The organism is Chitinimonas sp. (genome assembly GCF_036568685.1).
Taxonomy (GTDB): domain Bacteria; phylum Pseudomonadota; class Gammaproteobacteria; order Burkholderiales; family Chitinimonadaceae; genus Chitinimonas.
Genome location: NZ_DATCSC010000063.1, coordinates 1 through 45,629 on the forward strand (window position 1 = coordinate 1; position 45,629 = coordinate 45,629).

Annotated in this window: 40 protein-coding genes and 1 other RNA gene; 16 read left to right on the forward strand and 25 right to left on the reverse strand. The window is 64.9% G+C overall.

Annotated features, from left to right (window positions below; all coding sequences use genetic code 11):
- Positions 1-2,899: sensor domain-containing protein (locus tag VIM95_RS09795; protein WP_331985100.1), on the forward strand; the 2,899-nt coding region annotated here is incomplete at its 5' end.
- Between the two features lie 221 nt (positions 2,900-3,120).
- On the opposite strand, the gene VIM95_RS09800 is transcribed toward VIM95_RS09795, so the two are convergent.
- The gene (locus VIM95_RS09800) at positions 3,121-3,396 is read right to left on the reverse strand and encodes an accessory factor UbiK family protein (RefSeq protein WP_331985102.1); all 276 of its coding nucleotides are present in this window, start codon (positions 3,394-3,396) and stop codon (positions 3,121-3,123) included.
- 240 nt (positions 3,397-3,636) lie between these two features.
- Here VIM95_RS09800 and glnK point away from each other — a divergent pair, with 240 nt between their 5' ends.
- The 6 genes from glnK to VIM95_RS09830 all read left to right on the forward strand — a co-directional run bounded on the left by glnK (position 3,637) and on the right by VIM95_RS09830 (position 9,926).
- Positions 3,637-3,975, forward strand: a complete 339-nt coding sequence (gene glnK, locus VIM95_RS09805; protein WP_331985104.1) for a P-II family nitrogen regulator — start codon at positions 3,637-3,639, stop codon at positions 3,973-3,975.
- A 22-nt stretch (positions 3,976-3,997) separates the two neighbouring features.
- Positions 3,998-5,533, forward strand: a complete 1,536-nt coding sequence (gene amt / locus VIM95_RS09810; RefSeq protein WP_331985107.1) for an ammonium transporter — start codon at positions 3,998-4,000, stop codon at positions 5,531-5,533.
- 283 nt (positions 5,534-5,816) lie between these two features.
- Positions 5,817-6,305, forward strand: coding sequence for a 5-(carboxyamino)imidazole ribonucleotide mutase (gene purE / locus VIM95_RS09815; RefSeq protein ID WP_331985109.1), 489 nt, complete (start codon positions 5,817-5,819; stop codon positions 6,303-6,305).
- A gap of 3 nt (positions 6,306-6,308) precedes the next feature.
- Complete coding sequence (locus tag VIM95_RS09820) at positions 6,309-7,448, forward strand: 5-(carboxyamino)imidazole ribonucleotide synthase (protein ID WP_331985111.1); 1,140 nt, start codon at positions 6,309-6,311, stop codon at positions 7,446-7,448.
- A 74-nt stretch (positions 7,449-7,522) separates the two neighbouring features.
- Positions 7,523-8,401, forward strand: a complete 879-nt coding sequence (locus tag VIM95_RS09825; RefSeq protein ID WP_331985113.1) for a phosphoribosylaminoimidazolesuccinocarboxamide synthase — start codon at positions 7,523-7,525, stop codon at positions 8,399-8,401.
- A gap of 145 nt (positions 8,402-8,546) precedes the next feature.
- Complete coding sequence (locus tag VIM95_RS09830; RefSeq protein WP_331985115.1) at positions 8,547-9,926, forward strand: EAL and HDOD domain-containing protein; 1,380 nt, start codon at positions 8,547-8,549, stop codon at positions 9,924-9,926.
- Between the two features lie 68 nt (positions 9,927-9,994).
- Here the strand turns inward: VIM95_RS09830 and pip are convergent, their stop codons facing one another.
- Genes pip through VIM95_RS09845 form a run of 3 tightly spaced genes read right to left on the reverse strand, consistent with a single transcriptional unit; the run spans position 9,995 to position 12,227 of the window.
- A complete protein-coding gene (pip, locus tag VIM95_RS09835) occupies positions 9,995-10,960 on the reverse strand; it encodes a prolyl aminopeptidase (RefSeq protein ID WP_331985117.1) in 966 nt (321 codons plus the stop codon).
- Entirely contained in the window at positions 10,957-11,763 is an 807-nt protein-coding gene (locus VIM95_RS09840; protein ID WP_331985119.1) for a sulfite exporter TauE/SafE family protein, read from the reverse strand. Before VIM95_RS09840 ends, pip begins: the two co-directional genes overlap by 4 nt.
- A complete protein-coding gene (locus VIM95_RS09845; protein ID WP_331985121.1) occupies positions 11,760-12,227 on the reverse strand; it encodes an EVE domain-containing protein in 468 nt (155 codons plus the stop codon). The genes VIM95_RS09840 and VIM95_RS09845 overlap by 4 nt, the downstream gene beginning before the upstream one ends.
- A gap of 152 nt (positions 12,228-12,379) precedes the next feature.
- On the opposite strand from VIM95_RS09845, the gene VIM95_RS09850 reads away from it, so the two are divergent.
- On the forward strand, positions 12,380-13,285 hold the full coding sequence (locus VIM95_RS09850; protein WP_331985123.1) for a cation diffusion facilitator family transporter: 906 nt from the start codon (positions 12,380-12,382) through the stop codon (positions 13,283-13,285).
- Here the strand turns inward: VIM95_RS09850 and VIM95_RS09855 are convergent.
- The 6 genes from VIM95_RS09855 to ylqF form a co-directional block, all read right to left on the reverse strand.
- Positions 13,282-13,863, reverse strand: coding sequence for a 5-formyltetrahydrofolate cyclo-ligase (locus VIM95_RS09855; protein WP_331985125.1), 582 nt, complete (start codon positions 13,861-13,863; stop codon positions 13,282-13,284). The two genes, VIM95_RS09850 and VIM95_RS09855, sit on opposite strands and share 4 nt — an antisense overlap.
- A 24-nt stretch (positions 13,864-13,887) precedes the next feature.
- Positions 13,888-14,068: non-coding RNA, 6S RNA (gene ssrS, locus VIM95_RS09860), on the reverse strand.
- 26 nt (positions 14,069-14,094) lie between these two features.
- Positions 14,095-14,403, reverse strand: coding sequence for a cell division protein ZapA (locus VIM95_RS09865; RefSeq protein WP_331985127.1), 309 nt, complete (start codon positions 14,401-14,403; stop codon positions 14,095-14,097).
- A complete protein-coding gene (locus VIM95_RS09870; RefSeq protein ID WP_331985129.1) occupies positions 14,400-14,618 on the reverse strand; it encodes a hypothetical protein in 219 nt (72 codons plus the stop codon). The genes VIM95_RS09865 and VIM95_RS09870 overlap by 4 nt, the downstream gene beginning before the upstream one ends.
- Positions 14,619-14,650: 32 nt before the next feature.
- Entirely contained in the window at positions 14,651-15,511 is an 861-nt protein-coding gene (locus tag VIM95_RS09875) for a helical backbone metal receptor (RefSeq protein ID WP_331985131.1), read from the reverse strand.
- Complete coding sequence (ylqF, locus tag VIM95_RS09880; protein ID WP_331985133.1) at positions 15,508-16,422, reverse strand: ribosome biogenesis GTPase YlqF; 915 nt, start codon at positions 16,420-16,422, stop codon at positions 15,508-15,510. Before ylqF ends, VIM95_RS09875 begins: the two co-directional genes overlap by 4 nt.
- A gap of 186 nt (positions 16,423-16,608) precedes the next feature.
- Here ylqF and VIM95_RS09885 point away from each other — a divergent pair, with 186 nt between their 5' ends.
- Together VIM95_RS09885 and VIM95_RS09890 are read left to right on the forward strand one after the other, a co-directional pair.
- Positions 16,609-17,112: a TlpA disulfide reductase family protein gene (locus VIM95_RS09885; protein WP_331985135.1), complete on the forward strand. Its 504-nt coding sequence runs from the start codon at positions 16,609-16,611 to the stop codon at positions 17,110-17,112.
- Between the two features lie 92 nt (positions 17,113-17,204).
- Positions 17,205-17,741, forward strand: a complete 537-nt coding sequence (locus VIM95_RS09890) for a DinB family protein (protein ID WP_331985137.1) — start codon at positions 17,205-17,207, stop codon at positions 17,739-17,741.
- A gap of 390 nt (positions 17,742-18,131) precedes the next feature.
- On the opposite strand, the gene VIM95_RS09895 is transcribed toward VIM95_RS09890, so the two are convergent.
- Complete coding sequence (locus VIM95_RS09895; RefSeq protein ID WP_331985139.1) at positions 18,132-21,644, reverse strand: indolepyruvate ferredoxin oxidoreductase family protein; 3,513 nt, start codon at positions 21,642-21,644, stop codon at positions 18,132-18,134.
- Between the two features lie 333 nt (positions 21,645-21,977).
- Here VIM95_RS09895 and VIM95_RS09900 point away from each other — a divergent pair, with 333 nt between their 5' ends.
- The gene (locus tag VIM95_RS09900; protein WP_331985141.1) at positions 21,978-24,005 is read left to right on the forward strand and encodes an NADPH-dependent 2,4-dienoyl-CoA reductase; all 2,028 of its coding nucleotides are present in this window, start codon (positions 21,978-21,980) and stop codon (positions 24,003-24,005) included.
- Between the two features lie 269 nt (positions 24,006-24,274).
- Positions 24,275-26,845: a DUF3141 domain-containing protein gene (locus tag VIM95_RS09905; RefSeq protein ID WP_331985143.1), complete on the forward strand. Its 2,571-nt coding sequence runs from the start codon at positions 24,275-24,277 to the stop codon at positions 26,843-26,845.
- Positions 26,846-27,460: 615 nt separating this feature from the next.
- Here VIM95_RS09905 and VIM95_RS09910 read toward each other — a convergent pair.
- Positions 27,461-27,760 carry a DUF962 domain-containing protein gene (locus tag VIM95_RS09910; protein ID WP_331985145.1) on the reverse strand — a complete coding sequence of 100 codons (300 nt, stop codon included), beginning with the start codon at positions 27,758-27,760 and terminating at the stop codon, positions 27,461-27,463.
- Between the two features lie 186 nt (positions 27,761-27,946).
- On the opposite strand from VIM95_RS09910, the gene VIM95_RS09915 reads away from it, so the two are divergent.
- Together VIM95_RS09915 and VIM95_RS09920 are read left to right on the forward strand one after the other, a co-directional pair.
- Positions 27,947-28,717: a BPSS1780 family membrane protein gene (locus VIM95_RS09915; RefSeq protein ID WP_331985147.1), complete on the forward strand. Its 771-nt coding sequence runs from the start codon at positions 27,947-27,949 to the stop codon at positions 28,715-28,717.
- A gap of 8 nt (positions 28,718-28,725) precedes the next feature.
- A complete protein-coding gene (locus tag VIM95_RS09920; protein WP_331985149.1) occupies positions 28,726-29,115 on the forward strand; it encodes a diacylglycerol kinase in 390 nt (129 codons plus the stop codon).
- A 59-nt stretch (positions 29,116-29,174) separates the two neighbouring features.
- On the opposite strand, the gene VIM95_RS09925 is transcribed toward VIM95_RS09920, so the two are convergent.
- From VIM95_RS09925 to proB, 10 genes are all read right to left on the reverse strand, one after another.
- Positions 29,175-30,326: a methionine aminotransferase gene (locus VIM95_RS09925; protein WP_331985151.1), complete on the reverse strand. Its 1,152-nt coding sequence runs from the start codon at positions 30,324-30,326 to the stop codon at positions 29,175-29,177.
- Positions 30,327-30,574: 248 nt separating this feature from the next.
- Positions 30,575-31,639, reverse strand: coding sequence for a class II fructose-bisphosphate aldolase (fba, locus tag VIM95_RS09930; RefSeq protein WP_331985153.1), 1,065 nt, complete (start codon positions 31,637-31,639; stop codon positions 30,575-30,577).
- 456 nt (positions 31,640-32,095) lie between these two features.
- A complete protein-coding gene (locus tag VIM95_RS09935; protein WP_331985155.1) occupies positions 32,096-33,265 on the reverse strand; it encodes a phosphoglycerate kinase in 1,170 nt (389 codons plus the stop codon).
- A gap of 253 nt (positions 33,266-33,518) precedes the next feature.
- Entirely contained in the window at positions 33,519-34,535 is a 1,017-nt protein-coding gene (gene gap / locus VIM95_RS09940; protein WP_331985157.1) for a type I glyceraldehyde-3-phosphate dehydrogenase, read from the reverse strand.
- A gap of 232 nt (positions 34,536-34,767) precedes the next feature.
- A complete protein-coding gene (tkt, locus tag VIM95_RS09945) occupies positions 34,768-36,762 on the reverse strand; it encodes a transketolase (protein ID WP_331985159.1) in 1,995 nt (664 codons plus the stop codon).
- Between the two features lie 387 nt (positions 36,763-37,149).
- Positions 37,150-38,154 (reverse strand): 23S rRNA (adenine(1618)-N(6))-methyltransferase RlmF, encoded by a 1,005-nt coding sequence (gene rlmF, locus VIM95_RS09950; RefSeq protein ID WP_331985161.1) that lies wholly within the window; start codon positions 38,152-38,154, stop codon positions 37,150-37,152.
- Between the two features lie 8 nt (positions 38,155-38,162).
- Positions 38,163-38,900, reverse strand: coding sequence for a dienelactone hydrolase family protein (locus VIM95_RS09955; RefSeq protein WP_331985163.1), 738 nt, complete (start codon positions 38,898-38,900; stop codon positions 38,163-38,165).
- A 112-nt stretch (positions 38,901-39,012) separates the two neighbouring features.
- On the reverse strand, positions 39,013-39,960 hold the full coding sequence (locus tag VIM95_RS09960) for a rhodanese-related sulfurtransferase (RefSeq protein ID WP_331985164.1): 948 nt from the start codon (positions 39,958-39,960) through the stop codon (positions 39,013-39,015).
- A gap of 124 nt (positions 39,961-40,084) precedes the next feature.
- Positions 40,085-41,185 (reverse strand): metallophosphoesterase, encoded by a 1,101-nt coding sequence (locus tag VIM95_RS09965; protein WP_331985166.1) that lies wholly within the window; start codon positions 41,183-41,185, stop codon positions 40,085-40,087.
- Complete coding sequence (proB, locus tag VIM95_RS09970) at positions 41,182-42,300, reverse strand: glutamate 5-kinase (protein ID WP_331985168.1); 1,119 nt, start codon at positions 42,298-42,300, stop codon at positions 41,182-41,184. Before proB ends, VIM95_RS09965 begins: the two co-directional genes overlap by 4 nt.
- Positions 42,301-42,377: 77 nt before the next feature.
- Here proB and VIM95_RS09975 point away from each other — a divergent pair, with 77 nt between their 5' ends.
- The gene (locus VIM95_RS09975; RefSeq protein WP_331985170.1) at positions 42,378-42,977 is read left to right on the forward strand and encodes a protein-methionine-sulfoxide reductase heme-binding subunit MsrQ; all 600 of its coding nucleotides are present in this window, start codon (positions 42,378-42,380) and stop codon (positions 42,975-42,977) included.
- Between the two features lie 35 nt (positions 42,978-43,012).
- Complete coding sequence (locus VIM95_RS09980; protein ID WP_331985172.1) at positions 43,013-43,423, forward strand: hypothetical protein; 411 nt, start codon at positions 43,013-43,015, stop codon at positions 43,421-43,423.
- Positions 43,424-43,745: 322 nt separating this feature from the next.
- Here VIM95_RS09980 and queC read toward each other — a convergent pair whose 3' ends face one another.
- From queC to queE, 3 genes are read right to left on the reverse strand one after another with little or no spacing between them, the layout of a single operon-like run.
- A complete protein-coding gene (gene queC, locus VIM95_RS09985; RefSeq protein WP_331985174.1) occupies positions 43,746-44,423 on the reverse strand; it encodes a 7-cyano-7-deazaguanine synthase QueC in 678 nt (225 codons plus the stop codon).
- Complete coding sequence (locus VIM95_RS09990; protein WP_331985176.1) at positions 44,420-44,920, reverse strand: GNAT family N-acetyltransferase; 501 nt, start codon at positions 44,918-44,920, stop codon at positions 44,420-44,422. The genes queC and VIM95_RS09990 overlap by 4 nt, the downstream gene beginning before the upstream one ends.
- The gene (gene queE / locus VIM95_RS09995; RefSeq protein ID WP_331985178.1) at positions 44,913-45,557 is read right to left on the reverse strand and encodes a 7-carboxy-7-deazaguanine synthase QueE; all 645 of its coding nucleotides are present in this window, start codon (positions 45,555-45,557) and stop codon (positions 44,913-44,915) included. Before queE ends, VIM95_RS09990 begins: the two co-directional genes overlap by 8 nt.
- Positions 45,558-45,629: the final 72 nt, after the last annotated feature.

Consider the following 45,629-nt stretch of genomic DNA (forward strand, 5'->3'; position numbering starts at 1 on the left):
CCAGGCGGCGTTCTTTCGCCACCTAGTGGAGGAAGCCGCCGATGGCGTCTGGGTGATCGACGCCGACAGCCGCACGACCTATATGAACACCCGCATGGCCGGCATGCTGGGTGGAGAGGCGCGCGCCCTGCACGGCGCGCCTATTTGGCAATTCATGGACCAAGATGCCCGCGCGGCCGCCGAACATAATGTAGACCGGCGCCGGGCTGGCGTGCGTGAGACGCACGAATTCCGCTTCCGTCGCCTTGATGGCAGCCACTTCTGGGCTGAGGTTTCGACCAGCCCCATGTTCGATGCCCAAGGCAACTACACGGGTGCTTTTGCCTATGTGTTGGACATAGAGCAGCGAAAAGCCACCGAACTGGCCCTGGCCGACAGCGAACGCGCCTACCGCGAAGTGTTTGACCGTAGCCATGCGGTCAAGCTGGTGATCGCCCCCGACAACGGCCAGATCGTCGCGGCCAACGCTGCCGCCCGCAACTATTATGGCTACGATGCCGAAACCTTCGCTCGGCTCAGCATTCACGACATCAATACTCTCAGCGAGGCGGAAGTCCAGGCGGAAATGGTCCGGGCCAAGCAGGAGGAGCGGGCCTACTTCTTGTTCCGCCATCGCCTGGCCAGTGGCGAGGTGCGCGACGTAGAGGTCCACGCTACCCCCATCACCACCGGTGGGCGCACCCTGATCCATTCCATCGTGCACGATATCGGCCGCCAGACCGAGGCCGAACGACAGCTGCGCTTCACGCTCTATACCGTCGAGCAGGCCCATATCTCCATCGCCTGGGTACAACCCGACGGCAGCCTGCGCGATGTGAACGCCTATGCTACCCGCATGCTGGACTACCCGCGCGAGGCCCTGCTGGGCCGCCCGGTCTGGGATTTCGATACCCAATTCGACGCAGCGGACTGGCCGGCGCTGTGGGAATCCATCAAGACCGAAGGGGCGCGGACCTTCCGTGCCGAAATCCGCAATCGCAGCGGTCAGCTGGTGCCGATCGAGGTCTACGCCACCTTTTTGTCCTTCGACGGCGAGGAATGCATCGTCGCCTATGCCCGCCATATCTCCGAGCAGGTACGCAGCGAGCGGCTGCTGGCGCTGCAGAATGACACCCTGGCCGCCATCACAGCCGGCCACCCGCTACCCCATGTGCTGACCCAGCTGGCAGAGCGGGTGGAGCAGCTGGCGCCAGAGATTCAGTGCTCCATCCTGCTGCTGGATGGGCAGCGCGTACGCCATGGTGCCGCACCCAGCCTGCCGCCTGCCTTCGTGGCCGCCATCAACGGCGCGCACATCGGGCCGCAGGCCGGTTCCTGCGGTACGGCCGCCTATCTCAACCAGCCGGTCGAAGTGGCCGACATCGCCACCGACCCGCTGTGGGCCGACTATCGCTCGTTGGCGCTGCCACATGGCCTGCGCGCCTGTTGGTCCTGTCCCATCCGCGCCAGTGACGGCAGCGTGCTCGGTACCTTTGCCATCTACTACCAGGAACCACGCCACCCCAGTCCCTTCCACCGCCGCATCGTCGAGGCCTGTACCGACCTCGCCGGCATCGCCATCGAGCATCGCCGGGCCGAGGATCGTATTCACACCCTGGCCTTCTACGACCCGCTGACCGGACTGCCCAACCGCGCGCTGTTCCAGGACCGGGCCGAGCTGGCCATCGCCCATGCCCATCGCAACCAGCTGGGGCTGGCGCTGCTGTTCACCGATCTGGACCGTTTCAAGACCATCAACGATTCGCTCGGCCACGCCGTGGGCGACAAGCTCCTGCAGGTGGTAGCGCGGCGGCTGGAGGCCGGCGTGCGCGATAGCGATACCGTCTGCCGCCTGGGTGGTGACGAATTCGTGCTGCTGCTGCCTGACTGCGACGCCGCCGGTGCCCTGGGGGTGGCGGAGAAGCTGATCGCTAGCGCGGCCGAACCGGTCAGCATAGACGGTCATGACCTCAACGGCACGGCCAGCATAGGCATTGCCCTCTTCCCGCAGGATGGCAACAGCTACGACAGCCTGCTCAAGCATGCCGACGCAGCCATGTACCGGGCCAAGGAGCTCGGCCGCAATGCGTTTTGCTTCTACCGCCAGGATATGAATGCCGAAGCCGCCGAGCGGCTGGAGCTGGAGAACGCGTTGCACCAGGCGCTGGCCAGGCAGGAACTCTGCCTGTACTACCAGCCCCAGGTACGCATCGCCAACCGTAGCCTGTATGGACTGGAAGCCTTGCTGCGCTGGCAGCACCCGCAATGGGGCATGGTCTCGCCCGCCCGCTTTATCCCGGTGGCCGAGGAGTGTGGTTTGATCGACAGCATAGGCCGCTGGGTATTGGACGAAGCCTGCCGTCAGTTCTCCGCCTGGCAGGCGCAAGGCATCGCCCCGCCACGGATCTCGGTCAACCTCTCGGCCCGCCAGTTCCAGCATGACGACATCCCCGCCATGGTCGACGCCACCCTGGCCCGGCATGGCATGAGCGCCAGCCAGCTGACGCTGGAGATCACCGAGAGCCTGATGATGGTGCGCGACGACAGCACCCTGGGGGCACTGCGCCAGCTCGACCAGATGGGGGTGACGCTGGCGGTGGACGACTTCGGCACCGGCTATTCCAGCCTGGGCTACCTCAAGCGCTACCCGGTCCGGGAGCTCAAGCTCGACCAGAGCTTCGTCCGCGACCTCGATGCCGACGCCGACGACCGCGCGCTGGCCAGCGCCGTCATCCACATCGGCCAAAGCCTGCGCCTCACCGTCGTGGCCGAGGGCGTTGAGACCGCCAGCCAACTCGCCTTCCTGCGCGAACAAGGCTGCCAGGTCGCGCAGGGCTACCACTACGCCCGCCCCATGCCCGCCGACACCCTGGACGAATGGCTACGGCTACCCCTGGTCGCGCCGGAAGAAAGCGTTTAAGGGACGCGCAGCGAGGAAAAGATCCAGGCCGACCGCCCCAACGCGTATTCAGAGCGCCCACGAGCCCAGCGAAGCCCCCCGCCGACGGGCGGGGCCGAGGGGCAGGGAATCAATCAGGGTAGGGCCGCTCTCTCAGCGCCCACAAATGACAAGCGCCCGGGTCTCCCGGGCGCCAGCGCTGCAGCTAACCGCCATGCGGTGTTTGCTAGAACCCCAAGGCCCTAGAAGTCGTCCTGCGGATTTTCGGCATCCGCCACCCGGCCACCCGCCTGCGCCTCCAGCGCGGCAATACGTGCCTCCAGCTGGGTCAGGGTCTCACGGGTGCGTGCCAGCACCGCCTGCTGCACCTCGAATTCCTCGCGGGTCACCAGATCGAGCTTGGCAAAAGCGGCCGACAGCACGGCACGGACATTCTTTTCGATATCGCGGCCCGGCCCCGCGGCCAGCGCCTCGGACAGTTTGCCGCTGACTTCATCGAACAGGCGTTGCGCGAGCATGGTGCTTCCTTCGTGTGATTGCATACAGAACCTCAGTCTATCAAAAACCCGCCGCCCCAAGGCCTCGCACCATCCCTAAGCAAGCCCTCCCTTGGCCGCACCAGACTGGTGCAATACCCCTGCCCATATCAGGGAAAACCAGCACAAGCACTTGATTCTACGGCCTATATTTTCTTGGCACGACCCATGCTAAACCCCTGCACCTAAGTAGTTTCCTGGTTAACACCTCAAGGAGCGAAGATGAAGTTCGTTAGCGCCATCATCAAGCCGTTCAAGCTTGACGAGGTACGGGAGGCACTGTCCGCCATCGGCGTGCAGGGCGTCACCGTCACCGAGGTCAAGGGTTTCGGCCGTCAGAAGGGCCACACCGAGCTGTATCGCGGCGCGGAGTACGTGGTCGATTTCCTGCCCAAGGTCAAGCTCGAGATCGCCGTCAAGGACGATATGGTCGAGCAGGTCATTGAGGCCATCGAGAAGGCGGCCAACACCGGCAAGATCGGCGACGGCAAGGTTTTCGTCTTTGATCTTGAACAAGTCATCCGCATCCGTACCGGTGAAACCGGCGCGGACGCGCTGTAAACCCGCACAGGGAGAACAGAAAATGAAAAAACTACTGACCGCGCTGGCGCTTGCCGGCGCCATGAGCATCGGCGCCGTCTGGGCCGAAGAAGCCCCGGCAGCCGCCCCTGCCGCCACTGCCGCGCCGGCCGCAGAAGCGCCTGCTGCCGCGGCGCCGGTCGCCGAGCCCGCCAAGCCGGTTGAAGCTGCCGCCGCCCCGGCCGCAGCACCGGCTACCCCGGTAGCCGCCCCGGCACCGGTCGTCAACAAGGGTGACAATGCCTGGCTGCTTGTCGCCTCGGCCTTTGTGATCCTGATGTCCATCCCTGGCCTGGCCCTGTTCTACGGCGGCCTGGTGCGTGGCAAGAACATGCTCAGCGTGCTGATGCAGGTGTTCGTGGTGTTCAGCCTGATCTCGGTGCTGTGGGTGATCTACGGCTATAGCGCCGCCTTCACCGACGGTGGCGGTATCAACGCCTTCTACGGCGGCTTCAGCAAGCTGTTCCTGAAGGGCATCACCCCCGACTCCGTCGCCGCGACCTTCTCCAAGGGTGTGGTGGTCTCCGAGTTCATCTACGTGGTGTTCCAGGGCGCCTTTGCCGCCATCACCTGCGGCCTGATCCTCGGCGCCTTCGCCGAGCGCGTCAAATTCGCCGCCGTACTGGCCTTCGTGGTGATCTGGTTCACCTTCAGCTACCTGCCCATGGCCCACATGGTCTGGTACTGGGTCGGCCCCGATGCCTACACCGACGCCAAGGCAGCCGAAGTTGCCACCGCAGCCGCCGGCTGGCTGTTTGCCAAGGGTGCGCTGGACTTCGCCGGCGGTACCGTGGTGCACATCAACGCCGCCGTTGCCGGTCTCGTGGGTGCCTACTTCGTGGGCAAGCGCATCGGTTTTGGCAAGGAAGCCATGACCCCGCACAGCCTGACCATGACCATGATCGGTGCTTCGCTGCTGTGGTTCGGCTGGTTCGGCTTCAATGCCGGCTCGGCGCTGGAAGCCAATGGCACTGCCGCTCTGGCCTTCATCAATACCTGGGTTGCCACTGCCCTCGCCGCCCTGGCCTGGATGGCCGTGGAATGGCTTTGGAAGGGCAAGCCCTCCATGCTGGGCGCCGCTTCGGGCGCCGTGGCGGGCCTGGTTGCCATCACCCCGGCCTGCGGCTTTGTCGGTGTCGGCGGTGCCATGGCCATTGGCCTCGCTGCCGGCGTGGTCTGCCTGTGGGGCGTGCATGGCCTCAAGAAGCTGCTCGGTGCTGACGACGCGCTGGACGTGTTCGGCGTGCACGGCGTAGGCGGCATCCTGGGTGCCATCCTGACCGGCGTGTTCGCCGATCCGGCCCTGGGCGGCACCGGTGTCTGGGACTATGTGACCAACAAGGTGGCCGATGGCTACTCGATCGGCGGCCAGGTCTGGATCCAGACCCAGGGCGTGCTTACCACCATCGTGGTGTCGGCCGTGGTCTCCATCGTCGCCTTCAAGCTGGTGGACCTGGTGATCGGCCTGCGTGTGCCGGAAGACGAAGAGCGCGAAGGCCTCGACGTGACCAGCCACGGTGAAAAAGCCTACAACATGTAGGACCTTGCCGGCAGCTTGAGGGTGGGGTCTCGCCTAGCTCTCAAGCGCCGTGATTTAGCAGTAGTTGAAAATAGTTGTACCGCGCGGTGGTCCGTTGGGGAGCGGGCCACCGCCAGCAAGTCGTTGCCGGCCGTTGGGGAAGACGGCGGCAACACCTGGGACGGCCCGCCTATCATGGCGGGCCGTTTCCTTATTCCACTTCGGCATCCCTTCATCGCATCGCGGGTTTTGGCGCAAAGCCGAATTTCTGTAGAATCCGCGTTTTGAAACAGGGGATTACCCGATGATTCAAGTCGGCCTCGTCATGGGCAGCAACTCTGATTGGGATGTCATGCAGCATGCCGCCCGTCAGCTCAAAGCCTTCGGCATCCAGTTCGAGGCGCGTGTCGTCTCGGCCCACCGCACCCCGGACCTCTTGTTCGAGTACGCCGCCACGGCCGAGGCCCGCGGCCTCAAGGCCATCATCGCCGGTGCCGGTGGCGCTGCGCACCTACCGGGCATGCTTGCCGCCAAGACCGCCGTGCCGGTGCTGGGCGTGCCGGTGCCGTCCAAATACCTGCGTGGCGAGGATTCGCTGTTGTCCATCGTGCAGATGCCCAAGGGCATCCCGGTCGCCACCTTCGCCATTGGCGAAGCCGGTGCGGCCAATGCCGGCCTGTTTGCGGTGGCCCTGCTGGCCAACGAGATCCCGGCCCTGCGCGAAAAGCTCAATGCCTTCCGCGAAGAACAAAAGAATGCCGTGCTGGCCATGAGCCTGCCGGAGGTCGAGTAAGCCATGGCCGCGCCGCTCAAACCCATTCTGCCGCCAGCCATGCTGGGCATCCTGGGCGGCGGCCAGCTGGGCCGCATGTTCACCGTGGCGGCCAAGACCATGGGCTACCGCGTTACCGTACTGGACCCGGACAGCCGCGCACCGGCCGCCGACTTCGCGGACGTGCACCTGTGTGCTGCCTATAACGACCACGCAGCCCTGAAGGAACTGGCCGAGACCTGCGCCGCGGTCACCACCGAATTCGAGAACGTCAACGCCGACTCCATGCGCTGGCTGGCCCAGCACGTACCGGTCAGCCCTTCGGGCGATTGCGTCGCCATTGCCCAGGACCGCATCCTGGAAAAGAGCTGGATCCAGAAAGCCGGCCTCGCCACCGCACCCTACCTGGCACTGGAGACGGTGGCCGACCTCAACCACGACCTCAGCCCCTACCTGCCCGGCATTCTCAAGACTGCGCGACTGGGTTACGACGGCAAGGGCCAGGTTCGCGTTGCCACCGCTGCCGAGGCGCGCGCCGCCTATGCCGACCTGGGTGGCCAACCCTGCGTGCTGGAAAAGATGCTGCCGCTGGCCTATGAGGTCTCGGCCATCGTCACCCGTACCAGCGCACATGAAGTCGCGGTCTTTCCGGTGGCCGAGAATCGCCACGCCCGCGGCATTCTCGACGTCAGCATCGTGCCGGCCCGGGTCGAACCCGAGCTGGCCCAGCGAGCCCAGACCATGGCCGTGCAGTTGGCCGAGGCGCTGGACTATGTTGGTGTACTGGCGGTGGAGTTCTTCGTGCTCGACGGCGGTGAGCTGGTGCTCAACGAGATCGCCCCGCGTCCGCACAACTCCGGCCACTACACCATCGACGCCTGCGTCACCAGCCAGTACGAGCAGCAGGTACGCGCCATGTGTGCCCTGCATCCCGGTCGCCCCGAGTTGCTCTCGCCGGTTGTCATGGTCAACCTGCTGGGTGACAGCTGGCCCGAGGGCGGCGAGCCCAACTGGGAAGTGCTGATGCAGGCACCCAACGTGCACCTGCATCTGTACGGCAAGACCGAAGCCCGTCCGGGCCGCAAGATGGGCCACTACTGCGTGCTGGCCGCTAGCCCCGAGGCAGCGCTGGAGCAGGCTGAAGCCATCAAGGACACGCTGTAGAACGCCTTGCCGGCGCCTCAACAGCCAGCTACACCCAATCGTCGGCGCCTTGCCGACCTAACGGAAGCACCGCTATGAACGGCATCACCACCACCAATCTGAAGAGCCTCAAGAAGATCTATAGCGGCAAGGTCCGCGATCTGTACGAGATCGACGACAAGCGCATGCTGATGATCGCCACCGATCGCCTGTCGGCCTTCGACGTGATCCTGAACGAACCCATCCCGGCCAAGGGCAAGATCCTCACGTCGATCTCCAATTTCTGGTTCGACAAGCTGAGTGACGTGGTGCCCAGCCACTTCACCGGCGAGCGCGCCGAGGACGTAGTCAGCGCCGAGGACCTGCCCCAGGTCGAGGGCCGCGCCGTGGTGGTGAAGCGGCTCAAGCCGGTGCCGGTCGAGGCCATCGTGCGTGGTTATATCGCAGGCTCCGGCTGGAAGGACTACAAGGCCACCGGCACCATCTGCGGCCTGCCGCTGCCGGCCGGCCTGGTGGAAGCCGCCAAGCTGCCCCAACCCATCTTCACCCCGTCCACCAAGGCGGCGGTGGGTGACCACGACGAGAACGTCAGCTACGACGAGCTGGTACGCCAGATCGGCGCCGAACTGGCCGCCAAGGTACGCGACACCGCCATCCGCCTGTATGTGGCCGCCAGCGAGTACGCCGCCACCCGCGGCATCATTATCGCCGACACCAAGTTCGAGTTCGGCCTCGACGAAGACGGCACCCTGACGCTGATGGACGAAGCCCTGACGCCTGATTCCAGCCGTTTCTGGCCGGCCGACCAGTACCGCCCGGGCAGCAACCCGCCGAGCTACGACAAGCAGTTCGTGCGCGACTGGCTGGAGAGCACCGGCTGGAACAAGACCCCGCCGGCGCCCACGCTGCCGCAGGACGTGGCCGACCGCACCGCAGCCAAGTATCAGGAAGCCCTCGAAAAGCTGACCGGCTGATCCCGTCGCTACCGCGCCCAAAACCGCCGAGAGCCTTGCTTTCGGCGGTTTTTTCATTTTGTAGGCTACTTGCCACTTGGGCCATGCCGCCACTACGGCTATCCTGTCGAACGACAGGGCACTCCACCAGAAACGGCAGGCATCCATGGTCTTCGGACTAATCAAGAAGATGTTGGGTGGCAACGAAACCACCCCCACCGCACACAGCTCCAGCAACCTGCAGCCCACCCCCACCATCCCAGCCACCAGTGCGCTGGGGGCGGCGCCGGGCCAGGCCGGCTTTGTGGCCGGCACCCCCACCGATACCATCCTGCAGCGCGAGATCGTGCTCGACCGCGAACTCAAGGTGGTGGGTTACGACTTCCGCCTGCGCGACAGCGTGCTCAAGCGCAAGGCCAAGATGGCCAATTCGGTCTGGAAGTTGTACGACGAGGTGCTGATCCGCAACTTCCTGGCCGAGGAATCGACCAAGGCCTTCGGCCAGAAGCGCATCTTCCTGGAGATGTCGGTCTGGTCCTTGGACAGCCCGCTGCTGGCCAAGCTGGCCAAGGGCCGCTTCGTACTGATGCTGCACTACGATGCCGACTTCTTCCGTGACGCCCTGCTCCACGTGGAACTGTTACAGCGGCTCAAGGATCAGGGCTTCCAGCTCGGTTTCGACAGCTTCCCGCTCGACCCCAACCTGATACCGCTGTTCCCGCTGGCCGACTATCACAAGCTATCGGTCACCGACAAGGATGTGACCGAGCTGTCGCGTGCCATCTCGGCCACCGCCAATGCCGCACCGGATGCAGAGCTCCTGGTCAGCGACATCCATTTCTTTGAAGAGCTGCAGGTCTGCCGCCAGCTGCAAGTGCATTATCTGCAGGGCAGCTATCTGCGCCACAAGGAGATTTCCGAAGCCGACGCAGTCGATGCCAGCTATCTGCGCCTTCTGGAAGTACTGAACCTGGTACGGGCAGACGCGGAACCGGCGGTGATCGCCAATGCGATCAAGTACGACCCCATGCTGAGCTTCAAGCTGCTGCGCTACGTCAATTCGCCCGGCGCCGGACTGATGACCAAGGTCGACACCCTGGACCGCGCCCTGATCGTGCTCGGCAACAAGCAGCTCTATCGATGGCTCACCCTGCTCTTGTTCAGCCACGAACGGCAGGAAGGCGACCAGGACCTGCTCTTGGAGATGGCGCTGTTGCGCGCCCGCATGATGGAGACGCTGGGCAGCAAGCAGTTCGGCGCGGGCAACCGCGACCAGCTCTTTACCACTGGCATGTTCTCCATGCTGGACGCGCTCCTGCACCAGCCCATGGCCAAGATCATCGACAAGCTCAACCTGCCAGCCGAGATTGCCCAGGCCCTCTTGGAGCAGCGTGGCCCCTACGGCCCCCTGTTGGCGCTGACCCTGGCCTGCGAGGATGGCAATCTGCCGGCCGAGCCCGAGCTCTTTATCGCCGCCCAGGTCAGCAAGAACGACGCCAACCGGGCACAGATCGAGGCCATGCTGTGGGTCGAGGAAGTCATCTGAGTCCAGCCCACTTGGCATGAAAAAGCCCGGCCTAGGCCGGGCTTTTTGCTGCATGAAGCAGGCGACGCCTAGACGCTCACATTCATGCGCGTCTTCATGCGTTCGCAAGCGGCCACCAGGCCACGACAGGTGCCCGGCTCCCAGGCGGAATGGCCGGCATCCTGCACGATCTCCAGCTCCGAACCGGGCCAGGCCTGGTGCAGCTCCCAGGCCGAGACCGGTGGGCACAGCACGTCGTAGCGGCCCTGCACCGTGATCATCGGCAGGTGGCTGATGCGCCCCACCTGGGCCAGCAGGTCGTTCTCGGGCAGGAAGATGCGGTTGACGAAGTAGTGGGCCTCGATCCGGCCCACGCCCAGCGCCACATTGTCGCTGCCGTAGTTGGCCTGCACCGCCGGGTCGGGGAAGAGGGTGGCGCACTCGCCCTCGTATACGCTCCAGATGCGCGCGGCCGGCATATGCACGGCGTGCGAGGGATCGTTGAGGCGGCGATGGTAATTGCTCAAGAGGTCGCCGCGCTCGGCTTCCGGCAGGTAGCCGGCAAAGCGCGACCAAGCCTCGGGGAAGAACTGGCGCATGCCCTGCATAAACCAGTCGATTTCCCAAGAGCGGCACAGGAATACACCGCGCAGCACAAAGCCCAGGCAACGCTCCGGGTGGGCCTCGCCGTAGGCCAGCGCCAGGGTGGAGCCCCAGGAGCCACCAAATACCAGCCAGCGCTCAATGCCCAGCATGAGCCGCAGCTGCTCGATGTCGGCAATCAGGTGCTGGGTGGTGTTGTCGCGCAGCTCGCCCACCGGGGTGGAGCGGCCTGCACCACGCTGGTCGAAGATGACGATGCGGTAGTAGGCCGGATCGAAGAACTGGCGGTGCTTGGGGCTGGCACCAGCCCCCGGGCCACCGTGCAGGAACAGCACCGGCACGCCATTTGGATTGCCGGACTCTTCCCAGTACAGGGTGTGGATGGCATCAACCGGCAGCATGCCGCTGCGGCGGGGTTCGATGGCGGGGTAGAGCTCGCTACGTTGGGTCATGGGTTCAATAGTCCAATCAGCATGCGGCTGGCGATCAGGATCAACAGCGCTGCGAAACATTTCTTCAGGGTGGCTACCGGCAGCTTGTGCGCCAAGGCCGCCCCCAGGGGCGCGGTCAGGATACTGGCCAGCACCACGCCCGCCAAGGCCGGCAGGTAGACAAAGCCCAGGCTGCCCGCCGGCAGGCCAGCCTGGCCAGCGCCGTTGATGGCATAGCCGGCGAGGCCGGCCAGGGCGATGGGCAGGCCCAGGGCCGCCGAGGTACCGACCGCCGAGGGCATGGCCACATTGCTCAGGGTCAAGAAGGGCACCGAGAGCGAACCGCCACCGATACCGACAAAGCTCGACACGCCACCGATCAGGCTACCCACAAGGCTCAGCCCGCTCCAACCCGGCAACTGCCGGCTGGGCTTGGGCTTGAAGCCGGACAACATCTGTGCCGCCACCACATAGGCGAACAACACAAAGAACCACTTCAGCCCAAGCGAAGGCAAGCGCGCCGCCAGCCAGCTGCCGGCGAAGGTGCCCAGCATCAGCCCCGGCGCCATGCCACGCACGGTGGGCCACAGCACGGCACCACGCTGGTGGTGGGCACGCAAGCTGGAAAGCGAGGTGAACACAATGCTGGCCAGCGAGGTACCGAGCGCCAAGTGCAGCACATGCTGGGCGGGGAAGCCACTCGCTTCGAAGATGGCCACCAGGGCCGGTACGATGATCAGCCCACCGCCCACGCCCAGGAGCCCGGCCAAGAGGCCCGCCACCGCGCCGGTGGCCAGAAAGCCGGCCAATACCAGGGCGCTCAAGCGGCTTCGCCCAGGCGCGCCATCACCGCCCGCCAGTGGGCCGGCTCGACCGGGGTGATGGAGAGGCGGTTGCCACGGGCCAGCACCTGCATGCCCTCCAGTTCCGGCGCCGCGCGCATGGCAGCAAGGGTCAGGTAGGCGGTCTTCTTGACCAGCTTCACATCCACCTGCATCCAGCGCGGCTGCTCTGGCGTGGATTTGGGGTCGAAGTATTTGTTCTTGGGGTCGAACTGGGTCGGGTCCGGGTAGGGGTTGGAACAGACTTCGACGATGCCGGCCACGCCGGGCTCGGCCACACCGGAGTGGTAGAACAGCACCCGGTCGCCGATCTGCATCGCGTCGCGCATAAAATTGCGCGCCTGGTAGTTGCGCACGCCATACCAGCCCACGGTCTGGTCCTTCATGCCCGGCAAGTCGTCGATGCCGACGTCGTCCGGTTCTGCCTTCATCAGCCAGTAGCGCATCTGCCCTCCTCCATGCGGTATCCAAGTTAGCCGGCGGACTATCGCGCCACGGCGGGCGGTCTGCAAGCCGGCCTGGGCATTATATTCAGGCAAAGGGGCGAATTCGCTGGTCGGGCGTGGATTTCGATCTAGACTCACAGGCGGGAGAGACCATGTCCGCACCAGCCAATTCGCTGAAATCCATCCTCTATGCCCTGGGCGCCAATCTCGCCATCGCCGTGGCCAAGCTGGCTGCCGCCATCCATACCGGCTCCGGCGCCATGCTGGCCGAGGCGGTGCACTCCATTGCCGACTGCGGCAACCAGGGCCTCTTGATCTGGGGCCTCAAGTCAGCCCGTACCCCACCCTCGCCGGACTACCCGCTGGGTTGGGGCAAGGCCATCTATTTCTGGTCCTTTATCGTCGCGATCATGTTGTTCTCGCTGGGCGGCCTGTTCGCCATCTACGAAGGCCTGCACAAGCTCGGCGAACCCGAGCAGATGGAGGCGCCCTGGGTCGCCATCGCCGTACTGCTGTTCAGCATCGTGGCCGAGAGCATCTCGCTCTGGGGCTGCGTGCGCGAGATCAACAAGGTCCGCGCCGGCCGCTCGCTGTGGCACTGGCTGCGGGAAAGCCGGCAAAGCGAGCTGGTGGTCATACTCGGCGAGGACATAGCCGCCCTGTGCGGGCTGCTCTTGGCCCTGGCCGCGGTCAGCCTCGCCCACCTGGCCGAAAACCCGCTGTTCGATGCCCTGGGCAGCATCGCCATCGGCGTGCTCCTGATCGTGGTGGCGGTGTTTATCGGAGTGCAGATCAAGGGTCTCTTGATTGGCCAGAGCGTGGAGCCCGGCGTGCGCCGCGCCATCCAGCAGCATCTGGAGGCCGACGGGGCGGTGGCACAGGTGTTCAAGCTCATCACCCTGCAGTTGGGCAGCCAGGTCATGGTGGCGGTCAAGGCCCAGCTCAAGGCGGACAGTGCCGAGCAGCTGGTCAGCGAGATCAACCGGCTGGAGGTCGACCTCAAGGCCGCCTTCCCCGAAGTACAGTGGCTATTCTTCGAGCCAGATCTGACGGATTAGACCCGGCGCCCCCGGCGATACACCGCGGACTCGGTGTATACCGCATCCAGTACCACATCGTGCGGTTCACGCACGATCTTCTCCACCCGCTGGCACGCATAAGCCGCCCCGATCAGGCGCGGCCTGTGCACGCCCGGCCGGCGGAAGGCAAAGCTGCTGTCGTAGTAGCCACCGCCCTGCCCCAGCCGGCCACCCGCGGCATCGAAGCCCACCAGCGGTAGCAGCACCAGCTGCATGGCACGGGCCGGCAAGGTATGGCGGCTGCGATACTCGCGTATGCCGTAGCGGTTGCGACGCCAGTGCCCGGCCGGGTCAGCCAGGGCGGCAAAGCGCAGGCGACGGCCACGGCGCGGTACCAGCGGCAGGTAGACCTCGGCGCCACGCGCCTGGGCAAGGGTGATCAGGGGCTGCAGGGAGAGTTCGGACCCGACCGCCATATAGGCTGCCAGCTTCTGGCCACGGCGCAACAGCGGTGCGGCTCGGCGGGCGACCTTGTAGGCGGCCAACCGGCGCAAGCGCTTGGGCACGGCCATACGCCGTCTACGCAATTGTCGGCGCAGCTCGGCTTTGTCGGTCATGGGGAGGTAGTTGGGGGCGGGGTTGGGGTCCCCGCGGGCGCCGTCCCGGCTCACATCTTGAACCTAACGGTTCAAGTGGTCGCCAGCGATACACTTTCAGGCTCATCCGACAGAGGGGTGAGCGCAACCAGCGTATCAAGCCAACAACCCGGTTCAATATATTGGTTCAAAGAATATCGAGCCGGAACGAACGCCGCAGGGAAACTGGATGATCTTGGCAGGTCGGCAAGGTCAGAACAACTGCTGCTGTTCCTTCAGGGCCTCGTCAATGGTTTCCTGCATGCGGCCGATTCTACGCCTAAAGTCCGCCATGTCCAAACCGCCGGTCACGCGGGTATTCATGAACTCGTGCGAAATATTGAGCGCGGCCATGATGGCGATCTTGTCTATGCCCATCACATTGCCGCTGTCGCGGATCTCGCGCATCTTGCGGTCGAGAAAGGCTACCGCCTCCATCAGCGCCGGCTCTTCATCCGGCGGGCAGGCCACCCGGAACTCGCGCCCCATGATGGTTACATCGAGCTGTTTGACCTCGCTCATTCGGCCTCCTCCTCGCTGCCTTCCTCGGCCGGCAGGCGAGCCAGCAGCGCGTCGACGCGCGTCTTGGCCCCTTCCACCTTGTCATTGAGGCGGCGGTTGTCGTTCTTCAGCACCAGCACGGTCTGGCGCAGCTCGACATTCTCGCTGCGCAGCTGCTGGCACAGGGCAGCCAGCGTCTTGATGCGGTCTTCAAGGTTATGGAGTTCAGCTTCCATGGTGTCCAGGTCTGAAGGTCATGCGGCAAATTCTAGTCGATTTTGTCCTTGCTGGGCCGCCGTAGCGCATCCAGCCTGCGGCAGAGCGCTTCGGTCGCCGGCAGGATGCGCGGACCGGGCCGGCCCAGGGTATCGGCATCGACCGCCAGAAACTGCGCCTTGAGCGGCAAGCGGCGCCACGGTGCCAGCCAGCGGGCGGCAGCGCTGTCATCGGCCAGCGCCACCACGGCATCGGGCTGGCGCGCCAACAGCGACTCGGCCGAGATCAGCGGTACGGCCGCGACTTCACCGCCAAAGGGGTTGCGGGTACCGCAGGCACGGAAGGCGGCGCTGACAAACTGCTGGTCGTTCACCGTCATGGCCGGCTCGCTGCCCACTTGCGGCACCACCGTGAGCACGGTCTTGCCGCGGTAGCGCGCCGTCAGTGCCGTCCAGCCGGCGTCGAAACGCTCTGCTGCCGCTCCACCATCACGCCCACTCAGGGTACCCAGCGCCCGCATGGCCTGCGAGATGGCCGCCACCGTGCCCGGCTGGCTGGCATAGACGGCTATGCCCAGCTCACGCAGGCGGCGGGTGGCGGGGCCGGCCTGCGGACCTTCCCAGGCCACCACCAGATCGGGCCGCAGCGCCAGGATGGCCTCGACATTGAAGGTGCCGTACTGCCCCACGCTGGGCAGCTTGCGCGCCTCCACGGGGTAGTCACTGGCAGCATCGCGGCCCACCAGCTGGCTGCCGGCGCCAATGGCGTAGAGCAGCTCGGTCGCATGCGGGCTCAGGCTGACAATACGCTGCGCCGGCCGGGCCAGCTTGACCAGGCCGCCGGCCTCGTCACGCAGCTCCAGTGCGTTCACCTGGATCGCGAGCAGGCACAGCGCCAGCAGAACCCGCTTCACGGCTGTTCGGCTTCCGGTGCAGCCTCGCCGGCGGCGGCCTCCGGGTCTTCCTCGCCCAGATCCATATCCAGGCTGTTGTCCGGCCGCTCCAGCGAGATCCGTCCGAGCACCGCACCGCGGAAGTCGACCAGGATGCGCTCGGCCGCCTTCTGCGCGTCGATACGGTTGCCCGACTGCACGCAACCCAGGGCGCGGGCAGCGCGCTCGAACAGTACATCGCCCGGCTCGCTCAGGTCCGGCAGCTTGTAGCGGGTGCGGATCGCCTCCGGGTAGTGCAGCGCCAGCCAGCCCATGGCGTACCAGGCTACATCCACCGCATCGAAGGCATTGCGGCCTATGGTGCCCGACAGCGCCAGCTTGTAGCCGTCGTTGTTGGAATTGATCTTGGGCCACATCATGCCCGGGGTATCCACCAGGATGGTGCCCTCGGGCAGCTCGATACGCTGCTGGCTCTGGGTCACGCCCGGGGTATCGGCCACCTTGGCCAGCTTGCGCTTGGCGAGCGCGTTGATCAGGGTGGACTTGCCCACATTGGGCACGCCCAGGATCATGGCCCGTACCGGCTTCTCGCCACCGGTGCGGTGCGGCACCAGCTTGCGGCACAGCGCCAGCACCTTGCCGGTGTCGCGCAGCTTGCCGGCCTCGTCCAGGGTAATCACCTCGGTCTCGGCTTCCTGCTTGAAGTGCCTTACCCAGGCCGCGGTTACGGCCGGGTCGGCCAGGTCGGCCTTGTTCAGTATCTTCAGGCTGGGGCGCTGGCGGTGCAGGCGCAGCTCGTGGATCAAGGGGTTGGTGGTGATGCGCGGCAGGCGGGCGTCGAGTACCTCGATCACCATGTCGACCTTGGCCATGGTGTCGGCGATCTGCTTCTTCGCCTTGTTCATATGGCCCGGGAACCATTGGATCGCCATGTCTCGTCTCTCGCTATCGGGCCGCCGTGGCGGCTGCCGGGAATGGGGTTTGGGCGCAGCATGCGCCAAAGGGCGCGGATTATACCGTTGGTCGCCAAAAAGGTCGGCAAATCAATACAATACTGATTCTGGCAACTTTATCGGCCCGGCGCACTCAAAACGTCCAACCGAACCTGGCTGTTCCACATGAAACCTGTCATCAAATACGGCCTCGCCGCTGGCGTCGCCATCGCCCTGGGCACCATCTTCCTGAGCGGCAATCTTGCCCAGGCACAAGCGCCCGCTGTGCAATACACTTCCATCAAGGGCGAGCAGACCACCCAGAAGGCCCTGGAGGGCAAGGTGGTACTGGTCAACTTCTGGGCGACCAGCTGCACCGGCTGCATGGCCGAGATGCCCAAGCTGGTGGAAACCCACAAGAAATACGCCGAACAAGGCTTTCAGACCGTGGCCGTGGCCATGAGCTATGACCCGCCGCAGTACGTGGCGGCCTATACCGAGCAAAAGCAGTTGCCGTTCTTTGTGGCATTGGATGTAGATGGTTCGCTGGCCCGCCAGTATGGGGATGTGAAGCTGACCCCCACCTCGATCCTGATCGATAAACACGGTCGCATCGTGCAGCGCTATCTGGGCGAGCCGGATTTCAAACAATTGCACGCGCTGATAGAGGAAAAGCTCAAGGAAGCCTGACCAGCGGCGGGCTCCGGGGGCTGTTCGGTGCAGCAACGCTCGCTGCATCGGCATACACTGACGCGTGCAGGCGCACCGTAAGGAGCATGACCGTGATCTCCTGGAAAACCCACTTCCTTTACCTGGTCGACTACCAGCATTGGGCCAATGAGCGGCTGTTCGATGTATTGGACAAGCTCTCGGATGAGGCCCGTAAGCGCGACGTCGGCCTGTTCTACAAGAGCGTGCACGCCACCTACAACCATATGCTGCTCAGCAACCTTCTATGGCTGAGCCGGCTGCGTGGCGAAACTCCCGATCTGCGTCTGGACCAGCCCATGTATGAGGAATGGCGCGACCTCAAGCAGGCGCTGCGGCAGAGCGCGCGGCAGACCCAGCACTGGCTGCAGGCCCAGCCCAACGAGTTCTTCGAGGGCGAGCTGCGCTACCGTACCCAGTCCGGCATCAACCATGTGAACTGGGTGCACGACGTGCTGGCCAACTTCCTGGCCGAATACACCCACCAGCGCGGCCAGATCACCGCCATTGCCACCCAGCTGGGAGCGCCGGCACCGGAGCTGGAGTTCCTGAACTACCGGCGCGAGATGCAGGATAGTCTGGCCAAGATGCGCCAGGCAGCTAATGCCTGATGCCTGGTTTTTTGAGCTAACGTTTGGGGCATCGCTGCGTTTGGTTCAGGCGCTCGGCAGAGCCGAGCGCCTTTGGTCATCTCTTGCTGATAGAGCGGCATCCTCTTTATTTAGCCCTACTCCCCCCGAGCTCTGCACGCACAGGTTCTAGGCGCTAAAGCGCCAAGAACTCTGGCAGCCTCGCCGCTGCGACTGCGTGGTTGTTGCCCCTTTAGGGGCTTACAACCACGGCGTCCTCCTTGCGAGGGTGGAGCCTCGCTAGCGCTCGGGGCGTCGCTGCACTGTCCTCGAGAGGACTCTCTGCCGGTAGTGATTGAGTTCCACACCAAACAACAACGCCACCCTAGGGTGGCGTTGTTGTTTTGAAAACCCGGCGAACCGGGATCTACATTACAGACGAACAGCGGCTGGCTTGGCGGCCACGGCGGCGGTGGGGGTGGTGCTCTGGTATTGCTTGAGCTTGCCGTCCCAGTCGCGCTTGGTGGCTTCGTAGTTGGCCAGTTTGATGTGGCCGTAGCCGCGGATCTGCTGGATCAGGGCGACGATTTCGGCGGCCTGGGGCAGCTTCTCGGTGGAGAGGCCAGCCAGCACGGTCTGCATGCCTTGTTCGAACTCACCGATCAAACGGCGTTCCATGCGGCGGTCCTCGGCGTAGCCGAATACGTCCAGCGCGGTGCCGCGCAGGCCCTTGAGCTTGGCCAGCACGCCGAAGGCGCCCATGACCCAGCTACCGAGCTTGAACTTCTTGGCCTGGCCGTTCTTGGCCAGCCATTGCAGCCAGGTCGGGCCGAGGCTGAAGTTCAGCGTGTAGCTGCCGTCGAACTGCTCGGCCAGCTGCTTCTTGAACTCGCCGTCGGTGTAGAGGCGGGCCACTTCGTACTCGTCCTTGTAAGCCAGCACCTTGAAGTAGGCGCGGGCGGCGGCCCAGCTCAGGATCTCCGACTCGGGCGCCACGCGGCGCTCGGCGCTGCGTACCTGTTCCAGCAAGGCGCTGTAGCGGGCGGCGTAGGCGGCGTCCTGGTACTGGGTCAGGTCGGCCACGCGGCGGGCGATGAACTCGTCCAGGGTCTGGTTGGCCAGCTTGATCGCCTCGCGCACCTGCGGGAAGGCCACCTTCTCGACACGGATACGGTCATGCGCCGCATGGCGGCCCCAGACGAAGGCCTGCTTGTTCATCTCGACCGCGGCACCGTTCAGTTCGATGGCCTGCAGAATGGCCGCCTCGCTGACCGGGATCAGACCACGCTGCCAGGCGAAGCCCAGCATGAACATATTGGTGGCGATCGAGTCGCCCATCAGCGCAGTCGCGATCTGGGTGGCGTCCACGGTGTCGAAGTGGCTGTCGCCCACAGCGTTGCGGATGGTGTCCAGCATGGAGCGCGAGGGGAACTTCATGTCCGGGTTCTTGGTGAAGTCGCCGGTCGAAGCCTCGTAGCCGTTCAGCACCGCATAGGTGTGGTCATGCCGCATCTTGGCCAGGCAGTCGTTGGTGGCGGTCACCACCATGTCGCAGCCCAGCACCACGTTGGCATCACCCGCGGCGATCCGTACTGCGTGCAGCTTGGCCTGCTCGCTGGCAAAGCGCAGGTGGGTGGTTACCGCCCCGCCCTTTTGCGCCAGGCCGGTCTGGTCGAGCACGGTGGCGCCGATGCCGTCGATCTTGGCAGCCACGCCGAGCACGCCGCCGATGGTCACCACGCCGGTGCCCCCCACGCCGGTCACCAGCACACCCCAGGGGTGGGCCAGGCTAGGCAGCGTAGGCATGGGCAGCTCGGGCAGCGAGGCAAAGGCGTCCTTGCCGAGCTTGGAGCGCTTGGGCTTGACCTCGCCCTCCAGCGTCACAAAGCTCGGGCAGTAGCCCTTGAGGCAGCTGAAGTCCTTGTTGCAGCTCGACTGGTCGATCTTGCGCTTGCGGCCGTACTCGGTCTCGACCGGGATCACCGACAGGCAGTTGGACTGCTTGGAGCAATCGCCACAGCCTTCGCACACCCGCTCGTTGATCATCACCCGGCGCGGCGGGTCGATCATCTTGCCGCGCTTGCGACGGCGGCGCTTCTCGGCCGCGCAGGTCTGGTCGTGGATCAATATGGTCACGCCCGGGGTCTCGCGCAGCTCGCGCTGGATGCGGTCCAGCTCTTCGCGCGGGTGCACCGTGATGCCGGCCGCCAGGCCTTGCACGCCGTGGTACTTCTCCGGCTCGTCGGTGGTGATGATGATCTTGTTGACGCCCTCGGCCTCCAGCTGGCGGGTCAGCATGGGCACCGTCAGCGTGCCGTCCACGTGCTGGCCGCCGGTCATGGCCACTGCATCGTTGTAGAGCAGCTTGTAGGTGATGTTGAGCTTGGCCGCCACAGCCTGGCGGATAGCCAGGATGCCGGAGTGGAAATAGGTGCCGTCACCCAGGTTCACGAACACGTGCTTGGTATCGGTAAAGGGCTGGATGCCGGCCCAGGTCACGCCCTCGCCGCCCATCTGGCTGAACATCTTGGTGCCCGGGGTCACCCACATGGCCATGTAGTGACAACCGATGCCGGCCAGCGCCAGCGAGCCTTCGGGCAGCTTGGTCGAGGTGTTGTGCGGGCAGCCCGAGCAGAAGTAGGGCTGGCGCAGGATGATGTCGCGCGGCTTCTTGAGCTGATGTTCCTTGTCGTCAAGGAAGCGCAGCCGCTCCTCGATCACCGGGCTGGTGTAGAAGCGGGCAATACGGCTGGCGATCACCCTAGCGATCATGGCCGGGGTCAGTTCGCCCGCTGCCGGCAGGAGCCACTGGCCCTCCGGCAGGGTCCACTCGCCCTTCTCGTCGAACTTGCCGATCACGCGCGGGCGGACTTCTTCCTTCCAGTTGTAGAGCTGCTCCTTGAGCTGGTACTCCAGCACCTGGCGCTTCTCTTCCACCACCAGGATCTCATCGAGGCCCTCGGCAAAGGCGTGCGTGCCTTCGCTCTCCAGCGGCCAGGTCAGGCCCACCTTGAAGATGCGCAGGCCGATATCGGCCGCCAGCTGCTCGTCGATGCCCAGGTCGTCCAGCGCCTGCATCACGTCGAGATAGCTCTTGCCTGCGGTCATGATGCCCAGGCGCGGCTTGGGCGAATCCACCACCACGCGGTTGAGCTTGTTGGCGCGCACATAGGCCAGCGCAGCGTAGAGCTTCTGGTGCAAGAGGCGCTCTTCCTGTACCAGCGGCGGGTCCGGCCAGCGGATGTTCAGCCCTTCGGGCGGCATCTTGAAGTCGGTCGGCAGCACCGGCTGCACGCGCTCCGGGTCCACATCGACGATGGCCGAGGATTCGACCGTGTCGGAGATCGCCTTCAGCGTCACCCAGCAGCCCGAGTAGCGGCTCATGGCCCAGCCATGGATACCGTAGTCGAGGAATTCCTGCACGCCGGCCGGGTTCAGCACCGGCACCATAAAGGCATCGAAGGCGTGGTCGGTCTGGTGCGGCAGGGTAGAGGACTTGGCGGCGTGGTCGTCACCGGCGATCAAGAGTACCCCACCCTTGGCGGAGGAGCCGGCGGCATTGCCGTGGCGGATCACGTCACCGGAGCGGTCCACGCCCGGGCCCTTGCCGTACCACATGGCGAAGACGCCGTCGTATTTGGCGCCGGGGAACAGGCCCACCTGCTGCGAGCCCCACACGGCGGTCGCACCCAGGTCTTCGTTCACGCCCGGCAGAAAATGGACACGGTACGGGTCCAGGTATTTCTTGGCCCGCATCAGCTCCTGGTCCAGCCCGCCCAGGGGCGAACCACGGTAGCCGGAGATAAAGCCGGCGGTATTGAGACCGGCGGCGGTGTCGCGCTGCTGCTGCAGCATGGGCAGGCGCACCAGCGCCTGGGTGCCCGTCATGAACACCCGGCCCTTGGCCAGGGTGTACTTGTCGTCCAGGGAAAGGGAGGTTCCCATGATGTCTCCTTCTTGTGGCTGGCGGCCGCGCCCTGTTGGGTCACGACCGTGGCTTTACTTTGTTCTAGCTTGTGGCGGAACAAAGGGTTGGCGTTATTCGCCTTATGTATTGGGCGCGCATTCTAGGCGCTTTTTTGAGCAAATGCTCGGATTGTTTGACGTTAACGTCAATCAATCGTTCCTGGATGCAACACAACCATCAAGCAAGTGCTCGATTGACTACTTACTGATTAGTAAGTATCTTTGCGATCAAACACTTGGCCGGACCGATCAGCGTCGATACAGGCGTACAACCCGGCTCCTACAATGGCACCACACCGTCTGGAGAACATCATGGCTCACTCGCGCTACCCGCACCTGCTCGCGCCACTCGACCTCGGCTTCACCACCCTCAAGAACCGTGTGTTGATGGGTTCCATGCACACCGGCCTGGAGGAATCGCCGAACGGCTTTGAGCGCATGGCAGCCTTCTATGCCGAGCGTGCCCGCGGCGGTGTGGGTCTGATCGTGACCGGCGGCGTAGCACCCAATGAGGCCGGCCGGGTATACGAGGGCGGTGCCATGCTGCACAACGCCGAGGAAGTGGCCCACCACAAGATCGTGACTGACGCGGTGCACGAAGCCGGCGGCAAGATCTGTCTGCAGGTGCTGCATACCGGCCGCTACAGCTTCCAGCCCAAGCCGGTCGCGCCCTCCCCCATCACCTCGCCGATCGCCTTCTACGAGCCCTTGGAGCTGACCGAAGAACAGATCCTGCAGACCATCGACGAATTCGCCCGCTGTGCCGCGCTGGCCAAGGAAGCCGGCTACGACGGCGTGGAAGTGATGGGTAGCGAGGGTTACCTGATCAACCAGTTCATCGCCCAGAAGACCAATAAGCGCACCGACCGCTGGGGTGGCAGCTTCGAGAACCGCATCCGCTTCCCGCTGGAGACCATCCGTGCCGTGCGCGAGCGGGTCGGTACCGACTTCATCATCATCTACCGCCTGTCCATGCTGGACCTGGTGGATAACGGCTCGGTGCTGGACGAGACCATCCAGCTGGCCAAGGCGGTGGAAGCCGCCGGTGCCACCATCATCAATACCGGCATCGGCTGGCACGAGGCCCGCATCCCCACCATCGCCACCATGGTGCCGCGCGCCGGCTTTACCTGGGTGACCAAGAAGCTCAAGGGCCAGGTCGGCATCCCGCTGGTCACCACCAACCGTATCAACATGCCGGACGTGGCCGAGGAAGTACTGGCCCGTGGCGACGCCGACATGATCTCCATGGCCCGCCCCTTCCTCGCTGACAGCGACTGGGTCAAGAAGGCCGAGGAAGACCGCGCCCTCGACATCAACACTTGCATAGGCTGCAACCAGGCCTGCCTGGACCATATCTTCCAGGCCAAGATGACCAGTTGCCTGGTCAACCCGCGCGCCTGCCACGAGACCGAGCTGAACTACACCCCCACCAGCCAGCGCAAGCGCCTGGCGGTGATCGGTGCCGGCCCGGCCGGCATGGCCTTCGCCTCGGTCGCGGCCGAACGCGGCCATGACGTGACCCTGTTCGAGGCCAGCAGCGAGATCGGCGGCCAGTTCAATGTGGCCAAGCAGGTGCCGGGCAAGGAGGAGTTCCACGAGACCCTGCGCTACTTCAAGCGCAAGCTGGACCAGACCGGCGTCAAGATCCGCCTCAACCACCGCGCCGCCGCAAGCGAGCTCGGCGAGTTCGACGAAGTCGTGCTGGCCACCGGCATCAGCCCGCGAAAGCTCGACATCCCCGGCATCGACCACCCCAAGGTGCTGAACTACCTCGACGTGCTGCGCCACAAGAAGCCGGTCGGCCAGAAGGTCGCCATCATCGGTGCCGGTGGCATCGGCTTCGATACCGCCGAGTACCTGACCACCGAAGGTGTACCGACCAGCCTGGACGTCGACGGCTTCCTCAAGGAATGGGGTATCGACAAGACCCTGACCGAGCGCGGTGGCCTGACCCCGCAAGGTCCGCAGCCACACGCCTCGCCGCGCCAGGTCTGGCTGCTGCAACGCAAGACCAGCAAGGTCGGTGACGGCCTGGGCAAGACCACCGGCTGGATCCATCGCCAGAGCCTGAAGATGAAGCGGGTGGAGATGCTGTCCTCGGTGCAGTACGACAAGATCGACGATCAGGGCCTGCATGTACGCATCAAGGACAAGGCCGAGATCCTGCCGGTCGATAACGTCATCATCTGCGCCGGCCAGGAGCCGCTGCGCGAGCTGCAGGACGCCCTGCAAGCCGCCGGCAAGCCGGTGCACCTGATCGGCGGTGCCGACGTGGCCGCCGAGCTCGATGCCAAGCGCGCCATCAACCAGGGTTCGCGCCTCGCGGCGGTGATCTGATGCCTGCGGGCTGAGGCCCGCATGCAAACAGCATTAGCAATTTCTTGAGTAAATGACCTAAGGCACGATTTTTTACATCTGCCCGCCAAGCCCCGCCCTGCCGGGGCTTGCGCGTTTTTGGGGCCCTGCCGGCGAGCGGTGATGGCTTGACGTAACCGTCAATCCTTCCTACCTTCTACATGTTGCACCGCACAATAGGCGGTTGCTTTTGCACTGAGGTAACGCCGCGCAGGCCCCCTGCCCGGCCGCTGTTTCCGGGAGTTTCCATCATGACCACCAGCACCAACTTGCCCACCAGCCCCCTGTTCCGCGAGACGCTGGCGCACGCCACCGAATACTGGCGCGACGCCTGGCAGCGCAGCGTGCTGACCATGGACGTGCTGCGCCAGCGCGGCAACCTCTACCTGGAGCACTCGCGTGCCGGCAAGCCGCCGGTGCTGGTGTTCGACTACGAGATGGTGATGGATGGCCGCGAGCTGGAGCGCGCCGCCAACTACGCCCTGGTGCGCATCGTACCGCCCGAGGGCTGCTGCGCGACCAACCCGCAAAAGCGCCCCATCGTGGTGATCGACCCACGCGCCGGTCACGGCCCGGGCATAGGCGGCTCCAAGATCGACAGCGAGATCGGCCTCGCCCTGCGTGGCGGCCACCCCTGCTACTTCGTGATGTTCTTCCCCGAGCCGGTGGAGGGCCAGACCATAGAATGCGTGGCCCGCGCCGAGGTCGAATTTTTGCGCCGCGTGCGCGAGCTGCACCCCGACAGCGACGGTCTGCCGCTGGTGATCGGCAACTGCCAGGGTGGCTGGGCGCTCATGATCCTGGCCTCGGTCGCGCCCAAACTGGTCGGCCCCTTGCTGCTGGCCGGTTCGCCCATCTCCTACTGGGCCGGCGTGGAGGGCAAGCACCCCATGCGCTACAACGGTGGCCTGGGCGGCGGTACCTGGCCGGCCTCCTTCCTGGGCGATATCGGCAACGGCCACTTCGACGGCGCCTGGCTGGTGCACAACTTCGAGCAGCTGGACCCGGCCAATACCTACTGGAGCAAGCCTTACAACCTGTACGCCCGAGTCGATACCGAAGCCGAGCGTTTCTTGACCTTCGAGCGCTGGTGGGGCGGCCACTTCCTTTTGAACCGGGAAGAGATCGACTGGATCGTACAGAACCTGTTCGTCGGCAACCGCCTGACTTCGGGCGATATCGTCAGTGCCGACGGCGAGCACCGCGTCGACCTGCGCAATATCCGCTCGCCTATCGTGGTGTTTGCCTCCTGGGGAGACAACATTACCCCGCCGCAGCAGGCGCTGAACTGGATTCCCGACCTCTATGCCGACGTCGAGGACATCCGCGCGCACGGCCAGGTGATCGTCTACTGCCTGCACGACCGTATCGGCCACCTGGGCATCTTCGTCTCGGCCGGCGTGGCCAACCGCGAGCATGCCCAGTTGGTCAGCGCCATCGATTTGATCGACATGCTCCCGCCGGGCCTTTATGAGGCCAAGATCGAGGACACCCGGCCGGACATGCCCAACCTCGAACTCCTGGGCGACCGTTACCTGATCCGCTTCGAGCCGCGCCAGGTCTCCGACATCCTGGCCCTGGACGACGGCCGCGAGGACGAGCAGGCCTTCGAGGTGGTGCGCCGCGTCGCCGAGCTGAACCAGAAGACCTACGACCAGCTGGTCTCGCCGGTGGTACGGGCCGCCAGCAACGATATGACCGCCATGGCGCACCGCCTGGCGCATCCTTCGCGGGTGGAGCGCTACACCATCTCCGACCTCAACCCCCTGTTCTGGGGCCTGCCCTCGCTGGCCGAGAAGACCCGCGCCGAGCGTACGCCGGTCTCGGCCGACAACCCCTTCCTGCAGTGGGAGAAGAAGGCTTCCAAGCTGATCGAGACCCAGCTCGACAACTTCCGCGACCTGCGCGACCAGTTGAGCGAGCAGCTGTTCAAGTCCATCTACGAATCGCCCTGGCTCGCCAGTGTGCTGGGGGTGGACCGTAGTGAGCGCAGCAGCCAGACCAAAGGCCGGACCCTGTCGCTGCGCGAGCAGCTCGACAGGCTCAATATCCGGGAGGCACTGCACAACTTCGACCGCGGTACGCCGCTGGATGGTTTTGTGCGGGTAATGGCCTATATCGCCGAAGACCACGCCGTGGACGAGCGTGCCTTCAAGCTTCTGCGGCAGTTGGTGGAAGCCGGCCAGATCCAGGCCAGCACCCTGGCCGAGTTCCGCGAAACCGTGCAACGCCAGTCGGTGGTGCTGATGCTGGACGAAGAACGTGCGCTGGCCGGCCTGCCATTGCTGGTACCGCAGCGCGAGGACCAATTCAAGCTGATGGACGCGGTACTCAAGCTCTTCAGCGCCGCCGGGCCCCTGCAGGCCGGCGAGCAGATCCTGCAACGTTACGAGACGGTACGGAGCATCTTCGGCATCGACATTCCGCATGCCGAACTGGCCCCGGCCACTCCCCCGCTGCCCCATACCCCTGTCAGCAGCGTCAAGGTCGTGGCCGCCAAGCCGGCAGCCAAGACCGTCGCAGTGGCCAAGCCCAAGACGGCGACAGCAAAAGCCACCGCACCAGTGCAGACCAAGGCGGCAACAGCAAAACCTGCCGCCAAGGCTAAACCCGCCAACAAGCCAGCCGCTGCCAGCACGGTTGCCAAGGCCCCGGTCAGCACGGTCAAGAACAAGCCGGCCAGCAAGGCCAAGCCCACCGTCGCCAAGCAGCCGACCAAGGCCCCTTCCGCCAAGCCTTCCAGCAACGGCAAAGCCGCCACCAGCCGCACTCCCGCGAGCAAGCCCGCCGCCAAGAAACCCGCCAAGCCCACGCTGCAATAAAGACAAACGCCGCGAGTGATCTCTCACTGGCGGCGTTCTACAGCGTCTTTAGAAGGCAAGGCGACGCCCCTACAGAGCGCTGACGAGCGTCAGCGAGGTTCTCCGCCGGCAGGCGGGGGTAGGGGTGGGGCTCAATAAAGCAAGGGGCGTCTCAGTCATCGTCAGTGGTTAGCACCCAGGCTTCCTGGGTGCCTGCAGGAGTCGCTGTTTAGCACAGCCGTCGTTACTACCCCAGACGAGCGTCAGCGAGGTTCCCCGCCGGAGGGTGGGGCGGAGGGGTGGGGTTCAATAAAGCGAAGGCGCATTCCAGCATCAATTGCCGGTTAAGGCCCGGCTTCGCTGGGCCCAGCAACAGTGCTTTCGACCGAACAGAAAGCGGAGCCTCCCCCAGACGAGCGTCAGCGAGGTTCCCCGCCGGAGTGTGGGGAGTCGGGGTGGGACTCAATCAAGAGGGGCCGCGGGTTTCGGTTTCTACAAGCTCAAGCGCACGGGTGAGCGAAGTCGTTGCCACCTTTAGGTGGCTTACAACTTCGGCCTCCTCCTTGCGGGGATAACCCGGGCGCCTGCGCAGCCCCTGGCACCTGCTCTCCACTAACTAGCGACCCAGGCCCCGCCCTACCAGGGTATCCGCCCCCGCAACATCTCCCCATACATCACCCAGTCGCCTATCAGGCTGTAGAAGGGATGGCGGAAGGTGGCCGGCCGGTTCTTCTCGAAGAAGAAATGCCCTACCCAGGCAAAGCCGTAACCCAGCAGCGGCAGCAGCCACAGGCCCTGCCAGCGGCCGGTGACCAGCACGGCCGCCAGCACCAATAGCACCAGGGTGCTGCCGACAAAATGCAGGCGGCGGCAGGTGCGGTTCTGGTGCTCCTGCAGGTAGTAGGGATAGAAGTCGCGAAAACGCCGGTAAGTCACGGTGGCCGTCCCCGTTTTTGTAGGTGACATGGAACCATTGTCGGCCGCTTCCATCGGCTTTGAAAGGCCTGTAGCCGCCTCAGCCAGCCTAGCCGCACACAATATTTCCTCTTGGTGCCCGGCCGCCATAATATGCACTGTCATATTTGCCAACGATCATGGGCGCAGAAGCCCGGAGGAGTAGTCATGCAAGATAGCTCGCCCGCATACCGTGTAGTCGGCGCCGCCCGTGGCTGGGATTGGGTGGTGGAAGGCTTCGATCTGTTCAAGCGCAACCCGGGCATCTGGATCGCACTGATCCTGATCTGGGGCCTGGTGGTCATGGTGAGCGGTGCGATCGGCATAGGCCAGCTGCTGGTACCCCTCTTTACCCCGGTGCTGCTGGGCGGGCTGATGATAGGCTGCGCCCTGCTCAAGCGCGGCGAGGAGCTGGAGATCGCCCATCTGTTCGCCGGCTTTCAAAAGGGCCCCTTTGTTCCCCTCTTGCTGGTCGGCGTGGCGCTCCTGGTCGCACAGATCGCGGTCAGCGTATTGGTCTTTGCGATCCTCTCGGTGGCCGGCGTGGGCTCGCTGCTCGGCGGGCTGATGGCCGGCCAGGTCAATGAAGCGGCCGGCTGGGCGACCGGCATGGGCGGCATGGCTCTCGGTGTGATGCTGGCTATGCTGTTGGCCCTGGTGCTGTACTCCATCGTCTGGCTGGCGCTGGCCTTTGCCCCAGCCCTGGTGGCGCTCGGTGGCGAGCAGCCGGTACCGGCCCTGCAGGCCTCGCTCAAGGCAGCCCTGGCCAATTGGCCCGCCCTCTTGGTCTACAGCTTGATTACAATCGCCCTCCTTGTCGTCGCGCTGATCCCGGCCGGCCTGGGCCTCCTGGTACTCGGCCCGGTCATGATCGCCGCCAACTACGCTTCCTACCGCGACATCTTCCCCGAGCTCGCGGAACAACTGCCCCAAGACTGAGATAAGTAATGAGCCAAGCAGAAGAGAGCCCGTTCAAGGGCAAGACCGGCCTGCGCCGCCTGATCAACGCCACCGGTTATTCCATCGACGGCTTTCGCGCTGCCTGGCAGCATGAGTCCGCCTTTCGCCAGGTCTGCCTATTGGCGTTGGCGGGCGTGGCGCTCGCCTTCTGGCTGCCCATCCCCCCCTGGGGTCGGGCGCTGATCGCCTTTGCCCACTTCCTCAGCATCGTGGTCGAGTTGCTCAATTCCGCCATCGAGGCGGCGGTCGACCACACCTCGCTGGACCACCACCTCTTGGCCAAGCGCGCCAAGGACCTGGGCAGCGCTGCCCAGTTCGCCAGCCTCGTCAATATGGCCATCATCTGGGGCGTGGTGCTCTACAGCCACTACGGCTGAGCACCCATGTAGAGCGGGCACCGGCTCCTACACACGTTGCCCGTTACACCATCACCACACTAGCCTGCCAACGCCGCCAGCCGCGCTATCGCCGCATCCAGCGTCTCTTCCTTTTTGGCAAAGCAGAAACGCACCAGGCGCTGCTCGCGCCCGTCGGCATAGAAGGCCGATACTGGAATACTGGCCACGCCATGCTCGCGGGTCAGCCATTCGGCAAAGGCCAGTTCACCCAGGTCCGGCCGGATGGCGGAATAGTCGGCCAGCTGGAAATAGGTCGCCGCGCTCGGCAGGAGCTTGAAACCCGCGGCGCTGAGGCCACGCGCCAGGTGGTCGCGCTTGTGCTGGTAGAAGCCTGCCAGCTGCTGCCAGTGGGCCGGCTCCTGCAGGTGCGCGGCCAGGGCATGCTGCATGGGCGTGGAGACCGAGAACACCAGGTATTGGTGCAGCTTGCGAAATTCCGCCGTCAAGGCTGGCGCCGCCACGCAATAACCCACCTTCCAACCGGTGGCATGGAAAGTCTTGCCAAAGGAATACACGGCAAAGCTGCGCGGCCGCAGCACGGGGTGGGCCAACACACTGGCATGCCGCGCCTCGTCGTAGACCAGGTGCTCGTAGACCTCGTCGCTCAACACCAGCAGGTCATGCCGCTCGGCAATGGCGGCCAGTGCGTCAAGGTCGGCCGTGCTGAACACGCTGGTGGCCGGGTTGTTGGGGTTGTTGACGATGATCAGCCGGGTGGCCGGCGTCACCGCCGCTTCGACCTGCGCCCAGTCCACCGCGAAGTCCGGCGCCGTGAGGCTGATCCGTACCGGCTGCGCACCCTGTGCCACGATGGCCGGCGCGTAGCTGTCATAGGCCGGCTCCAGGATGATGGCTTCGTCACCGGCCCGCAGCACGGCGGCGATGGCGGTATAGAGCGCCTGGGTCGCACCGGCGGTGAGCGTGATCTCGCGCTCCGGGTCGACCGCCAAGCCATAGGCGGTGGCGAACTTGGCGGCGATGGCCTGCCTGAGAGCCGGCAGCCCGGGCATGGGCGCGTACTGGTTGTGGCCGGCGCGCATGGCGCCATTCACCGCTTCCAGAAGGCCTGCGTCGCAGGCGAAGTCGGGAAAGCCCTGCGAGAGGTTGATGGCGCCGGTCTCCTGCGCCAGGGCGCTCATACGGCTGAAGATGGTCAGGCCCAGGTCGGGAAATTTGGACGTCAGGTTCATGGCGGCAGGCGTAAGGTATCGATAGCCACCATGCTGCCTGCTTCCGGCGCGCACGCCAAATAGCCATTCGCCATGAGCTGCAAACCGGCCGCGCCAAAAGAAAAGCCCCGCACAAAGCGGGGCAAGTCTTTCGAAAGTGCCGCATTCTCGGGCGGCGGCAAACCGAGTCGCGTTCCCTTATCAGATGGGTGTCGTACCCATAAGTTCAAGATCACGCAGCGCCTTCATCAGCACGTAATGTCGATAGTCTAGTTCACCACGGCGGCAAGCTGACCTTTTTTATACAGGTCGCTCATCTTGTCGAGCGACACCGCCTTGATCTTGTCGGCCTGGCCTGCGCAACCGAAGGCTTCGAAGCGGGCCTTGCAGATCTCCTTGGCCGCGACGGTGGCTTCCTTGAGGAATTTGCGCGGGTCGAATTCGCTCTTCTGGGTGGCCAGGAAACGACGGGTGGCACCGGTCATGGCGAGGCGAATATCGGTATCGATATTAATCTTGCGCACGCCGTACTTGATGCCGGTGACGATCTCCTCGACCGGCACGCCGTAGGTTTCCTTCATCTCGCCACCGTACTGGCGGATGATCTCCAGCCATTCCTGCGGCACCGAGCTCGAACCGTGCATCACCAGGTGGGTATTGGGGATGCGGGCGTGGATCTGCTTGATACGCTCGATCGCCAGGATGTCGCCGGTGGGCTTGCGGGTGAACTTGTAGGCGCCATGGCTCGTACCGATGGCGATGGCCAGCGCATCCACCTGGGTGCGCTTGACGAAGTCGGCGGCTTCGTCCGGGTCGGTCAAGAGCTGGTCATGGCTCAGCACACCCTCGGCGCCGTGGCCGTCTTCCTTCTCGCCCATGCCGCTCTCCAGGCTGCCCAGGCAACCCAGCTCGCCTTCCACGCTCACGCCGATGGCGTGGGCCATCTCGACCACCTTGCGGGTCACGTCAACGTTGTAGTCGTAGCTCGACGGGGTCTTGGCATCTTCCATCAGCGAGCCGTCCATCATCACGCTGGAGAAGCCCGAGCGCATGGCCTGGATGCAGACGGCGGGGCTGGCGCCATGGTCCTGGTGCATGACCACGGGGATATGCGGATAGGCCTCGGTCGCGGCCAGGATCAGGTGGCGCAAGAAGGCCTCGCCGGCGTATTTACGCGCCCCGGCCGAACCTTGCATGATCACCGGGCTGTTGCACTCGTCGGCAGCCTGCATGATGGCCAGCACCTGCTCCAGGTTGTTCACATTGAAAGCCGGCAGGCCGTAGCTGTGCTCGGCGGCATGGTCGAGCAGCTGGCGCATCGAAACGAGGGGCATGGTTCACTCCTGAACGTTAATTGCTTGAAAACTTGGTTGGAAGCGATTTTAACAGCTTTGTAGTTCTGTAATCTCCACTACATTTCACCGAACAGCTGCACTTGATACGGGATCTTCACTTATGCACCCGGCGGAGCCGGGTGTTCATCTTCAGGGCGGACTGAGCCGGCGCTTTTGCTTCTATATCTCCCACTCCCCCCGCCCTCGCCCAAGCGAGGGAGCCTCGCTTTGCTCGTGGGCGATATCGCCTTGTCCACGGGCAGGTCGTTCTCTACTTCTCCTACTCTCGCCCTGCCGCTGGGCGTTGGCCCCGCTGGGTGCCCGCTGTTGGCGCAGCGCTCACCAAGCTAGTCCATTCTTTCTAGGTAAACGGCGGTGATTGATTCACGTGAAGCAAAAGCAGCGCCAACGAAAAGGCCGCTCCTGGGAGCGGCCTTTTCTGCCTGACGGGCCTGCTTAGGCGCGTTGGGCCAGGATTTCGACCGCGGGGAGGGTCTTGCCTTCGAGGAATTCGAGGAAGGCGCCGCCACCAGTAGAGATATAGCCGATCTGGTCGGTAATGCCGTACTTCGCGACCGCGGCCAGGGTGTCGCCGCCGCCGGCAATGGAGAAGGCCGGGCTTTGGGCGATGGCGAGAGCCAGGGCCTTGGTGCCGTTGCCGAACTGGTCGAATTCGAACACGCCTACCGGGCCGTTCCAGACGATGGTACCGGCCTTGGCCACCAGGGCGGCCAGCGCAGCGGCCGATTCGGTGCCGATGTCGAAGATCATGTCGTCGGCGGTCACGGCCGACAGCGGCTTGGCCACGGCCGGCTCATTGGCGTCGAACTTGCCGCCCACCACCACGTCGGTCGGCAGCGGCACATCGCCGCCACGGGCGCGGATCTTGGCGATCACGGCGCGGGCCTGCTCCACCAGGTCGGGTTCGGCCAGCGACTTGCCGATCTCTTTGCCCTCGGCCAACAGGAAGGTGTTGGCAATGCCGCCACCGACGATCAAGAGGTCCACCTTGTCGGCCAGGGCTTCGAGGATGGTGAGCTTGGTCGAGACCTTGGAGCCGGCCACGATGGCCAGCAGCGGGCGGGCCGGTTGGGCCAGGGCCTTGCCCAGCGCTTCGAGCTCGGCCGCCAGCAGGATGCCGGCGCAGGCCACCGGCGCGAACTTGGCCACGGCGTGGGTGGAAGCCTCGGCGCGGTGGGCGGTGCCGAAGGCATCGTTGACGAAGATGTCGCACAGGGCGGCGTACTGCTGGCCCAGGGCGTCGGCGTTCTTTTTCTCGCCGACATTGGTGCGGATGTTCTCCAGCAGCACCAGTTCGCCCGGCTTGACGGTATAACCCTGCCACTCGGTCACCACCGGCACCTCGCGGCCCAGCAGCTCACCCAGGCGCTTGGCCACCGGGGCCAGCTTGTCTTCCTCGGCAATGCTGCCCTCGGTGGGGCGGCCCAGATGGGTCATCAGGATCACGCCGGCGCCCGCCTTGAGTGCGTGCTCGATGCTGGGCAGGGAGGCGCGGATACGGGTGTCGTCGCCGATCTTGCCGTCCTTGACCGGTACGTTCATGTCGACGCGGATCAGGACCTTCTTGCCGGCGAGGTCGAGGGCGGTGAGCTTCTTGAAATTCATGGCAATTCTCGGAAGAAGTGGGCTGGGATGTCTCAATGTAGCAGCGCCGGGCGCTGTAGTGCATACGGGGCGCCTACGCGCCCCGTTATGCCTGCCACTACGTACTGGTGTATCACCCAATGCTGGGCCCATCTCCCCACGAGCGGCGGCGAGGGCGGGGGGCCGTGGGGGCTCGGATGCGATAAAGCGAAAGCGCATATGAGCTTCAACTGCTGGGTGATGCGCTTCCGCTACCGGCCGCGCTGACCGCGTTCTAGTTCGCCAGCATCATCGCCTTAGCCGTGTTGAGCATCTGTACCGAGAAGCCCCACTCGTTGTCGTACCAGGCGCCGATCTTCACCAGGTCGCCATTGCTGACCTTGGTCAGGGTGGAGTCGAAGATGGAGGCTTCGTTGGTGTGGTTGAAGTCGATCGACACCAGCGGCAGGTCGTTGTAACCCAGCACGCCCTTGAGCTGGCCACCACCGGCGGCATCGCGCATCAGGGCGTTGATCTCTTCCTTGCTGGTCGCGCGCGCAGCCTGGAAGGTCAGGTCGACCATGGAGACGTTGATGGTGGGCACGCGCACGGCAAAGCCGTCGAGCTTGCCGTTCAGTTCCGGCAGCACCAGGCCCACCGCGGCGGCGGCGCCGGTCTTGGTGGGGATCAGGCTCTGGGTGGCCGAACGGGCACGGCGCAGGTCCTTGTGGCGGACGTCGGTCAGCACCTGGTCATTGGTGTAGGCATGGATGGTGGTCATCAGGCCTTTGACGATGCCGATATGGTCGTTCAGCACCTTGGCCACCGGTGCCAGGCAATTGGTGGTGCAGGAAGCGTTGGAGACCACGGTCATGTCGCGGGTCAGCACGTCATGGTTCACGCCGTAGACGATGGTAGCGTCCACGTCCTTGTCGCCCGGGGCGGAGATCAGCACCTTCTTGGCGCCGGCATCGAGGTGGGCCTGGCACTTGGCCTTGCTGGTGAAGGCACCGGTGCATTCCAGCACGATGTCGATGCCCAGCTCGCCCCAGGGCAGCTCGGCCGGGTTGCGGGTAGAGAAGAAGCGGATGTTCTCGCCGTTGATGCGCAGCCAGTCACCGTCGGCCTTCACCTCTGCGTTGAAGCGGCCATGCACCGTGTCGAAGCGGGTCAGGTGGGCATTGGTCTCGATGTCGCCCGAGGCATTGATGGCGACGATCTTGAAGTCTTCGTTGCGGTTCAGTTCATACAGCGCGCGCAAGACATTGCGACCGATGCGTCCGTAGCCGTTGATGGCGATGCGGATGGACATACAGGGGATTCTCCATGACGGGGCCGGATTGGGTGTAGTGCCGGCCGGGATGACTACAAGGGCGCGATTGTAACCATCTCACGGGCTGAAAGGGGATTACATACAGGGCAATTTGCTGCATTGCCGCATACATTTAGGCCATTTGCGCATGTAGTTAAAAAACAAAACGGCCCCGTGCAATACGGGGCCGCTTCAGGCTGCTGCTGGGGCATTAAGCGCCCCGGGTGCCGAATCAGATCACAGACTTGGCAACAGCAACTACATTTTCGACGGTGAAACCGAATTCCTTGAACAGCGCCGGCGCCGGGGCCGATTCACCGAAGGTATCCATACCCACCACGGCGCCTTCGAGGCCCACGTACTTGCGCCAGAAGTCGGACACACCGGCTTCCACCGCCACGCGCGGCACACCGCGGGTCAGCACGGCAGCCTTGTAGGCGGCGTTCTGGCGGTCGAACACATTGGTCGAGGGCATGGACACCACGCGGGCGCGGATGCCCTCGGTGGCGAGCTGAGCCTGGGCCTTCAGGGCCAGTTCCACTTCCGAGCCGGTGGCGATCAGGATCAGCTGGGCGGCGCCGCCTTCGGCCTCGCGCAGCACATAGCCACCCTTGGCGATATCGGCGATCTGGCCAGCGTCGCGCGGCACAAAGGCCAGGTTCTGGCGGCTCAGCACCAGGCTGGATGGGCGGGTCTTCTGTTCGATCGCCACACCCCAGGCCACGGCGGTCTCGGTGGTGTCGCAGGTACGCCAGACGTCCATATTGGGGATGTAGCGCAGGGTAGCGGTCTGCTCCACCGGCTGGTGGGTCGGGCCGTCTTCGCCCAGGCCGATCGAATCGTGGGTGAACACGAAGATCGGGTTGATCTTCATCAGCGCAGCCATGCGCAGGGCGTTGCGGGCGTACTCGCTGAACATCAGGAAGGTGCCGCCGTAGGGGCGCAGGCCACCGTGCAGGGTCATGCCGTTCATGATGGCGGCCATGCCGAACTCACGCACGCCGTAGCTGATGTAGTTGCCGTTACCGGCGTTGTCGATCCACTTGCTGCCCGACCAGTTGGTCAGGTTGGAACCGGTCAGGTCGGCCGAGCCGGCCAGGAATTCCGGCAGCTTGGGCGAGAACGCTTCCAGGGCGATCTGGCTGGCCTTGCGGGTAGCCACGGTCTGGGCGGCGTCGTTGATCTTGGCCACGGCGGCAGCCTTGAATTCATTCCAATCGGCCGGCAGCTCGCCCTTCATGCGGCGCTCGAATTCGGCAGCCAGCTCGGGGTGGGCGGCACGGTAGGTGGCGAACTTGTCGTTCCAGGCACGCTCGGCGGCAGCGCCCTTGGCCTTGGCATCCCAGCCGGCATAGATCTCGGCCGGGATCTCGAACGGGGCGTGGGTCCAGCCCAGGTGCTCGCGGGTGGCGGCGATCTCGGCGGCGCCCAGGGCGGCGCCGTGTACGTCGTGGGTACCCTGCTTGTTGGGGGCACCCTTGCCGATGATGGTCTTGCAGCAGATCAGCGTCGGCTTGCCGGTCTCGGCCTTGGCGGCAACGATGGCGGCGTTGACCGCATCCACGTCGTGGCCATCCACGCCAGCGATCACGTGCCAGCCGTAGGCTTCAAAGCGCTTGGGGGTATCGTCGGTGAACCAGCCCTCGACGTGGCCGTCGATGGAGATGCCGTTGTCGTCCCAGAAGGCGATCAGCTTGCCCAGGCCCCAGGTGCCGGCCAGCGAGCAGGCTTCGTGCGAGATGCCTTCCATCAGGCAGCCGTCGCCCAGGAAGGCGTAGGTGTAGTGGTCCACCACGGCGTGGCCAGGGCGGTTGAACTGTGCAGCCAGCAACTTCTCGGCCATGGCCATGCCCACGGCGTTGGTGATGCCCTGGCCCAGCGGGCCGGTGGTGGTCTCGATGCCGGGGGCGTAGCCGTATTCCGGGTGGCCCGGGGTCTTGCTGTGCAGTTGGCGGAATTGCTTGAGGTCGTCGATGCTCAGCGCGTAGCCGGTGAGATGCAGCAGCGAGTAGATCAGCATCGAGCCGTGGCCGTTGGACAGCACGAAGCGGTCACGGTCGGCCCACTCGGGGTTGGTCGGGTTGTGCTTGAGATGGCCGCCCCACAGCGCCAGCGCGATTTCTGCCATGCCCATGGGCGCACCGGGGTGGCCGGAGTTGGCTTGTTGCACGGCATCCATGGAGAGGGCACGGATCGCGTTGGCGAGTTCGGTACGGGAGGCAGCCATCAAAGTCTCTTTCGCTTGGGGTAGGCGGAAAACAAACGACCCTCTGCACGCAGGGCCGTGGCAAAAAGCGCGCGCATTATCCCTGTTCGGCTCCGGCGGGGCAAGCCAAGTCGTTGATAATGCGTTGGAATTTAAGCTCTAGCAGTAGTTTTGTTACGAATAAATGTCGGGCTTTTTTTGAGTACGGCTACAGACCGGGCCACTCGCGGCTCGCACCTCTGCTAACCGGTGCTCGCCGCACTGCAACAATAGCAGCCCGGCTGCCGCTGGGCGATACCGCTTACCCGTAGCGCGTACTCACCGCGGATCAACCGTCACGCTTACGAGCGTCAGCGAGGCTCCGTCCTCGCAAGGAGGATGCCGTGGTTGCGGCGGCGAGGGCAGAGATCAACCACCCCTCATTTTTCGATAAGCGTTGCGCTGCTTCTGGTCCCAGAAAGTCCAGGCCACGATGCGGCTCTGCTTCTGGCCCTGGGTCATGTCCTGGGTCAGGTGCTGGGCCACGCCGGCCTTCTCCAGTGCCTCGTAGACCACCGGCAGGCTGCTGGCGCGCGATACCAGGGTGGTGAACCAGTAGCAGCTGCTGGGTACCTGCGAGCTCTCGCTGATCAGGCGGCGGATGAACTTCTCCTCGCCACCGTCGCACCACAGCTCACCGCCGTGGCCGCCAAAGTTCAGCACCGGCTGCTGGCCGCCGGCCACCGCCTCCTTGCCCAGGTTCTTCCACTTGCGCTGGCTGCCGGCGGTGGCCTCGGCCAGCGAGGTATGGAAGGGTGGGTTGCAGAGGCAGATATCGAACCACTCGCCTGGCCGCATCACCCCCACCAGGATGGCAGGCGGCGAGGCCTGCAAGCGCAGCTCGATGTGGCCGGCCAGGCTGGGGTTGCCGTCGACGATGGCCTGGGCGCTGGCCAGCGCCTGCGGGTCGATATCGCTGCCGACAAAGTCCCAGCCAAAGCTGCGGTGGCCGATCAGGGGGTAGATGCAGTTGGCACCCACGCCGATATCGAGCACCCGCACCTCGGGGCCCTGCGGGACCTCGCCGCCGGCGCTGTCGGCCAGCAGGTCGGCCAGGTAGTGCAGATAGTCGGCGCGACCAGGGATGGGCGGGCAGAGGTAGCCGTCAGGGATGTCCCAATGACCGATCTGGTAGTGGTGCTTGAGCAAAGCGCGGTTGAGCGCCTTGACCGCCAGCGGGTTGGCAAAGTCGATCGAAGCGTCGCCATAGGCATTGGTCGCCACATAGGCGGCCAGCTCCGGGCTGCTGGCGGTCAATGCGGAAAAGTCGTAGCGCTGCCGGTGCGGGTTGTGCGGGTGCAGGCCGCTCTTGCCCTCGGCCTTGTCGGTTACGCTGCGGTGGGGCGCTTGCGGTTTGGCAGGTTTTTTATGCATGGCGGGCCTCAGCGCAAGGTGCGGCGGAACAGGTCCAGCGCCAGCTGATAGCCCAAGAGCGCCAGTTCCGGGTCGTAACGCTCGCCCTCGTCGCGCATGAAAGCGTGCTGGCCGTTGAATTCATGCCAGGTCAGGTTCAGGCCGGCCTCGGCCAGCCGGGCATAGACCTGAGCCCTGCCCTCGGCGGGGATATGCGGGTCGTGCTTGCCCCAGATCATCAGGAGCTCGCCCTGGATCTCGGCCAGCCGCTCCATGCTGTGCTGGCCGGGCTGATTGGGGATCACCGTGGTATGCAGGTCGGTGGCGTAGAAGCAGGCGGTGCCGCGTACCTCGGGCTGCAGAGCGGCGCGGAAGGCCAGGTGGCCGCCCAGACAAAAGCCCATGGCGCCGATCTGGCCATTACACCAGGGCTGCCCGGCGAGCCAGGCGATCATCGCGCGATTGTCGCTGTCGTACTGCTCGACCGGCTTTTGCGCCTTGTCGGCATTGCCCTTGTCGCGTCCGGCGTTGTCGTAACCCAGCACGGTGCCGATGGGGTTGAGCTCGTGGAAGACCTCGGGCACCAGCACCACATAGCCATGCCCCGCCATCAACCGCGCCGCCCGCTCGATCGGCCCGGTCTGCTGGAAGATCTCCGAATAGAACAGGATGGCCGGATAGGCGCCCTCCCCGGCCGGCCGGTGCACATAGGTGCGCATAAGCCCGGTCGGCGTGGCGAGGTCGACGGTATGGGACTGGATAAGCATGGAGATTCCTGGGCTGGCGCCACCGGCTACATGGGCGGGTGGCCGAGCTGCCATTGTAGCCCATGGTGTCAAGCTGCTCCGGGCACGCCAGGCGGGCCTGGGCGCCCTCGGCTCAGCCCTCTTGCTTACGGGCGTAGTCGCGCGGGTTATGCCCCATGGGATGGGGCTCGTTGCGGGCCTTGGCGAGCTCGATCTGCTTCTGCCGCTCGCGGGCGCTGGCACGGGTCTTCTCGCTCAGGGTGTTCCAGCAGCGCGGGCAGCTGATGCCGGGGCTGTAGTGCGGCGACTGGCGGTCTTCGACCGAGACCGGCTCACGGCAGGCGTGGCAGAGGTCGTAGTCGCCCTCGCTGAGGTCATGCCGCACGGTCACGCGGTTATCGAACACGAAGCAGTCGCCCTGCCACTTGCTCTCGTCCTGCCCTACCCGTTCCAGGTATTTGAGGATGCCGCCCTTGAGGTGGTAGACCTCCTCGAAGCCCTCGCCCAGCATAAAGCTGGAGGCCTTCTCACAGCGGATGCCGCCGGTGCAGAACATGGCCACCTTCTTGTGCTTGGCCGGGTCGAAGTGGGCGCGCACATAGTCCGGGAACTCACGGAAGCTCTCGGTCTTGGGGTCGATGGCGCCTTCAAAGGTACCGATGGCGACCTCGTAGTCGTTGCGGGTGTCGATCAACAGCACCTCGGGGTCGCTGATCAGGGCGTTCCAGTCCTCCGGCTCCACATAGCTGCCCACCCGCTTGTTGGGGTCGACATTGGGCACGCCCATGGTGACGATCTCTTTCTTGAGCTTCACCTTGGTGCGGTAGAAGGGCTGCTCGTCGCAGTAGCTTTCCTTGTGGTCCAGCTCGGCAAAGCGCGGGTCCTGCTTGAGCCAGGCCAAGAGGCCGTCTATGCCTTCGCGGGTGGCCGATACGGTGCCGTTGATGCCTTCCTCGGCCAGCAGCAGGGTGCCGCGTACGCCATTGGCCAGCATGGCCGCTTGGAGGGGCTCGCGCAGGGCGGGGTAGTCGTTGAGCGTGACGAACTTATACAAGGCCGCCACAACGATGGGCTTGCTCATGGGTCTTACTCCTGGTGGTCGTCCTCGCAAAGGACGGACCGGTGAAAAACAAACGCGCCGACCCACGGGGTCGACGCGCTGCCAAGTTTACCTTAACAAACAAGCCTTTGGGAGGTCCCGGTCGCTAGCGCGACTCCTGCGCCGAGGTGCCGTCATCGTCCCCCGGAGGCAGCGGCAGGCGGCGGCCATCCATCAGCCCGCGCCACAAGGCACCCTGCTCCCAGATCAGGAGTTCGCCCCGCTCGCCGTCCTTGATACCGGCGTCGATGCCAATCACCCGGCCGGCATAGAGCGAGCGGATCTCGCTCTGGGTGGTATGGCCCACCACGATGCGCTTGGCGCCGAGGCGCACCAGCAGGCGTTCCACATCGATCAGCGTGGCGCGTTCAGGCAGGAAGTAACCGCGGTACCAGACCGGACCGTCACGGCCGAACAGGGCGTTGGCCTCCGGGTCCTTGGCCAGCTCTTCCTTGCTGGCCCCAAGGCGGGCGCGGAACTGGCGGTTGATGGCCGGCAGGTCGATCTCGTGCGCCGCCATCTCGGGGTGCAGGCCGCCATGCAGAAACACTGTATCGCCGAGCTTGAGCACGGTCGCGCGGCTACGCAGCCAGGCACCGAGCTCGGTATCAGGGCCGTACAGCGCGTCGTAACTGCGGCCCAGCAACTTGGCCACGGCCTGGTACTTGGGGTGGATGTAGCGCAGGTCACCGCGCAGCACCATGGTCTCGTGGTTGCCGAGCACGAAATGCACCGCCCCGCCGGCCGCCGCGGCCTGCTGCTGCAGGCGGTAGACCTGCCACAGGGTCTCGGTCACCGTGGGGCCGCGGTCGAAGATATCGCCGGCGATTACCAGCACACCCTTGCCCCAGGCCCAGTTGCCGGCAGCATCCAGAATGCGCTGCTTTTGTAACAGCTGCAGAAAGATGCCAGCCTGGCCGTGGATGTCGGACACCGCCGCCCACTTGATAGGTTGCGGTTGTACATCTGGCGCCACGGCCAGCTCAGCCTCCAACCGCAAAGCCGGTGCCTGGCTGCAGCGGGCCGGCAGCTTGCGGTCGGCACTCAGGGGCTGGCGCTGTACCTGGCCGTCGCAGACCCAGGCGGCCTCGCGCACCTCGCCCTGGTGGAACACATAGGGGCCGTCGTTGAGCGCTTCTTCGGCATAGGTCGGCAGTACCAGCAGTGCCGCCAGCAGCCAGGTACCACTCCACAGCCGGCGGCTCACAGCAGCACCAGATTGTCGCGATGGATCAGCTCGGGCTCGTCCACAAAACCCAGCACTGCCTCGATCTGGCTGGTAGGCAGGCGCAGGATGCGGCGCGCGTCGGCCGCGTCGTAGTTGACCAGGCCGCGCGCCACCTCGGCACCGTCCGGTCCCAGGCAGCGCACCATCTCGCCGCGCAGAAAGTCGCCCTCCAGGCTGGCCACGCCGATGGGCAGGAGGCTGGTGCCCTGCTGCTGCAGCGCACGCACCGCGCCCGCGTCGAGCTGCAGGCTGCCGCGCACCTGCAGATGGTCGGCCAGCCATTGCTTGCGCGCTGCCATGCGGCTGGTGCCGGCAGTGAGCTGGGTGCCGATGGCCTCGCCGGCCGCCAGGCGGGTCAGCACCTGCTCCTCGCGGCCGCTGGCGATCACCGTGCTGGCGCCGCTACGGGCGGCGCGCTTGGCGGCGATGATCTTGGTATACATGCCGCCGGTACCCACGCTGCTGCCGGCACCGCCGGCCATGGCCTCCAGCTCCGGCTCGCCGGCGCGGTATTCGTCGATAAAGCGCGCATCCGGCACCTTGCGCGGGTCGGCGCTATAGAGGCCGCGCTGGTCGGTCAGGATCACCAGCGCATCGGCATCGATCAGATTGGTCACCAGCGCGCCCAGGGTGTCGTTGTCGCCGACCTTGATCTCGTCGGTCGATACCGTGTCGTTCTCGTTGATGATGGGGATCACACCCAACCCAAGCAGGGTCAGCAAGGTACTGCGGGCGTTGAGGTAGCGGGTACGGTCGGCCAGGTCCTCGTGGGTCAGCAGGATCTGTGCGGTCTTGAGGCCGTGGGCCCTGAAGCAGCGCTCGTAGGCTTCCACCAGGCCCATCTGCCCCACCGCGGCGGCGGCCTGCAGCTCGTGCAGGGCCTTGGGCCGCTTGGGCCAGCCCAGCCGCGCCACCCCTTCGGCAATGGCGCCGGAGCTGACCAGCACCACCTGCTTGCCGGCACGGGTCAAACCGGCCAGCTCGGCGGCCCAGCGCGACAGCGCAGCATGGTCTAGGCCACGCCCATCATTGGTGACCAGGGAAGAACCGACCTTGACCACAAGGCGGTGAGCGGTGGCGATGCAGCTTTGCATGGGGAACCTGCTGGCGGACGGACAAACAAATGGCGATTATGCCGTCAGGCCTCGCCGGCACAAACGACCAAAGCAGCATGAAAACCCGAACCCTCGCTTATATCAAGGCCGCCCTGTTCATCCTCTGCCTGCTGCCCCTGCTGCGCGCCGGCTGGATCGTGCTGAGCGGCCGAGCCGTCAACCCGATCGAATTCATCACCCGCTCGCTCGGCACCTGGACCCTGGTGCTGCTGCTCGTGACCCTGGCCATCACCCCCTTGCGCCGGCTTACCGGCCGCAACGAGCTGATCAAGCTGCGCCGCATGCTGGGGCTTTTTGCCTTCTTCTACGTCTGCCTGCACTTTGTCAGCTACATCTGGCTGGACAAGTTCTTCGACCTGCACGCCATCTTCAAGGATATTGCCAAGCGGCCCTTTATCACCGTCGGCTTTGCGGCCTTCCTCTTGCTGATCCCCCTGGCTGCCACCTCGAACGACGCCATGCTGCGCCGGCTCAAGCGCAACTGGGGCAAGCTGCACCAGCTCGTCTACCCCATCGCCATCCTGGGCGTGCTGCACTACTGGTGGCTGGTCAAGCGCGACGTCACCCAGCCGGCCATCTACGCCGCGGTCCTGGCCGTGCTACTGGGCTCGCGAGTCTGGTGGCGTTGGCAGCTGGCCCGGCGCCAGCCTGGTTAGCGCTGCAAGAGCCTGCGACAGCCTATAGTGGATGGATGAGCCGTGAGCACTACCCCTACGTCTGGCTGGGTGAGGATGGCATCCTGCGGATCGACTACGGCCGCCATGGTCGTATCGACCTCAGTGCCATCCAGTCTGCTTATGCCCAGCACATGGCCATCACCCGGCAGCCGCTGCCGGTGTTGATCGTGGGCAGTGGCGCGGTCAGCTCGACCTCGGAGGCCGAAGACTACGCCAACGGGCCCGAGGTCAGCGCGGTCACCCTGGCGCTCGCGCTAGTGGTCAGCTCACCCTTGATGCGCCTCGCCGCCAAGCTCTACCTCACCTACCGCAAGCCGCCCTACCCTTGCCGGGCCTTTGAGGACGAAGCCGGCGCCCTGCGCTGGCTGTCGAGCTATGTGCCCGCGGGAGCACGGCAGGCAGAAGCCGCGACACCCTGCCCTTAGGGCGGCTGTTCCACGTGAATCCACCCAGGCCTTGCAATGAGTCGGGGATAAGCTGCCGCAGCTCCTTAGAAGTGCTGACGAGCACAGCGAGGTTCCCCGCCGGCGGAGCGGCTGCCAGAGTTCTTGGTGAGCTTGCGAACCTAGAACCTGTGCGTGCAAGGCTGCGGGAGGGGCCGGGATTCAATCAGGGGCGTACCGCTGGTTCAGGCTTTGAAATGATTAGCGCCCGGGTGAGCGAAGTCGTTGCCAGCCTCAGGTGGCTTACTACTTCGGCCTCCCCCTTGCGGGGATGACCGGGCGCCCGTGCATTGCGTTGTTCTGCTTAGAGGTAATGTGTCGGATCCGGTACGCCGGCGGCCTCGAAGCCTGCCTTGCGCAAACGGCAGGCATCGCACACGCCGCAGGCGCGGCCTTGCAGGTCGGCCTTGTAGCAGGACACGGTCAGGCCGTAGTCCACGCCCAGCGCCACGCCGGCCTTGACGATATCGGCCTTGGAGAGGTCGATCAGCGGGGTACGGATATGCAGCCGCGCACCCTCCACACCTACGCGGGTGGCGAGGTTGGCCATGGCCTCGAAGGCCGAGATGTATTCCGGCCGGCAGTCCGGGTAGCCCGAGTAGTCCACCGCGTTCACGCCGATAAAGATGTCCTGCGCACCCAGCACCTCGGCCCAACCGAGGGCGAAGGACAGCATGATGGTATTGCGCGCCGGCACATAGGTGACCGGGATCTCGCCTTCCTTCACGCCATCCACCGGCACTTCGATGCTGGCGTCGGTCAGGGCCGAGCCGCCAAAGGCGGCCAGGTCTATGGTGGCCACCCGGTGCTGCTTGGCACCCAGGGCGGCGGCCACGCGGCGGGCGGCAGCCAGCTCGGCGTTGTGGCGTTGGCCGTAGTCAAAGCTCAGGCAGTAGCAGTCAAAACCCTGCGCCTGCGCCATGGCCACCACGGTGGTCGAATCCAACCCGCCCGAGAGCAGGACTACCGCTTTCTTGTTCATTGCATGTCCTCGATATAGGCCTCGGCGGCAAGCTCGGCCAGGGCTGGCATGGTCAGGCGGCGCACCGCCATATGCTCGACCCGGATCGCCCCGCAGGCATCATAGAAACCATTGCTCATGGCATTGTCGCGCACCGCCAGCCACTCCATACGGCTGCAGCCGCGCGCCAGCGCGATTTGCGCCAAACCCGCCATTGCCGCGCGGGCCAGGCCGCGGCGGCGGAAGGTCGGGTCCACATACAGCGCCTGCATATAGAGTTCGGCAATACCGGTGAAGGTGGCCCACTTCCAGGAATAGATCAGGAAGCCGGCCACCGCGCCCTGCTCGACGAGCAACAAACACCAGGCCGCCGGCTGGGGAGAGAACAGCGCCTGCTCCAAATGGTCCAGACTGGTCGCTACCTTGGGCACGCCCTCGCTCTGCCCCAGTGCATGCAGCATGGTCAGGAGCTGTGGCAGTTCATCCCGGCGTAGTTCGCGCAGCAGGCTGTCAGACACCGGGCTTATCGCCCCATAGTATCTTGTGCAGCTGCACCTGTACCCGCACCGGCAGCTTGTCCTCCAGCACCCACTCAGCCAGATCCTTGGGCGGCAAGGATTCCCACACCGGGCTGAAGATCACCGGGCAAAGGGTCTGCAGGTTGTTGTCACGCAGCAGCTCGCGCGCCCACTCGTAATCGTAGCGGTGCACCAGCACGAATTTCAGCTCGTCGCGGGCATTGAGGTGCTGCAGATTGCTCCACAGGTTCTTCTCCACCTCGCCCGAGCCGGGGGTCTTGATGTCCACGATGCGCGAAACCCGCGGGTCCACCGTCTCAATGGGCAGATGGCCGCTGGTCTCCAGGCTCACCGAATAACCCGCGTCGCACAGCGCAGTCAGCAGCGCCTGGCAGCCGGCCTGGGCCAGTGGCTCGCCACCGGTCACACAGACATAGGGCGTGCCGTGCTTGGCCACCTCGGCCAGGATGGCGGTAAAGGACATGCGTTCGCCGCCATGGAAGGCGTAGGCGCTATCGCAATAGCCGCAGCGCAGGGGGCAGCCGGTCAGCCGCACGAACACCGTCGGCAGGCCCAGACGGCTGGTCTCGCCCTGCAGCGAGAAGAAAATTTCGGTAATACGCAGCGAAGTAGACATCCGATACCCAAAATAGCAACGGCATGGGCGGCTGCCCATGCCGTGCTACAACTGGCTGAATTGTCTCAGAAA

Excerpts from the sequence above, each read along its gene's own strand:
- VIM95_RS09800 (WP_331985102.1), bottom strand. The coding sequence starts at position 3,396 with ATGCTCGCGCAACGCCTGTTCGATGAAGTCAGCGGCAAACTGTCCGAG.
- glnK (WP_331985104.1), top strand. The coding sequence starts at position 3,637 with ATGAAGTTCGTTAGCGCCATCATCAAGCCGTTCAAGCTTGACGAGGTA.
- amt (WP_331985107.1), top strand. The coding sequence starts at position 3,998 with ATGAAAAAACTACTGACCGCGCTGGCGCTTGCCGGCGCCATGAGCATC.
- purE (WP_331985109.1), top strand. The coding sequence starts at position 5,817 with ATGATTCAAGTCGGCCTCGTCATGGGCAGCAACTCTGATTGGGATGTC.
- VIM95_RS09820 (WP_331985111.1), top strand. The coding sequence starts at position 6,309 with ATGGCCGCGCCGCTCAAACCCATTCTGCCGCCAGCCATGCTGGGCATC.
- VIM95_RS09825 (WP_331985113.1), top strand. The coding sequence starts at position 7,523 with ATGAACGGCATCACCACCACCAATCTGAAGAGCCTCAAGAAGATCTAT.
- VIM95_RS09830 (WP_331985115.1), top strand. The coding sequence starts at position 8,547 with ATGGTCTTCGGACTAATCAAGAAGATGTTGGGTGGCAACGAAACCACC.
- pip (WP_331985117.1), bottom strand. The coding sequence starts at position 10,960 with ATGACCCAACGTAGCGAGCTCTACCCCGCCATCGAACCCCGCCGCAGC.
- VIM95_RS09845 (WP_331985121.1), bottom strand. The coding sequence starts at position 12,227 with ATGCGCTACTGGCTGATGAAGGCAGAACCGGACGACGTCGGCATCGAC.
- VIM95_RS09850 (WP_331985123.1), top strand. The coding sequence starts at position 12,380 with ATGTCCGCACCAGCCAATTCGCTGAAATCCATCCTCTATGCCCTGGGC.
- VIM95_RS09855 (WP_331985125.1), bottom strand. The coding sequence starts at position 13,863 with ATGACCGACAAAGCCGAGCTGCGCCGACAATTGCGTAGACGGCGTATG.
- VIM95_RS09865 (WP_331985127.1), bottom strand. The coding sequence starts at position 14,403 with ATGAGCGAGGTCAAACAGCTCGATGTAACCATCATGGGGCGCGAGTTC.
- VIM95_RS09870 (WP_331985129.1), bottom strand. The coding sequence starts at position 14,618 with ATGGAAGCTGAACTCCATAACCTTGAAGACCGCATCAAGACGCTGGCT.
- ylqF (WP_331985133.1), bottom strand. The coding sequence starts at position 16,422 with ATGGCGATCCAATGGTTCCCGGGCCATATGAACAAGGCGAAGAAGCAG.
- VIM95_RS09885 (WP_331985135.1), top strand. The coding sequence starts at position 16,609 with ATGAAACCTGTCATCAAATACGGCCTCGCCGCTGGCGTCGCCATCGCC.
- VIM95_RS09895 (WP_331985139.1), bottom strand. The coding sequence starts at position 21,644 with ATGGGAACCTCCCTTTCCCTGGACGACAAGTACACCCTGGCCAAGGGC.
- VIM95_RS09900 (WP_331985141.1), top strand. The coding sequence starts at position 21,978 with ATGGCTCACTCGCGCTACCCGCACCTGCTCGCGCCACTCGACCTCGGC.
- VIM95_RS09905 (WP_331985143.1), top strand. The coding sequence starts at position 24,275 with ATGACCACCAGCACCAACTTGCCCACCAGCCCCCTGTTCCGCGAGACG.
- VIM95_RS09915 (WP_331985147.1), top strand. The coding sequence starts at position 27,947 with ATGCAAGATAGCTCGCCCGCATACCGTGTAGTCGGCGCCGCCCGTGGC.
- VIM95_RS09920 (WP_331985149.1), top strand. The coding sequence starts at position 28,726 with ATGAGCCAAGCAGAAGAGAGCCCGTTCAAGGGCAAGACCGGCCTGCGC.
- VIM95_RS09925 (WP_331985151.1), bottom strand. The coding sequence starts at position 30,326 with ATGAACCTGACGTCCAAATTTCCCGACCTGGGCCTGACCATCTTCAGC.
- fba (WP_331985153.1), bottom strand. The coding sequence starts at position 31,639 with ATGCCCCTCGTTTCGATGCGCCAGCTGCTCGACCATGCCGCCGAGCAC.
- VIM95_RS09935 (WP_331985155.1), bottom strand. The coding sequence starts at position 33,265 with ATGAATTTCAAGAAGCTCACCGCCCTCGACCTCGCCGGCAAGAAGGTC.
- gap (WP_331985157.1), bottom strand. The coding sequence starts at position 34,535 with ATGTCCATCCGCATCGCCATCAACGGCTACGGACGCATCGGTCGCAAT.
- tkt (WP_331985159.1), bottom strand. The coding sequence starts at position 36,762 with ATGGCTGCCTCCCGTACCGAACTCGCCAACGCGATCCGTGCCCTCTCC.
- rlmF (WP_331985161.1), bottom strand. The coding sequence starts at position 38,154 with ATGCATAAAAAACCTGCCAAACCGCAAGCGCCCCACCGCAGCGTAACC.
- VIM95_RS09955 (WP_331985163.1), bottom strand. The coding sequence starts at position 38,900 with ATGCTTATCCAGTCCCATACCGTCGACCTCGCCACGCCGACCGGGCTT.
- VIM95_RS09960 (WP_331985164.1), bottom strand. The coding sequence starts at position 39,960 with ATGAGCAAGCCCATCGTTGTGGCGGCCTTGTATAAGTTCGTCACGCTC.
- proB (WP_331985168.1), bottom strand. The coding sequence starts at position 42,300 with ATGCAAAGCTGCATCGCCACCGCTCACCGCCTTGTGGTCAAGGTCGGT.
- VIM95_RS09975 (WP_331985170.1), top strand. The coding sequence starts at position 42,378 with ATGAAAACCCGAACCCTCGCTTATATCAAGGCCGCCCTGTTCATCCTC.
- VIM95_RS09980 (WP_331985172.1), top strand. The coding sequence starts at position 43,013 with ATGAGCCGTGAGCACTACCCCTACGTCTGGCTGGGTGAGGATGGCATC.
- queC (WP_331985174.1), bottom strand. The coding sequence starts at position 44,423 with ATGAACAAGAAAGCGGTAGTCCTGCTCTCGGGCGGGTTGGATTCGACC.
- queE (WP_331985178.1), bottom strand. The coding sequence starts at position 45,557 with ATGTCTACTTCGCTGCGTATTACCGAAATTTTCTTCTCGCTGCAGGGC.